The 57,671-nt window shown below is 62.7% G+C and carries 41 protein-coding genes and 1 pseudogene (2 of these 42 cut by a window edge); 14 read left to right on the top strand and 28 right to left on the bottom strand.

Going from position 1 to position 57,671, the window contains the following annotated elements; genetic code table 11:
* Both GX444_14995 and GX444_14990 read left to right on the top strand, forming a co-directional pair.
* Positions 1 to 1,111: the 3' portion of a radical SAM protein gene (locus GX444_14995; GenBank protein ID NLH49886.1), read on the top strand. 452 nt of this gene lie to the left of the window's left edge; only the last 1,111 of its 1,563 coding nucleotides appear in the window; its start codon lies off the left edge, out of view; the stop codon is at positions 1,109 to 1,111.
* Positions 1,102 to 2,577: a radical SAM protein gene (locus GX444_14990; GenBank protein NLH49885.1), complete on the top strand. Its 1,476-nt coding sequence runs from the start codon at positions 1,102 to 1,104 to the stop codon at positions 2,575 to 2,577. Before GX444_14995 ends, GX444_14990 begins: the two co-directional genes overlap by 10 nt.
* On the opposite strand, the gene GX444_14985 is transcribed toward GX444_14990, so the two are convergent.
* From GX444_14985 to GX444_14880, 22 genes and pseudogenes are all read right to left on the bottom strand, one after another.
* Positions 2,574 to 3,647: a glycosyltransferase family 4 protein gene (locus GX444_14985; GenBank protein ID NLH49884.1), complete on the bottom strand. Its 1,074-nt coding sequence runs from the start codon at positions 3,645 to 3,647 to the stop codon at positions 2,574 to 2,576. The genes GX444_14990 and GX444_14985 overlap by 4 nt on opposite strands.
* On the bottom strand, positions 3,625 to 5,145 hold the full coding sequence (locus GX444_14980; protein NLH49883.1) for a hypothetical protein: 1,521 nt from the start codon (positions 5,143 to 5,145) through the stop codon (positions 3,625 to 3,627). The genes GX444_14985 and GX444_14980 overlap by 23 nt, the downstream gene beginning before the upstream one ends.
* A complete protein-coding gene (locus tag GX444_14975; GenBank protein NLH49882.1) occupies positions 5,142 to 7,478 on the bottom strand; it encodes a methyltransferase domain-containing protein in 2,337 nt (778 codons plus the stop codon). Before GX444_14975 ends, GX444_14980 begins: the two co-directional genes overlap by 4 nt.
* Positions 7,475 to 12,103 carry a glycosyltransferase family 4 protein gene (locus GX444_14970; protein NLH49881.1) on the bottom strand — a complete coding sequence of 1,543 codons (4,629 nt, stop codon included), beginning with the start codon at positions 12,101 to 12,103 and terminating at the stop codon, positions 7,475 to 7,477. Before GX444_14970 ends, GX444_14975 begins: the two co-directional genes overlap by 4 nt.
* On the bottom strand, positions 12,103 to 13,761 hold the full coding sequence (locus GX444_14965) for a glycosyltransferase (GenBank protein ID NLH49880.1): 1,659 nt from the start codon (positions 13,759 to 13,761) through the stop codon (positions 12,103 to 12,105). Before GX444_14965 ends, GX444_14970 begins: the two co-directional genes overlap by 1 nt.
* Positions 13,748 to 15,112, bottom strand: a complete 1,365-nt coding sequence (locus GX444_14960) for a hypothetical protein (protein NLH49879.1) — start codon at positions 15,110 to 15,112, stop codon at positions 13,748 to 13,750. The genes GX444_14965 and GX444_14960 overlap by 14 nt, the downstream gene beginning before the upstream one ends.
* Entirely contained in the window at positions 15,109 to 16,479 is a 1,371-nt protein-coding gene (locus GX444_14955; GenBank protein ID NLH49878.1) for an O-antigen ligase family protein, read from the bottom strand. Before GX444_14955 ends, GX444_14960 begins: the two co-directional genes overlap by 4 nt.
* 7 nt (positions 16,480 to 16,486) lie before the next feature.
* Positions 16,487 to 17,413, bottom strand: a complete 927-nt coding sequence (locus tag GX444_14950; GenBank protein NLH49877.1) for an NAD-dependent epimerase/dehydratase family protein — start codon at positions 17,411 to 17,413, stop codon at positions 16,487 to 16,489.
* Positions 17,410 to 19,614 carry a polysaccharide biosynthesis tyrosine autokinase gene (locus GX444_14945; GenBank protein ID NLH49876.1) on the bottom strand — a complete coding sequence of 735 codons (2,205 nt, stop codon included), beginning with the start codon at positions 19,612 to 19,614 and terminating at the stop codon, positions 17,410 to 17,412. Before GX444_14945 ends, GX444_14950 begins: the two co-directional genes overlap by 4 nt.
* 12 nt (positions 19,615 to 19,626) lie before the next feature.
* Complete coding sequence (locus GX444_14940; protein ID NLH49875.1) at positions 19,627 to 20,505, bottom strand: hypothetical protein; 879 nt, start codon at positions 20,503 to 20,505, stop codon at positions 19,627 to 19,629.
* Positions 20,506 to 20,512: 7 nt separating this feature from the next.
* Positions 20,513 to 21,658, bottom strand: a complete 1,146-nt coding sequence (locus tag GX444_14935; protein ID NLH49874.1) for a hypothetical protein — start codon at positions 21,656 to 21,658, stop codon at positions 20,513 to 20,515.
* 146 nt (positions 21,659 to 21,804) lie between these two features.
* The gene (locus GX444_14930) at positions 21,805 to 22,359 is read right to left on the bottom strand and encodes a hypothetical protein (GenBank protein ID NLH49873.1); all 555 of its coding nucleotides are present in this window, start codon (positions 22,357 to 22,359) and stop codon (positions 21,805 to 21,807) included.
* Positions 22,360 to 22,371: 12 nt separating this feature from the next.
* A complete protein-coding gene (locus tag GX444_14925) occupies positions 22,372 to 23,664 on the bottom strand; it encodes an energy transducer TonB (protein NLH49872.1) in 1,293 nt (430 codons plus the stop codon).
* Positions 23,665 to 23,709: 45 nt separating this feature from the next.
* Positions 23,710 to 24,222, bottom strand: a complete 513-nt coding sequence (locus GX444_14920) for a hypothetical protein (protein ID NLH49871.1) — start codon at positions 24,220 to 24,222, stop codon at positions 23,710 to 23,712.
* A gap of 22 nt (positions 24,223 to 24,244) precedes the next feature.
* Positions 24,245 to 24,829 (bottom strand): hypothetical protein, encoded by a 585-nt coding sequence (locus GX444_14915; GenBank protein ID NLH49870.1) that lies wholly within the window; start codon positions 24,827 to 24,829, stop codon positions 24,245 to 24,247.
* 33 nt (positions 24,830 to 24,862) lie between these two features.
* A complete protein-coding gene (locus tag GX444_14910; GenBank protein ID NLH49869.1) occupies positions 24,863 to 25,513 on the bottom strand; it encodes a MotA/TolQ/ExbB proton channel family protein in 651 nt (216 codons plus the stop codon).
* Positions 25,514 to 25,632: 119 nt separating this feature from the next.
* A complete protein-coding gene (locus GX444_14905) occupies positions 25,633 to 25,878 on the bottom strand; it encodes a hypothetical protein (GenBank protein ID NLH49868.1) in 246 nt (81 codons plus the stop codon).
* Between the two features lie 18 nt (positions 25,879 to 25,896).
* The gene (locus GX444_14900) at positions 25,897 to 27,015 is read right to left on the bottom strand and encodes a tetratricopeptide repeat protein (protein ID NLH49867.1); all 1,119 of its coding nucleotides are present in this window, start codon (positions 27,013 to 27,015) and stop codon (positions 25,897 to 25,899) included.
* Positions 27,012 to 30,506 (bottom strand): tetratricopeptide repeat protein, encoded by a 3,495-nt coding sequence (locus tag GX444_14895; GenBank protein NLH49866.1) that lies wholly within the window; start codon positions 30,504 to 30,506, stop codon positions 27,012 to 27,014. The genes GX444_14900 and GX444_14895 overlap by 4 nt, the downstream gene beginning before the upstream one ends.
* A gap of 19 nt (positions 30,507 to 30,525) precedes the next feature.
* Positions 30,526 to 32,682 carry a tetratricopeptide repeat protein gene (locus GX444_14890; GenBank protein NLH49865.1) on the bottom strand — a complete coding sequence of 719 codons (2,157 nt, stop codon included), beginning with the start codon at positions 32,680 to 32,682 and terminating at the stop codon, positions 30,526 to 30,528.
* A 568-nt stretch (positions 32,683 to 33,250) separates the two neighbouring features.
* Positions 33,251 to 33,349: pseudogene (locus GX444_14885) on the bottom strand (serine protease).
* Positions 33,350 to 34,071: 722 nt separating this feature from the next.
* The gene (locus tag GX444_14880; protein NLH49864.1) at positions 34,072 to 35,427 is read right to left on the bottom strand and encodes a HAMP domain-containing histidine kinase; all 1,356 of its coding nucleotides are present in this window, start codon (positions 35,425 to 35,427) and stop codon (positions 34,072 to 34,074) included.
* A 174-nt stretch (positions 35,428 to 35,601) separates the two neighbouring features.
* Between GX444_14880 and GX444_14875 the strand changes: the two genes are divergently transcribed.
* From GX444_14875 to GX444_14850, 6 genes are all read left to right on the top strand, one after another.
* Entirely contained in the window at positions 35,602 to 36,012 is a 411-nt protein-coding gene (locus tag GX444_14875) for a response regulator transcription factor (protein NLH49863.1), read from the top strand.
* 25 nt (positions 36,013 to 36,037) lie between these two features.
* Positions 36,038 to 38,347, top strand: coding sequence for an NADPH-dependent glutamate synthase (gltA, locus tag GX444_14870; protein NLH49862.1), 2,310 nt, complete (start codon positions 36,038 to 36,040; stop codon positions 38,345 to 38,347).
* A 46-nt stretch (positions 38,348 to 38,393) separates the two neighbouring features.
* Positions 38,394 to 38,939 (top strand): DUF2284 domain-containing protein, encoded by a 546-nt coding sequence (locus GX444_14865; GenBank protein ID NLH49861.1) that lies wholly within the window; start codon positions 38,394 to 38,396, stop codon positions 38,937 to 38,939.
* 113 nt (positions 38,940 to 39,052) lie between these two features.
* A complete protein-coding gene (locus GX444_14860) occupies positions 39,053 to 39,229 on the top strand; it encodes a hypothetical protein (protein ID NLH49860.1) in 177 nt (58 codons plus the stop codon).
* A 149-nt stretch (positions 39,230 to 39,378) separates the two neighbouring features.
* Positions 39,379 to 40,266, top strand: coding sequence for a YitT family protein (locus GX444_14855; GenBank protein NLH49859.1), 888 nt, complete (start codon positions 39,379 to 39,381; stop codon positions 40,264 to 40,266).
* A gap of 16 nt (positions 40,267 to 40,282) precedes the next feature.
* A complete protein-coding gene (locus GX444_14850; protein NLH49858.1) occupies positions 40,283 to 41,314 on the top strand; it encodes a hypothetical protein in 1,032 nt (343 codons plus the stop codon).
* Here GX444_14850 and GX444_14845 read toward each other — a convergent pair.
* The 5 genes from GX444_14845 to GX444_14825 all read right to left on the bottom strand — a co-directional run bounded on the left by GX444_14845 (position 41,265) and on the right by GX444_14825 (position 47,223).
* Positions 41,265 to 42,158 (bottom strand): hypothetical protein, encoded by an 894-nt coding sequence (locus tag GX444_14845; GenBank protein NLH49857.1) that lies wholly within the window; start codon positions 42,156 to 42,158, stop codon positions 41,265 to 41,267. The two genes, GX444_14850 and GX444_14845, sit on opposite strands and share 50 nt — an antisense overlap.
* A gap of 656 nt (positions 42,159 to 42,814) precedes the next feature.
* On the bottom strand, positions 42,815 to 43,930 hold the full coding sequence (locus GX444_14840) for a hypothetical protein (GenBank protein ID NLH49856.1): 1,116 nt from the start codon (positions 43,928 to 43,930) through the stop codon (positions 42,815 to 42,817).
* Between the two features lie 344 nt (positions 43,931 to 44,274).
* On the bottom strand, positions 44,275 to 45,441 hold the full coding sequence (locus GX444_14835; protein NLH49855.1) for a hypothetical protein: 1,167 nt from the start codon (positions 45,439 to 45,441) through the stop codon (positions 44,275 to 44,277).
* A 26-nt stretch (positions 45,442 to 45,467) separates the two neighbouring features.
* Complete coding sequence (locus GX444_14830) at positions 45,468 to 46,100, bottom strand: hypothetical protein (GenBank protein ID NLH49854.1); 633 nt, start codon at positions 46,098 to 46,100, stop codon at positions 45,468 to 45,470.
* Positions 46,101 to 46,164: 64 nt separating this feature from the next.
* Positions 46,165 to 47,223, bottom strand: a complete 1,059-nt coding sequence (locus GX444_14825) for a transglutaminase family protein (GenBank protein NLH49853.1) — start codon at positions 47,221 to 47,223, stop codon at positions 46,165 to 46,167.
* A gap of 147 nt (positions 47,224 to 47,370) precedes the next feature.
* On the opposite strand from GX444_14825, the gene GX444_14820 reads away from it, so the two are divergent.
* On the top strand, positions 47,371 to 49,317 hold the full coding sequence (locus GX444_14820; GenBank protein NLH49852.1) for a TonB-dependent receptor: 1,947 nt from the start codon (positions 47,371 to 47,373) through the stop codon (positions 49,315 to 49,317).
* A 105-nt stretch (positions 49,318 to 49,422) separates the two neighbouring features.
* Here GX444_14820 and GX444_14815 read toward each other — a convergent pair whose 3' ends face one another.
* Positions 49,423 to 50,001 carry a hypothetical protein gene (locus tag GX444_14815; GenBank protein NLH49851.1) on the bottom strand — a complete coding sequence of 193 codons (579 nt, stop codon included), beginning with the start codon at positions 49,999 to 50,001 and terminating at the stop codon, positions 49,423 to 49,425.
* A gap of 782 nt (positions 50,002 to 50,783) precedes the next feature.
* Here GX444_14815 and GX444_14810 point away from each other — a divergent pair.
* From GX444_14810 to GX444_14790, 5 genes are all read left to right on the top strand, one after another.
* A complete protein-coding gene (locus GX444_14810) occupies positions 50,784 to 51,518 on the top strand; it encodes a porin family protein (GenBank protein ID NLH49850.1) in 735 nt (244 codons plus the stop codon).
* 165 nt (positions 51,519 to 51,683) lie between these two features.
* A complete protein-coding gene (locus GX444_14805; protein ID NLH49849.1) occupies positions 51,684 to 52,592 on the top strand; it encodes a hypothetical protein in 909 nt (302 codons plus the stop codon).
* Positions 52,589 to 54,757 carry a response regulator gene (locus tag GX444_14800; GenBank protein NLH49848.1) on the top strand — a complete coding sequence of 723 codons (2,169 nt, stop codon included), beginning with the start codon at positions 52,589 to 52,591 and terminating at the stop codon, positions 54,755 to 54,757. The genes GX444_14805 and GX444_14800 overlap by 4 nt, the downstream gene beginning before the upstream one ends.
* Positions 54,758 to 56,923 (top strand): response regulator, encoded by a 2,166-nt coding sequence (locus GX444_14795; GenBank protein ID NLH49847.1) that lies wholly within the window; start codon positions 54,758 to 54,760, stop codon positions 56,921 to 56,923.
* Positions 56,920 to 57,671, top strand: the 5' portion of a protein-coding gene (locus GX444_14790) for a DUF4388 domain-containing protein (GenBank protein NLH49846.1). Its footprint extends 1,345 nt past the window's final position; only the first 752 of its 2,097 coding nucleotides appear in the window; it begins with the start codon at positions 56,920 to 56,922; its stop codon lies beyond the right edge, outside the window. Before GX444_14795 ends, GX444_14790 begins: the two co-directional genes overlap by 4 nt.

Below are 57,671 nucleotides of genomic sequence, written 5' to 3'. Positions count from 1 at the left end.
CACCAATTGCATTTTCTGCGGGCTGCACTCGCCGCTCCTGGTTCAGCCCAAAAAGCCGATCCGCGGCCGGCGCTTCACCGAGGGCTGGGCGACCCGGCTGGTCGATCTCGACCTCTTCACCGAACTAGTCGACGACCTGGCGGCGATCGGCACACGCGAGGACATTTTGTTTTCCGGCGAGGGCGAACCGCTGTTGCATCCGAATTTCGCCGAGCTCGTGCGGCTGGTGCGCGGCAAGGATCTGTCGCTGACCGTCTTTTCCAACGGGCTGGCGCTCGATGAACGGTTCGCCGACCTGTTCGTCGAAACCGACCTGAACATTCTGTACTGGTCGCTCTCGGCCGCCACCGCCGCGACCTTCGCGCGACAGCAACCGGCGCACGGTCCGGAAAAGTACGCCGCGATGCTCCGGCAGTTCGCCGACCTGGTCAAAAAGAAGCGGGCGCGGCGCCACAAGCCCTACCTCATCATGGCGCACGTGATCAACCGCCTGAACGCGCACGAGTGCGAGGCCGCGATGGACCTGGCGGCGGAGATCGGCGTCGACGCGGTTCGCTACCAGGTGATGCACCTGTGCGGTGATAGCATGCGCGATTTGTTGATCACCCCCGAGCAATACGCGGAGGCGCGGCGCCAGATCGAGCGGGCGCGGCTCGTCGCCGAACGGCACGGCATCGCTGTCGTCGCCAACATCGACTTTCAGTTGGCCCGGATCGGCGAGGTGATCGGGCGGCCCGACGGCGCGACGCCGGATTTGTGGAGCCGCGACCTCTATCAAAACAGCGGCTGCCTGGCCGGCTGGTTTTTCAGCCGTAGTTTCACCGACGGCCGGATCAGTTTCTGCTGCCACGACAAGATCGTCGGCTCGCTGCGGCGCGGCCGGTTCCGCGACCTGTGGTTCGCGGAGCGCTACCGCAAATTACGCCAGGCCGCCAAGGCGTTTTCAGCGGCGGTCAATCCCGACCTGACCGACGAAAGCTGCGGCGGGCCGTTGCTGGGGCCGGATTGCGACTCCTGCGGCAATTACGAGTTCATCAACCAGGCGCTGGCCGATCTGGACCGCTACGGTTTGCGGCCGTTTTTACGCCGGGAGCCGCCGGCATGGCCGTGACGCTGCTCGGCCACGAACCCGAACTGCACGACCGTCTGGCCGGCCGCGCCGGTTCGTTCGCGGCGGCCGACGCCGAACTGGCCACGGCGGAGGCGGTGCGCGTCGCGTTGCGCCGGGGCAACGTCTTCGCCGCCGGGGCGATCACCTCGCTGGCGCTCGCCCGCCGGGGCGGCACGGCGGACATCGCCTCGCTCGATCCGCATCCGGCCGCGAGCCTGGCCGAGCGGTTCGAAACGCATCTCGCCTTGCTGGAACGCCTCGGCGCGCCGCACGGCGTCCGCTTCGAAGTGGACGATCCGCTGCTGCGCCCGTTGTTGGCGCAGGTCTCCCGGCTGGCGAACCCGGCCACTGAGCCCGACCTGCTGCGTCTGCTGGGCGTCATCTGCGACACGGTCCTGATCGGGCCGCACTGGTTCGTCTTCGAAGTCGTCAATCGTTGCAACGCCCGCTGCCGCTATTGCAACATCCACTCGCCCGGCCGCCGTCCCGGCCGCAAATTCCTCGCCGAGCAACTGCCTTTCGAAGTATTCGCGCGGACGGTCGCCGATCTGGCCCGGCTGGGCACGGACGGCATCACCATCCTGGCCAACGGCGAGCCGACGCTGCACCCGGATTTCGACGCCATGGTCCGGACGGCGAAGGCGCACGGCTTGCGCGTCAATTTTTTTACCAACGGCTTGTTGCTCGACGAGGCGCGCGCCGCGGCCGTGCTCGACTCGGGCGCCGACGAAATGTTCTGCACGATCAGTGCCGCGACCCCGCGGACCTACGCCGCGCTGCACGCCGCGGTCGACGAGGCGGATTGGCAGACCTTGCGCGACAACCTGCGGTCTTTCTTCGCCCGGCGGCGCGCCGGCGGGAAAAATCAACCGACCGCCGCGATGGTCAACGTGATTTGCGGCCCCAACGTCCGTGAAATTCTGGCGATGATCGACCTCGCCGCCGATTGGGGATTCGACGCGTTTCGCGCCCAATTGCTGCGCATCGACGATTACAACCGCGACCTGGCGCTGTCCGCCGACGATCTGACCCGGCTGCGCGCGCAATTGCCCGAGATCGCCGAACGCTGCCGCCGCCGCGGATTATCCTTGTGGGAAGGCCTCGCGTTTCAGCTCCAACAGGCCGGCAACCGGCCCGACCGCTGGTCCGGCGATGTTTTCGTGGAAAAAGGCTGCTTCATCGGCTGGGCCCTGGGCCTGGCAAAATCGAACGGCGACCTGTCCTTCTGCTGCACCGTGAAGCCGGTGGCGCGGCTCGCCGACGGTCCGTTCGCCGACCTCTGGCGCGGCCCGGCCTACCAGCGCGCCCGGCTGGCCGCCAAGAATCTGCGCGGCGCCGGCGAGGTCACCCTGCGCGACGGCAGCCGCCTGTACGACGAGGCGTGCCATCACTGCGACAACCACGACATCAACGCGCGCCTCCACGAACTGCTGGAGCGCTACGACCTGTGGCGTTTCCTAGGTTAATCGGCGGGCGGTGTCCGCCCCACGACACGGCAATAGATCTCTTCCCAGCGGCGGCCCATCCGTTCGTCGCCGAATTCCTCGCGGTACAATTCGCGCGCGCGGCGGCCCCAGGCGATCGTCCGGTCCGGATCGGCCAGCATCCGGCGCAGGCAATCGGCCAGTTCGGCGGCGTCGCCCGGCCGGTAGCCGAGGCCCGTCTCGCCTTCGCGCAGGTAATCGCGCACGCCGACCGTCCGCGCCGCCACCACGGCGCGGCCCATGGCCATGGCGAAGAGGATGGTCAACTGCCCGAGGCTCTGGGCGCGATCCGGCAGCGGCAGGACGACGAACCGCGCGGTTTCCAGGATTTCCTGCAGGCGATCGAGCGGCACGTAAGGAAGCAGACGAACGTTCGGTGGAATCGGCACGCCGTCCCGTTCGGCGGCGGGCAGTTCGTCGCGGCCGACGATGACAAACTCGACCGCGTCGCCGATCGTCGCGGCGGCGCGCAGAAAGGTCGCCCAGTCGCGAAAGGCGGCGCCGTGCTTGCCCGGCACGACCACCGGGCCGTCGCGCCCGGCGTCGTCCGGCTGCCGTTTTTCGTAGCCGCCGATGCCGATCGGCACGAACGAACGGCGGGCGGCTAAAAACGGAAAATGCCGGTCGTAATAGGCGGCCTGGCCGCTGGCGGCATAAACGACCCAATCGATGCGGCGCGCGGCGAAGCGGGTCAGCGCCAGTTTGACGCCGCGTTCGGCGCGGCCGAACGATTCGACGTCGAAAACGATCAGCCGGGTCCGCATCCAGAAACAAAGCCGGAGCAACAGCGCGAACGGCAGGCCCGACTGCGAGGAAAACGCCACCACCGCGTCGTAAAACGGTGCCAGGAACAACGCCGCCAGCGGTTGCAGCAGGTAGAAACGCAGCGTTTGCTTCTCGAACCGCGTCACCGGCCCGAGCGCGAATGTGCCGAAGAACCGCACCAGCGGCCGGCTGCGCCAATGGGCGAAAAACGCGAACCGCTCGGGTTCGCGCGTCGTCCGGGGCCAATTGGCCAGAAAGAGGATTTTAGGACGTTTCGCCGCTCGCACGTTCCGCCACTTCCCTTCGGACGAAATTGTACAGAATGACGCTCAACGCGAAAGGCATGATGGAGGTATAGGGCTCCTCCATGAAATACTCGTGGAAATACCAATAGACCACCATGGCACTCAGGTACATCGCCACGGCGACGCCCCACAGCCGAACCAGCGGCCGTTGCGTCTCGTGGATGACGAACCACAGATTCCGAAACGCCGCCCAGAGCAAAAAGAGAAAGACCGGCAGCGAAAACAGGCCTTGCTCGGCGAGCATGCGCCCGTACTCGTTGTGCACCGGCACCGTCTCGGGCATGCTCCATTGCGCCGCGACATCCCAGCGGTACTGCCGCCACGGCAACGGGTACTTCTGCATGAATTCCCACGATCGGCCCTCGTAGGTGCCCACGCCGATGCCGAGAAACGGATGCTCGCTGAAGGCGCCCAGCGCGTTCCACAGGAAGTACAACCGGTCGGTGTAGATTTCGTCGTCTTTCTCGGTGAACCGCTGCATGAACGCGCCCTTCACGTCGGCGGGCAGCACGACCAGCACGGTGGCCACCACCACCGCGGCCAGGAGCAGGCCGGCGAGGCTGGCGATCAACGCCTTGCGGCGGCGCTCGAAGAAATTGAACAGCACCAGATAGGCGAAGCTCAAGCCGACCGCGATGCGCGTCAGGCTGACGAACACGCCGCCGACCAGCGGCACCAGAAACAGCAACCAGGTGCGGCGGCTCAGGATCCGGCCCGAAAACAGGCCGGCGACCACCAGCGCCAGCGGTCCCATCAGGTACATCGCGTAACGCGGCCCGATCTGGAAGGTGCCCGACGCGCGGCGAACCCCGCCGACGCTGTAGGCGTCGATGATCGACAGGTAGGTCTGCGCGAGATAGAAGCGCGGCGAAACCAGCGTCTGCAACAGCCCCAACACGGATTCGACGAGCCCCCACAGCAAGAGGATCCAGAACAGGATGCGCAGGTCGCGCTCGGTCTTGAGGCTCGCCGTCAGGACGAACATCAGCATCAGCGCCAACAGAAAATATTTGATGCCCGGCCAGCTTTCCTCCGCGATGCTGGCGGAATTGAACAGGCTGAACAGGCAGGTGATCAGGTAGAGCAGGAAGCCCAGGTAAACCGTATTGTACAGACCGCGCTGGCGCCGCAGGACGGCACGACCGAGATGATAGGTAAAACCGATCAACGTCAGCACCGTCACCACGCGCAGGCTTTGGCCGAGCAGGTTCATCCAGTAGACGGGGATCAGGGCGAACAGCGCGTAGCTGAGGTTGACCGGCTGGCGCATGAGAAACAACACGGCGAACAGCACGACGACGAAACCGACGGCGTAATACGGCGCCCGGTAGATGAACAGGTAGATCATCACCATCGCGCCCAGCAGCAGGATGATGACGTCGAAGATCTGGCGCGGCATCAGGGCCAGCGAGCGGCCGGCCGAACGCAACCCGCGCTCCAGCCCCGCCCCGCCCAGATCCCGCCAACCGCCCGGACTCATCGCACTCTTCCTTCCTGAATCTCGCGCGGCGCCCAGCCGGCCGCCGGCGCGTCGTCGCGCACCGCCAGCACGATACCGCCGTCACCCCGCCCGAACCAGTCGCTCAGCCGCGTCGGTCCGGCCAGCAGCCGATGAAGCAGCCGCGACCGGTCGACCCGCGGCGGGCGGGCGTTCCACGGCAGATCCGCCAGCCAATAGTCGAGGCTGCGGGTCCAGGACGTGGTGCTGGAATGATCCAGCAGCGCCGCCACCCGGAAACCGGCGATCCGCAATAGCGCCGCCAGTTGCCGGCGATCAAACACCATCGTATGCCGCGGCGGGTCGAGCGGATACCAGTATCTTCCGGCCGCGCGCGCCAGCCAGCCGTCGGCCAGCGGCGTCGCCAGCAACAGCGCGCCGCTCGGCGCCAGCAGTTCGCGGACCTGCCGCAACGCCGCCGCCGGATCGGACAAATGCTCGACGACCTGCCGCATGGCGATCAGATCGTAAGCGCCCGGCAGCGCCCCGGCCACCTCGGGGAACGAACCAACGGTGACCGTCAGGCCCCGTTCGCGCGCCGTCGCCGCCGCGCTCTCGGCGAATTCGACGCCGCTCGCGTCCCAGCCGAGCGCCCGCATTTCCACCAGAAAATCGCCGCTGGCGCAACCGATGTCGAGCAGGCGCCGGCCCTCGCCGGGATACGCGAATGGATTGAACCGCGCCGCCGCGGTCAACCCGAACAGCCGGGCCGGCCAGGTGAGCGCGGCGCGCCGCCAGCCGATTTCTCCCGGCCCCGGCCGGCCGGCCAGCAGCCATTCCACCCAGAGCCGCCGCCAGCGATGCGTGCGCCCCCGCCCCAGCGCCGCCGGCCTTTCCTGCCGGTGCGCACCGTAATCCGGCGGGTAATAAAGCCCGACGGCGTTCGCCGTCAGGCGCGGTTGCAGGCGCAGCAAGCCGCAGCCGCGGCACTGCACCAGCGAGAAGCGGCCCGGCAGGCCGTGCAGGCGGTCGCGGACGGTCCAGCGCGGCCGGGTTGCGGGGTCGCCGCACAACGGACAGCGCCCCCATTCCTGCGGGCCGAGCGGCAACGAACCCGGCTTTTCGATGGCTTCCTCGCGCCACAACAGCAGCCAGTCGGCGGTCAGCTTGGCGACCAGGAAAACCGCCTCGAACACGCGGACCAGCAGCTTGGCGCCGATCGCGCCGTAGGCGCCCCAGCGGGCGATGAAAAACGGCAGCAGGACGATGATCCCGATCGGCCGCAAGGCGCTGACCGCGTAATAGGTGCGGACGAAACGTTCCTGCGCCAGGTAATAGGTTTCGAGGTAGATCAGCACAATCGAGATCAGCGCCGACCAGATCATCCAGCGCGTCATGCCGATCGCCTCGGGGTAATTGGGAAACACCAGGCGGATCGCCGGCCCGCAAAGCCAGACGCCGATCACGCCCAGGCCCGCCAGGCCGGCGCTCATGATGAACGTGCGCGATAAGAACCGTCGCGCCACCGCCGCGCCGGAGACTTTCACCGCGCGCGGAAACACCAGCTTGTTGAGAAAAACGCCCAGCGAGCGCAACGGCTCGGTCAGGCGGAACGACAACTCGTAGGCGGCCATCGTTTCCAGGCCGAGGGTCGCGCCGACGATCACGCGATCCAGGTGATAGCTGATGCCGCCGACGATGCCCACGAGGCTGAGGTTCCAACCGTAACGCCGAAAATCGGCGTCCACCTTGCGGTTGGCGATCACCGTCTTCTGCACCGCCAGCCACCAGGCGCCGTTGACCACGGCCCGCGAGGCCATGTTGGCGAACAGGATCGCCGGGAAGGAAAACGACAGCAGGATCGCCGCGATCGTCCCGGCGGCCACCGCGACCTGCAACATCGTGTGCAGCGCCAGGTACAACCCGAAGCGCTGCTTGCCGAACAGCACGCTGCGGTAATCATCCATCGCGTAGGCGAAGGGGAAAAGGACCGACGCCACCAGCGCGCCCACCGCGTTCGCCTGCTGGCCGCTGAGGAAAAAGATCGCCCCGAGCAGCAGCAGGATCACGCTGGCGACGCCGCCCGCTTTCAGGCGCTGGCGCATGCCGATCGCGAAGGCGCCGTCGAAGCCGCGCGCCGCCGAACGCTGAATCGCCTGGCTGACGCCCGGCAAGGCGATCAGCGACAGCATGCCGACGATCGCGCCGATGTAGCCGTAGGCGCCGTAGGTCGTCTTCGGCGCGTAGGTCGAGAAGCACCAGGCGGTCGCCAGGCCGGTGACCATGCCGACTCCCTGGTCGATGAGCAGCAGCGAACCGCCCGACAGGTAGTAGGACAGGTCCACGTCGAAGCGATCGGCGAGCCGGCGGATCATGGCATCGCCTCCCGCAGGGCCGCATCGACGGCCGCCGCGAGCCGCTCGACGGAATAATGCCGGCAGACGTGATCCCGCGCCGCCGCGCCCAAACGCGCAGCCAAGGACGGATCATGCGCCAGGCGGGCGATCGCCGCGGCCAGGGCGGCGACATCGCCGGGCGGCACGAGCAGGCAGTTTTCGCCATCGGCGAGGCCGTAACCGTCGGCGATGGCGCGGGTCCGCGAAACGATCACCGCACGGCCGGCGGCCATCGCCTGCAACAGGCTGATCGTCCCGCCGCTGTATAGGTTCTCTTTCACCGGCAACACCACAAACGGCGCGCGGCGCAGGCGGTCGCGCAGGCGGTCGATCGGCTCGGGCGCCGCCAGCCGCGCCTGGGGCGGCGGCGTCAGGCCGCGCAGCAAATCCGGGTTGGTCAGGACATCCATTTCGATTTCAGCCTGCCGCAGAGCGGCGAACAACGTCGGCCAATCGCGTCGCTGATCCAGGCCGAAGGCCAACGGGCGGCCCACCGGTGCGGCGGTTCCGGCGAAGAATTCGCACTCGACGCCGAACGGCACGAAGCGCACCTTCTCGCGCGGCAAGGCGAACGCCGCGCCCAGTTCCGCGGCCTCGGCGGGCGAATAGACCAGAATCGCCGAAGCCAGCGGCAACAGCCGCTTGTACCAACGATATACCGGGCCGCGATCGGCGGCGAACGTTTCGGCCAGCCCGATGCTGGCGCAGACGACGGGCGTCGTCAGCAGGCCGAGCCGCTTGAGCCACAAGACCGGCAGCGCGGAGCTGTCGGCGGTCGCGAACACGACATCCGCGCGGCGCAGTTCGTCGCGCAGCCGCCAGGCCTGCCGCAAATGGAAACCGGTCCGCCGGCCGTCGCAACTGAGCCGGTTGTCCAGCGCCTTGAGCAGACCGCCGCCGAAGAAAGCGGCGAAACCCTCGTCGCCGGCGCTCGCGTCCCAACCCCGTTTCTGCAGCGATCGCAGGCCGTAAAGCAACTCGTCGGGGCACCGCCCCTCGCGCGCCGCCGCCAGCATCGCCGCGCGCGGCTTGTTGAACAGGAAGCGCACGCGCGGCCGGCCGGTCCGCCCGCGAACCACCGAGCACAGCAACTCGATTTCCCGGTCCAGCACCGCCTTCAAATCGTACCGCGACAACGCCGTCCGCCGCGCCTCGTCTCCCAGGCGGCGCGCCGTCGCCGGGTCGTCCAGCAACCGTTCCACCGCCTTGCGCCAGGCGTCCCGGTCCGGTTCGGCCAGCCAGCCGTCCACGTCATGCGTGAGGACGTCGCGAATGCCCGGCGCGGCGGCTCCGAGGCACGGCAGGCCGCTGGCCATCGCCTCGAGCAGCGCTTTCGGATGCCCTTCGACGCGGCTGGGCAGAACGAACAGATCGGCCCGGCGATAAATTTCCGGCAACTGTTCGTTGGGCACCACGCCGCGCCAATCGACCTCCACGCCATGTTCGGCGGCCAGGCGCCGCCAAGCGGTTTCCTCCTCGCCGGCGCCGACGCAGATCAACCGGACGCGATCGCGTAAGGGCGCCAGCGCTTCAATCAACAGGGGCAATTTTTTTTGCGCGGTCAGGCGGCCGACGAAAAGCAAGGTTTTTTTCGCCGCGGATTCCTGCCGCTCGCCGGGACAAAAGCGATCTAGTTCGACGCCATTGGGCAAGAGCGCGATTTTTTCGGGAGTGGCGAAGCGCGCCACGTGCGCCTGCAAGGCGGGCGTGGTCACGATCACCCGCGCGGCGAGGCGGAACGTGAGGCGCTCCAGCCGGTCGAGGTACCAGCCGTAAAGCCGGCGGCCCTTGACCCGCATGAAGTCGCCGTAGCGATAGCCGTACGTCGCGACGAACGGTACGCCGTACAGCAGGCGCGCCAGCACGGCGGGCAAGGCCGCGCCGGTCTGCATCACGCGCAAGAGCGCCAGCCGGCGGAAGGTCGCGGCGTGCAGAAACGGCGCGAGCGCCGCATAGAGCGGGCCTTTCCAGCGAGGCCGTCCGGGCACGAAGACGGCGTTCGGATACGGCCGCAAGCGGTCGTCGCCGTACGAGAACACGTAAACCCGGTCGAACGAGGCGGCGTACCGCCCGAGGTAGGAGCGCACGAAGCGATCCTCCTGCCCCTCGCGCTTCATCACGGCCAGCGAATCGCCGGAGTTGAGCAGCACGCCGAGGTTGATTTCCTTTTTTTCGGCCAGCACCGCGCGAAACGCCGCTTCGGCATCCGCCGCGCTCGCTTCCCAGGTGAAGTTCGTCGCCGCGTGCTCCCGCGCCGCCGCGCCAAGCCGGGCCCGCTCGCTTTCGTCGCGCAGCAGTTCGCCGCAGGCCGCCACCCAGGCCGCCGGATCGTCGAGCGACAACACGCGCCCGGTGACGCGATCGACGACCACCTCGGGCAAACTGCCGCGGTCGCTGACCACCGGCGGCACGCCCATCGCCATCGCCTCGGCGACCGCCAGCCCGAATCCCTCGTTGCGGCTCGGAAAGACGAACAGGTCCATGGCGCGATAAGCGTTGGCCTTACCTTCCTCGAACAACCGCCCCGCGAAGACTACGCGATCGCCGACGCCCAGCGCACGGGCCTGATCCTCCAGCGCGGCGCGTTGCGAACCGTCGCCGACCACCAGCAGCCGCGCAGCGGGAATTTGCGCCGCCAGAAGGGCGAACGCCCGCAGCAGAAAATCGACGTTCTTGCGCGCTTCCAGACCGCCGACAAAGCCGAGCAGCGGCCCGTCCGGCAGATTCAGCCGCCGCCGTGCCTCGGCCCGGTCGGCCGCGGCGCCCGCGAAAATCGTCGCTCCTTCGGCGATGACGCGAATCCGCAGCGGATCGACGCCGAAGGTGCGTGCCACGTCCGCGGCGGTCGCGCGGCTGGGCACGGTCAGACAATCGAGCCGGCGGGCCGTCCAACCGACCACCGCGTTTTCGAGGCGGCGCTCGTGATCGATGTGATGCAGGACGCCGCAGGTCGGCAGGCCGCACAGCCGCGCCGCCAGAAGCAGCCCCGGCCCCATGTGGTAGAGGTCGCCGATCCGCAGCAAATCGAATCGCCGGCGAAACGCCGCTTGCCCGACGACCGCGCCGCCGAAAACGAGGTTGGACAAGAGCGCGCCGAGCTTGTAGGCGCGGCGCACCGGAATCGGCCGCACATCCCAATTTTCGCGCGGCTCGTATTCGGGACGGAAAGCCAGCGGGATGCGCAGCGCGACGCCCCGCGCCGCCAGCGCCTGCAGATTCTTGACGTGGAAGTAGCCGCCGCCCTGCACGGTTTTTTCCGACAGGCTGGTGGCCGGCGCGCAAACGCGCAGCAGCTTCCCGCGCCGTTCGGCGACCGCCGCGTAAAGCGCCTGCCATTCGGCCAGCGATTTTTCGGCCGATAACTCCGCGCCGAGGCGCGCCCGTCCCGCCGCGCCCATCGCCTCGGCCCGTTCCGGATCGCCCAGCAAATCCGCCAGCCGGGAAGCGAACGCCGCCGGATCGCCGCGCGGCACGAGCCAGCCCGTTTCGCCGTCGCGCACCAGTTCCGGATTGCCGCCCACCGCCGTGGCGACGATCGGCCGCGCCGCCGCCATGGCCTCGAGCGCTGTGCGGCTGAACGGCTCCGGCCAACGCGAGGGCAGCACGTGCACGGCGGCGGCCTGCATGAGCCCCAACACCTCGCGATGCGGCAGCGGTCCGGTGAACACGACCCGGCCGTCCAGCGGCGTTTCGCCGGACTCGCGGCGGCCGACGATCACGAGCTGCGCGGCGGGCAGCCGGCTCGTCACCAGATCCCAGGCGCGGCTCATTTCCGCCGCGCCCTTGCCGAGCGACCACCGGCCGACGAACAGCGCGACCGGGCCGTTCAGGCCGAAGCGGCGGCGCAACTCATCGGGATCGGCAAAATCGCTTTCCGGCACCGGCGGATTGTGAATCACCGCCAGGTGGCGGGCGGTCATTCCGGCGGCCAGGTAATGTTGCCGCGCGGCGGCGGAAACAAAGACCGCGGCGTCGAGTTCCGGAAACACGCGCGCCTGCCGCAGCCGCGCCGACCATTCCAACTCGCGACGCAGCCGATAACGGAGGCGCGCGGCGGCCGACAGCGCCAGGCCGTAAATCTCGAGGTACTCGCGGGTGCAGGCGCGAAAGCGGCGACGGTCGCAACCGCGCGGCGGCGCGTCCTGCCGATGGAGGCAAATGGCGACCGGGCAGAGCGGCCGGTAATCGCGCACGGTGAATAGGAGCGGTCGGTTGTGGGCGCGGGCGGCGAAGTGGCCGGGAATCAAAAGGCCCAGGCCCTGTACGTGCAGCACGTCGGGTCGTAACGCGGCCACGGCGGCCGCGACGCGCCCGGACAATCGCCGTTCGGTCCAGGGATTGCCGAAAACGTAGCTGGGAAACGTCTGTGGTTCGCCGCTCATTTTCCGGCCGAAGGGCAACCGCTCGACCCGGATGCCGCGCCCGGCCAGCTCGCCGTCCAGGCGCTCGACCGCCGGTCGCGCGGCGGCGTCGGCCAGATCGAGCGTCACCACCGAAACCCGATCCCCGCGCGCGGCCAGGCCTTCGGCCAACGCCAGGGCGCTCCACTCCGCACCGCCCGGCGCGTGGGGAACGAAATAATCGGTCAGCAGCGCGACGTGCATCACTTCCCGACCTTTCGCGCCACCAGCCGGAAACCGGTGCTGTCCGCGGGCCGGGCCAGGGCCGCCCGGCGCTTTTTCGCCGCCAGCCGGGCATAAAGTTTCAGGCTGATCGCGCCGAGCAGATCGTACCACGGCGCGGCCGGCGTATCGGCGACGATCGGTTCGTCGCGCAGCACCGCGAAGCCCGCCTCGTTCAGGGTTTTCTCGATGCCGGCGCGCGTGTATTCCACCCGGTGCGAAACGTCGGCGAAAAACGGCAGGCCGGCGGCGCGGTAGCGTTTTTTCCAGGTCGTTTCCGCGTTCGGCGCGGTCAGCAGGAGCAGGCCGTCAGGCGTCAGCACGCGCCGGATTTCGGCCAGCAAATGCACGGGGTCGGCAATGTGCTCGATCACGTCGAAGGCCAGTACGCGGTCGAACACGGCGTCCGCCAGCGGAAAAGTCCGGTCGGCGTCGGCCTGGACGACCAGGGCCCGCCGCATTTTTTCCCAGCCCAGCAGAAACCGCGCGTGGCCCAGCGCCCGCGGATCGACGTCCATGCCGACGACCGCCAGACCCTGCCGCGCGGCGAAGTGCGAGTGCGCGCCGACGTTGCAACCGACATCGAGCGCGCGGGCGCCGCCCGCCAATTCCGGCGCGTACCAGTAATGATCCTCGCGCTCGCCCAGCAGGTGCTTCGGATGCAACGGTCGCGGATGTTTGCGGGTCCAGACCACCAGATAGGGCGCGAGGCGGCCGGCCAGCGAGCCCAGAAAACGCAGGGGGCGCAACCAGGCGCGCCGCAGCAGATTGGGCCACAGACGCCCCTCGGCCGACAATTGGATGCCGCGCGAACCGGCGTAGCGCCCGGCGTTGATGGCCGCCCGGCGCCGCCAGGCGAAGGGCCACCAATGCCACGGCAGCCGCTCGCGGGCCAGCGTCCACCAATCGTAGAGCGTTCCGGCGGTCAGGTCCCAGGCGAGCGCCGTGCCGCGGTAGCGCGGATTGTGCGGATCGAGGATTTCGCGGGCGCGGCTTTCACCCCAAAAACGCCGGCGCAATTCGGCGGGCGTCTCGTTGTGGCTGTGGTAGACCACCGCGTCCGCTGCGTAGACCAGGTAACGGCCCAGCCCCTGCCGCCGCCGGGCCCAGCGCACGTCCTCGGAATACGGCAGCGTCTCGTCGAACGGCTCGACTTCCCAGGCGGCGCGCCGAACGGCGCTGTTGGCGTTGGAAAAGCCGGGAATCCGCCCGTCGCACAGGTAACCCGAAACGACGCCGTATTGCCGCAACAGTCCGCGACGGTCGAACGGGTTGCAATCCGGGTGCGGCAGCGTCTTGCCGACCACGCCGTCGACCAGGGGATCGGCCAGGGGCCGCACCAGATTGCGCAGCCAGTGCCGGTCGAACGGCAAGGCGTGGGCCGAAAGGCTGGTGACGAAGGGAGCGGTCGCCGCCGCGAAGCCCGCGTTCAGGGCGCGGCCGTAAGAAAAGGTTTTTTTCGGGATGACGATCAACCGAACGGGAAACGCCGCGACCAGCTCCCGCGTCCGGTCGGTGCTTTCCGAATCGACGACGATGACCTCGGGCTCGACCTCGCGCTGCTCCAGGACGGCGCGCAACGTCGCCTCGATGTGCGCCGCTTCGTTGTAGGTGCGGATGACGACGCTAACTCGGGTCAACGGCGGAATCCTCCGGCTCGGCCGTCTGCCGTAGGGACACGGCGCGGATGCGGAGCGTGCCGCTCGCTTTTTCGTCGCCGCCGAATCGTCGCGGCCGGACGATCAGCACCCGTACACCGTCCGGCGCCCGGAACGTCGTTTCGACGGTGACAAAACGGCCGTCGCTCACCGGCAACGGCTGGCGGTACGAGGGGCCGGCGGCGGCGTAACACCGCGCGTTGGCGGCGAACAGTGAAATCTCGTAGGGATGCACCGCTTCCACCCCGAACGTTTCATCGGGGGAAAAACCGTCGACCTGCAAAGAGGCCGACAACCGATAGTTCCGTCCCGGCTCGACCGCCACTTCTTGCCAGACATGGTACCAATTGGCCGGTCCCCGTTGAAAGACCACCTCGAGCTGGCGCTGTTCCACCCGGCGGATCGTTTTCACGCCGCGTGCGGCCTCGATGCGCCAGGGATGCAGCAGGCGTTCGGAATCGTCCGCGAAATCGCCGTCGGAAACCGCTTCCCCTTCCGGCGGCCGGATCGCGGTCGTGCCGGCCAGACGCATGGCATGGTCGAACGCCTCGACCGCCGAAGGCACCCGCCATTGCGTGAACAGATAGCGCGCCAGCCGCTTCCAGGCTTCCGCCTTTTCCGGGATGACCTCGCCGAAACGCCGACTGCCCTCGGGTAGGGTCAGCAGGGTTTCGGCGACCCGCTCCAGGCCGTCCAATTTCACGGTCAGCGACCCTTTGAGCCAGAGCACCGCGGCATCCGGATCGTCGTGCCGGAGCGCCATTTCACCGGCCGCGCGCCAGGCCGCCGGATCGTTCGGATCGAACTCCAGCGCCTTTTGCACCGCCGGTTTGAGGTCGTTTTCCCATGGTTCGGGTTTGTCGGCGGCGATCGCGTCCCGCGCCGCCAATCGCCAGAAGCGCGCGCCCGACACCAATTGGTTGGCCGCGACGGCCCGGTCGTAGGCCGCGATCGCGCCGGTCAGCAGCAGTTCGCGCTGATCGCCCGGCTGTTGCGGCGCGGGCAACGAAAGGAAAGCGCCGATCTCGCCGAGGTAACTCTTGGGAACCGGGACATCCGCCAAGGCGACGCGGTGCAGATTGCGGCCCAGTTGGAACCACAAATCGGCATCGCCCGGCGACCAGTACAGCGCGCGCGAGAGGCTGGACCATTCGTGGATCAAATGCTCGGGGGACGGCGTTTTGCCGGCTTCGCGCAACATCCGCCGTTCCATGGTCAATTCGTGCGCGGGCACGCTCGAGAGAAAGACGGCGCCAGCTTTCCCGAACAGCACCGCCAGGAGCAGGCTCCAAATCGTCGTTAACAAAAGCGATCGGTTCGGCGACCGGCTCATCGCGTCAACCTCCGGTTGGCGGCCACGTAAGCCACGCCGAGCAGGGCGAAAAACGGGATGCGGACGCCCGGAATCTGGAGCGGAAAATCGTACAGCCCGTGAAACAAGACCGCCGTCAGACCGGTCAGCGCGCCGATCGTCAGCGCCCGGGAAAAACGGCTGTGGCGCAGGCTCAGCGCGCGCCACGCCGCCCACATCGTCCAGAAAATCCCGCCGTAAAACGCCAGAAACCCGATCAACCCCGTTTCCGCCAGAAACTCCAGCGGATCGGAATGCGCGTGATTGTAACGCACCAAGACGCCCGTCTCGGGCGTCACGCGGAATTGGTCGACGAACGTGCCGGCCCCGACGCCCAGCAGCGGCCCACGCGCGGCGATCCGCAAGCTCGTCCACCAGGCGGCCGGCCGCGAATCTGTCGCCCCCGCCTCTTCCGGCAAGGTGTTGAACCGCTGCGTCAACGGTTCCTGGCTGATCCACAACCCCATGCCGATCGTCACCACGACCATCACGGCCGCGAGCAGGGTGAACGCCTTGTGATAGCGCCGGCCGACGAGCCACCAGGCCACCGGCAAGCCGGCCAGGACCAGCCCGGCCAAGCCGCCGCGGCTGCGGGACAACAAAATGCCCAGCAGGCAGATCACGCCCGTAAAAACCAGCAGCACCAGCCGCTCGATCCCGCCTTCCTGCCTCGGCGTGCCGCCCGTCTTCCACAAGCGGTAAAAGATCAGCCCCAGGCCCGCGCCCAGGCCCAGCGCCGCGAAAGCGGCGAAATTGTTGCGATTGATGAACGTGCCGGTGACGCTGCCGCGATAGGCCAGTTTCGCCACCGTCCAGATGGCTTCGCGGCCGCTGATCGTCTCAACGATGCCGTAGAGCGAAACGGCGGCGGCGAGCAGGAACAGGCCGATCGTGAGCCGCCGCACTTCATGACGCGTGTGGTAGAGAGCGGTGATGGCCGCAAACACCGCGAACGGCGGAATCCAGGAAAGAAACGACCGGATCGTGGCCTCGGGATACGGGGTCAACCGGGCGAAATAGCCGTCCGGCCGCCAACCGGCCAGCAGGCGCACCGCCAGGCTCGGCAACGGAACCAGTTGCGCGAGTTGCACGAGCAGAAAGGCGACCAGCAGGCCGTACGCGGCCCACGGTTCTTGGTAGACGTGCCGCTGGCGCGAGACGGGCCGCGGCTCGCCGCGCCGCCGGCGCAGAGTCACCGTCAAACCCAGCAACAACAAACCCAGCAGATTCAGCAGGCTGGAATAGAGCTGGCCTTTGCCGCCGAAGAGCACAACCGACAGAACGACGATCGCCGCGACCAGCGATTCGAGGATCGCTGAGAAAGTCCGATCGCGTTCATGCTGGCCCATAAAACGCTCATCCTCCGCTCTGGAGCATCCACCGCACGGTTTGCGCCAGGCCTTCGGTAAGCGAGGTCCGGGGGTGAAAACCCAGGTAGGCCGCCGCCTCGTCGGTCGCCGCCACGCTGTGGCGCACGTCGCCGGGCCGGGGCGCGGCGAAAACCGGCTTGGCTTCGCGTTGAAACACCGTTTCCAGCGCGCCAAGCAACTCCAACAAATCGATGCGCCTGCCGCCGGCGACGTTGATCACCCGGCCGGCCGGCCGTTCGGCCTTGAGCGCGGCAAGGTTGGCGGCGACCACGTCTTCCACGAAGACGAAATCGCGCGTCTGGCGGCCGTCGCCGAAGATCGTCGGCGAAACGCCGGCGGCCATGGCTTCGACGAACTTCGGAATCGCCGCCGCATAGGCACCCAGCGGATCCTGGCGCGGGCCGAACACGTTGAAGTAACGGAAGCTCATGGTGTCCATGCCGTAGAGGTCGGCATAGAGTTTCAAATACTGTTCGCCGATCAATTTGTGCAGCGCGTACGGGCTGCGCGGCGCCAGCGGCGAAGTTTCGCGCTTCGGCAGCGACGGCTCGTCGCCGTAAACGGCGGCGCTGGACGAGAAAATGAACCGCCGCACCCCGGCCAGCCGGGCGTTTTCGAGCAGGCGATAGGTGCCCGTCACGTTGACGTCGTGGCTGGTCGCCGGATCGGCCACCGTCTGCGGCACGCTGACGACCGCCGCCAGGTGATACACGGCATCCACCCCGCGGACCGCCGCCGCGACCGCCGCCTCGTCGCGCAGATCGGCCGGCTCGAACTCGACGTCCAGGCCCGCGATGTTGGCCCGCTTGCCGGAAGAAAGATTGTCTAAAATACGGACGCGCTCGCCGCGCGCGAGCAAACCGCGCACCAGATGCGAGCCGATGAAACCCGCGCCTCCCGTAACCAGAATCATGCCTGGCCCTCGCCCCCGGATTCGCCGCCGGAGGATTCGCTGCCGCGATGTTCGCCGCTGTGATGCTCGCCGTGACGGCGTTTGACGCGCTTGCGCACCACCTTGTCCGTGCCGCCGGACTCGTCACCCTCGCGCGAGCGGTAGTGGTAGTAATAGTAGTAATAGCGGTAGCCGGCGCTGCGGATATTGAAGTCGTTGATGACCGTGCCGAGGATGTGCGCCTGCACGTCCTCGAGTTGCCGCGACGCCTTGCGGACGATTTCGCTCGTGGTCTTGCCGGCCTTGGCGATGAGCACCACGCCGTCGACGATTTTGGACATGACGACGGCGTCGGTGACCGCGACGACCGGCGGCGAATCGAACAGCACCAGGTCGAACATGTCGGCCATGTCGTTGCTGATCTGGCGCATGCGTTCGGTGCCGAGAAGCTCGGAGGGGTTGGGCGGAATCGGGCCGCACGGGATGAGGCTGACGCCCGGCACCTCGGTGGGGATGATCACGTCGGCGAGCGACGCCTCGCCCATGATCACGTTGGTCAGGCCCTTTTTCCGCGACACCTTGAACGCGCGGTGCAGGCGGGGCCGCCGCAAGTCGGAGTCGACGATCAACACGCGCTTGCCGCCCTGGGCGAAAATGATGCCCATGTTGATCACGGCGGTGGATTTGCCTTCCTGCGGGCCGGCCGAGGTGACCAGCAGGCGCTTCAGTTGCTTGCCGGCCGAGGAAAAGCTGATATTAGTGCGGATGGACCGGCAACTTTCGGTGATGGAACTCTTCGGATAGCGGTGCGTGAAGAGTTCGTCGGGGACGGCCTCCTCGTCGGTGGTGAAGCTGGGAATGATGCCGAGGAACGGCGCCTTGACGTTGCGTTCGAGGTCGTCGGCGCTCTTGATGGTGGTATCGAGGTATTCGAGGAAGAAGGTGAGCCCGATGCCGCCGAGCAAACCGAGCACGGCGCCCAGGATGATGCTGAGTTTCCGGCGCGGCCGGATCGGCGAGGGATGCTCGGGGGCGATGGCTTCCTCGATGATCCGCACGTTGTTGGTGATGTCGGGCAGCGATTTGTTGATTTCGGTTTCTTTCTGCCGCTTCTGGATTTCATCGAAGAGCATGCCTTCGGATTCGGCTTCACGCTTCTTGACCCGATACTGGATTTCGAGGTCCGACAGATCGAGCGCTTCTTTTTTGGTCTGTTCCAGTTCGGAATCCAATTTGTTCTCGCGCGACTGGTCCATCGTGTAGGTGGCGCGCAATCCCTCGATCAGATGATCGATTTCCTTGCCGATCTGGTCCTGCAATTCGTTGATCTGCCCCTGCACCTTCTGCATGCCGGGGTGATCGGGCTTCCACTTGGCGGCCAGCTTGCTCTTTTCTTTTTCGAGCAGCACCAGCTCTTCCTTCAAGTTCTGGATGAGCTTGTTGTCCAACACCTCGGGAATCGCCAGGGCGTTGCCCTGTTTTTTCAGTTGGGTCGCCTCGTTGTAGGCGACCTCGCTGGCGATGCGGGCGCGCTTGGCCTCGGTCAACGCGTCGGACAAATCCTGGACGCGCTTGGCCACCACGTTCTGGCGCTCCTCGAACGAAACGATGTTGTGGTCGACCAGAAACTGGTGGAGCCCCTGCTCGGCTTCCTTGACCGAGTTGGCGCGGCCCGACCGTTCCTTTTTCAACCACTCCAACGCCTCACGGGTGGCGTCGATCTTGGTCGCCAGGTTTTGATCGCGGTAAACCTTGACCAGCATGTTGCAGATCTCGACGGCGGTATTCATGTCGTAATACTCGACGCCGATTTCGACCAATTGGCTGTTTTTAATCGGGTTGACGCTGACCATGCCGGCCAGCAATTCGGGCGGATCGCTGGCGCCGGCGAACGGCGGATTCTCGTCTAGACGCATTTTCTGAATGACCTGTTCGAGAATCGGGCGGCTTTTGATGATGCGGAACTGCGTCTCGTAGTATTCCTTCGAAGCCCAGTAATTCTGGGCGCCCAGCGCCACCACTTCTTTGAAGCCGACGATGTTGGGCGCCTCGGACTCGATGCGGATCACCGCCGTGGCGAGATAAACGTCTTTTTGCAGCATCGTCGCCAGGGTGACGAACGTGGTCACGACCAGGAAAAAGACGGCGATCGTCCAGCGGCGCTTGTAGAGGATTTTGCCGATTTCGGACAGATTGAATGAGCTGCTTTCGAATTCGCTCACGCGCCGTTTCTCCTACAGAATGCGCCGTTTCACGACGATCACGTCGGCCGGTTGCAACAGGATATCCTTGCTGGTATCGCCGAGGATGGCGGAGAATTTCGCCTTGATGCGCACTTCCTTGCCGTTGACCTTGCGCGTCACGTAAATGGTGTTGCTGGCCATCTCCGTGACCCCGCCCGCCAGAGTGACGGCCTGCACCAGCGTCAGACCCTCGGTGTAGGGAATGCTGCCGGTGCGTTTGACCTCGCCCAGGACGTAGACCTTGGTCAGTTGCGGCACGTAAATGACGTCGCCGTCCTGCAACACCTGATTCTGCGAGGTATCGCCCAGGTCGAACAGCTTGTGCCCGTCGATGACGATCGGCGGCTGCAAACCGGCTTCCCGCATGGCTTCGGCGTCGGTGGCGCCTTTTTCCTCGAGGAATTTTTTCACCTCGGCCTGCTTCTGCTTGTCGCCGCGCACCAAGAGGATCTGGCGGTCGCCGTTGTCGGTCGTGCCGCCGGCCTTGGAGATCACTTCCAGCACCGTACTGGGTCCGGTCAGCGAATAAAGGCCCGGATTTTTCACCGCGCCGAGCACGTAGACTTTTTTGGAATGGAATTCCTTCACCGTGATCGTCACTTGCGGATCATTGAGGTATTTTTGCCCCAGTGCCTCTTCCAGGCGCTGCTCGGCTTCCTGGACGCTCAGGCCGCCGACCTGCAGTTGACGAACCAGCGGAAACCGGATCAGGCCGTCGGGCTGAACGGTGACCGTGCGTTCGAGATCGGGTTCGTCGTAGACGAGAATGTGGAGGATATCGCCGTCGCCGATCACATACGAATCGGTTTCGGCCGCCCAGACGGCGGCGCTCAGCAGGCTTAGGATCAACGCCAGTCGTAACGCTCTCATCGGCAGCCTAGAACAGAGCTTGCAAATGAATGGTTCCGATGTTGCGCGTGGTCGTCTCGTGGACCTCGCCGTCGTCGAAGATCCGGTATTCCAACCGGTAACCACCGCCCATGTAGAGCCAGTAGACGAACCGGTACGTCAAATCGAATTCCGCCTGAATGAAATCCTCATGACGATCCAGGGGCTCGGAAAAATCGTTGTACTGATAGCTGCCGTAAAACGTGGTGTTCAGTCGCGAGCCGTACAACCAGCTGAAACGGGTGAATCCTTCGTGCGTCGTGTAATAGTTGGTGTCGGCGGCGTCGCGGAACAGATGGCGATAACCGACCGTCCACTGGGTCACCGGGGTGAACAGCGCCGTCAATTCGGCATCCGCCAGATATCCCGAAAAATCCGCGTTTTCCTGGTAATCGGCCATCTGCCAGCCGCCCTTGGCGACCACCAGCAGGTGGGTCGTGATCTGGCCCTGCAGGCCGGTCATGGCGTACCAGGTATTGGAATCGAAGGCCTGGATGCGTTCGTAGTCGATCAGGCCGTAGCCGCCTTGCAGGATCCACGCGGTCAGCGGGAAGAACTTCAGCCGCAGTTCGCCGTCGGCGTACTGGCCCATTTTGTCGTAATCGGGATACGTCTTGTATTTGTCGATCAGGTTGATGTAGGTGGCTTTGAAGTACAGGTTGTCGTACGGCCCGTGCTTGAAGCCCAACCAACCGCGCGCGTCGTTGTGGGTCTGGTCGCCGCGCATGTAATCGAGAAACTGCTCGGTCTCTTCGTAGGTTTGCAGGATGGCGTACTCGTCTTGTCCGCCGATCATCAAACCGAAGGGGGCGTTGTAATCGAGCAGCCCGTTGAAATAATGGTTGCTGGCGTTGAGATCGTCGTGACGATTGTCGGGGTCGTCCATTCCCAGGTAGGTGTCGTTATAGAAGCGGTAACCGACTCGCGTTTTGAAAGTGGGCACGGTGATATCGAAATGGACGGCCGGTACGACGTTGAAGACCAGATCGCTTTCGATGCTTTGCGGGATCGAGCGATCGTTCTCGGGCCGGTAATTGTTCGGCACGAAATACACGTTGTCGTTGTACCGCATCGCGGTGAACAACGACGGGTGGATCGAGAACGCGCCGAAACGAATACCATCCGTCTCTGCCACTTGGGCGTGAATCGGCAAGGCTTTGAACACTACGAGAGTGATCAAAAAGATTAGTAATTTACGAATAAAGCCATGCCTCATTTAATTCCTCAGATAATTAGCATGCCAACTCAAATATAATCATTATTATTGAGTTTTCTCAGTTACTATTCTTCTTCCTCGCTTACCGGACCGGGCGTGAACTCATTCGGCACCGGTTCGGGTTCTCCCGGACGAGGTTGCGATTCCGTCGGATCATAGCCCGGACGATCTTCGCCGGTCGGCTCGCCCAGCCATTCCTCGAGGGTTTCCACGAACCCGCCCTCGACGTTGATGTTCTTGAAGCAATCTTTCACCAGATTGATGATCTGTTCCGCCAACCGCTGATTGTTGGCCAATTTGGTGAAAACCTTGTTTGCTTCCGTCAGCCGCTGCTGCATGGAAAACGCGCGCAACCGTTGATTCATGGCGTCCGTTTCGCCCATGATTTCCTTGAGCGCGGCCAGTCGGTCCTCGATGCAGTTGATCTTTTTGGAATTCTGCTCGCGTCGCGCTTGCAGCAATTCTTGATCCAACTGGTCGGTTTGGGCCTTCATCCATGCCAGGTACTGTTTCGCCAGCTCGATTTTACTTGTCTGGTCCGACCGATCCTGCGCCCACCCTGACGCGGCGAAGCACGTCAGCAGAGTGCAGGCGATCAAGAAAACGGTCCATCTTTTCATGACCCCACCTCCTTATTCCGCGGGCTGGAAGATAAAGGTATACGACACCGTCACCGTGCCCTCGTCCGGCGGCGGGAAACGCCAGCGCTGAACGCGGCGACAAACGCAATCGCCGACCAGCGTGTTGCCCATGGTGTTTTGTGCGACCGAGCAACTGACTACGTCCCCTGACGACCCGATGGTGAACATTACCTTTACCTTGCCTTCCAAGGTCGGAGTCGACTTCAACTGCATTTCATAACAATGGCGAACGCCGCCCAATTGGCTGCGAATGTACCCACGAACTTTGGAAGCGTCGATTTTGCCCGATACACCGCCGTCGGCCGTCGACAGCTTGGCGGTGATTTTCCGCTCGGAACGGTCGCCGGTGCCGACGGAGCCGCCCCGGCCGGCATTGCCGATGTCGCCGATGCCGACGCCCGAACCGCCGCCCGGACCGGAACCGGATCCTTTGGTGCCGCCGCCGATGCCGATGTCGCCCGGCTTGCCGACCTTGACGCCGCCGATGCTGTTCAGGGCGTTGGTCAGATCGCCGCCCAACCCGGATTCGGACAGCAAGTCGGCCACGGCGCCGCTCTGCGTGCTGAGCCGGCCGATGACGGCGATGATGCCCTTGTTCTCGACGGCTTGCTGGCCGCCGCCACCGCCACCGCCGCCGCCACCGCCCTTCTTGCCGCCTTCCTCATCCTCGGCCTGGGTTTCCTCCTCGGGCACGATGATGTCTTCCTCGACGATCTGGACGAACCGTTCGGTGGCGACCTTCATCGCCTCTTCTTCGTTGTAATCGACGTTTTCCAGGTAATAAATCATCGCGGCGTGCAACACCGCGCTGATCACCAACACGATTAAAAAGAACATGTCGACGTTGCGGAAGAAACTGGCCTTCAGTTCCTTGGGCAGTTTCATCATCGCCGGCGGCGGCGGAGGCGGCACGAGTTGGAAGAGGATCGTGCTGCCGCCGATGGCGATCTTGCCTTTGCTGGAGGCGACGAGCGGCATTTCGTAGCCGCCCTTGGGCGACTTGACCGCTTTACCCGACGAGATCAATTCGGCCAGTTCGATCGTCCGGTCGTCGATCAGCATCCGGCCCTTCATCTCGGGTAGCAGATTGAGCTTATACCCGTGTTGGGTATATTCGATCAGCATGTGCCGACGAGGCGCCGCAGGTTCCGCAATCGAAAATTTATTCGTCGGGTCCAGGCCGATGGTCAGACCTTCCCTGCTGCCCAGGACGCTATCTTCGATGAGCTTGCCGTCCTGGACCAAGCCGACTTTTAAAACCCGAGCCGCAGTTTCACCGGGCATCGCCAATTTCCTTTCTCCCCGCGCAACCTGATCGCGGCAACACGATCAATCCTCAGCTTTAAACGCCATGAACTTGATGTTTCCGAACTCAGCGCGACCGGCCGTAAAAATGGCCTTGGCAATCAATTTATAGGGCAGTGTCTCGTGCGCCTGGATGGTGATGTTGCCGTTGAATTCGCGACCAAAGCGACGAGCGCGCTGTTTCTCGATTTCCGCCTGCTTCTTGAGCGCGGTATAAACCACCGGGATTTCCAAGCTCTTCGCCGGGACGTCTTCGATTTCGAAATCGGGCGTCACCCGGGCGACGGCCTTGCCTTCGACGACGATCGCCTGCGTCGACAGCAGCAATTGCACCGATTCGATCGGCGCCTTGGTATTGATGCTGACCGGCAAATGCAAATCCTCCGAAGGCGTCACGGTCAATTCGACGGACGAATAGCTTTGCAGCAGAAACACCAACAGGATCGTCAGCAAGTCGACCAGACTGGTGATCTTCAGCGGCTCGGCCAGCCGGCGATTCAGGGCGATCCGTTTGCGTTTGGTGGCGGCAAAAGCCATTCCTACTCCCGTCTACTCGCGACTAAATCAGGCGCGCGGCCAGCACCGGCGCCGGAAAAAGCAATTCCTCGGTTTCTTTTCCGTCCGGAGTCGTCTTCTTATAAGTCCGCGCGACATCCATTAACTTGACGATGTCCCGGTATAGAACCGACGGCTCGGGCAACAGAATGATCGTGTTCTGTCCTGGAAAAGCCTCTTTGATTCGAATGAGAATTTCTTTCAATTTGTCGTAATCGTATTCGCCGTCCGGCTTCTTGGCGATGATCGTCCGGGGCGCGACCTCGACGAGGTCCGGTTTATTCTCGCCGTTGATGTCGAGAATGCCGCCGATCCCGGCGATCATGAACCCTTCCTTCATGATGGCGACCGTCAGATTGAGCTTCTTTTCCATCGGCGGCGGCGTCGGCGATGCCTCGGCGTCATCGACGTACTTGCTGCCGGGCCCGGACACCGCCGGCAGGGCGGTGTCGATGATCGTCAGCTTGATGAACGAAGCGAACAACAACAAAAAAGGCACCAAAATCGCCATCACATTCATGACCGGCAGGATGTTGATCTCACCCTGAGCCCGCTGCAAATGCAATCGCTTGCTGGGTCGGCCGGCCATGTGTTTACTCCCTCATGCCACCGCGTCCGCCGTTCAGCGGACCTTTTTGTCGCTTTCGGTTTTCATCGCGCCCAACAAATTGATCAATTTGACGGAAAATTCATCGATTTCATCGATAATCTTCACCGTCCGGGCGTCGATCACGGCATGTGCGACCAGGGTCGGCACCGCGACCATCAAACCGAAGGCGGTGGTGTACAACGCCACGTAAATACCTTTCATCAGAGCCTGCTGCCGCTGGCTCGCTTCCACCTGGGCGACGGCGCGAAACGAATCGATGATCCCGATGATCGTGCCGAGCAAACCCAACAACGTGGACACGTTGGCGATCACCTGGAGGTAGCCGGTGCGCTTCTGCAACAGCGGCAACAGCTCGAGCGCCGATTCGTCCACGGCGTTCTGGACCTCGCGTTGATCGCGACCGGCCTTCAACAAACCGGCCCGCAACACGCGCGATAAAGCCGCGTTCGGAGCGGCGTTGCAAAGTTGAATCGCCCGGTCGTAATTGCGCGCCTCCACCAGCTTCTGCAACTTCTTCATGAAGGCCGGCCCATCGATGTTGTAGCGGAACAGAATGTAAAACGCTCGCTCGATGGAAATCGCCATGGCCAACACGCTGAAAACCGCGATGACGTACATGACCGAACCACCCTTGTCGAACATCTCATAGAACCATGTACCCAACCGCGTTTTCCTCCTCGTCAAAACCGATGGACGACAATTAAAACCGTGCTCTTCCTCCTTGCGCTCCGTGGCTTCGCGGCTTCATTCCCGTCCTTCCGGAAATGATCGCTCAATCGAAATCAGAAAGGCGCTCCATCGATCGATTCCTCGATCTTGTAAATGAAGCTCCGTTTTTTCGCGATAATTCCGAAATCGAGATTCGCCCGCTGGATGATATACGACGCTTCCGGCCGCTGAATCTGGCCCTCGACCACGATCGGATCGAGTTCCATATAGTTTTGCGCGGCGGCTACTCCGGCGAGGCACAACAACGAACCGACCAAAATCGCCAAGGCAATGACGATTTCCCACTGGTGCCGTTTCATCGCGTTACCCCTTTCGCTTTATTTAAGCGCGTCGATCCAATCGGGAACCCGCGGATTCGTCCCCGATTGGTTCTTGGCGGCTTGCCAGTACCTGGAATATTGCGCGATCGCGCCTTTGCGATCCTGTTTCACTTCTTCCAGGAAAATTCCGTAATTTAAGTACGCCTCGGCCAAGTTGGGATCGATTTCGATCGCCTTTTTGTAGGCCGCTTCTGCCCCGTCGTTATCTCCTCTCGCCCGGCGAGCCACTCCGAGGTTGCTCCAGGTGTTTGGATTGGAAGGATCGATTTGTGTCGCGCGATCCAGATGCGCCTGAGCCTTATCGAACTGCCGAAGCATAATCTCCAAGGCTCCGATATTGGTCAAGGCAGAGGCATTGTTAGGATTGATTCTCAAAGATTTTTCGAATTGGACCTTGGCCAGGCTCAACTCGCCGATTTTCAGCAGCATGTAACCGTAATTCGCGGTCAAATCCGAGTTTTTCGGGTCCAGCTTTTCGGCGTTCTTGAAAACCCGCTCGGCCAATTGAGGCAAATCCTTGTAAAAATAGACCAATCCCATATTCACATGGGCGGGCACGAATTTGTAATCCTGCCGAATGATCTCTTTGAAGATGGTTTCGGCGCGATCGTATTGGCCCATCCGCATGTAAACGGCGCCCAAATTGTTCTTGGCTTCGAGGTTGTTCGGTTGCTTGGAAACAACCGCGTTGAACTGCTGCAAGGCGGCGCTCAACCGGCCGGTGGCCAGATAGGCCGCGCCGAGATTGACGAACGCGGCTTCGAGGTTGGGCCGGAGCGTCAGCGCCATTTTCATATCCTTGGCGCCGCTTTCGTTGTTGCCGAGTCTGATCCGCGCGACGCCGCGGTTGTAATACGCCTCCGCCACGCGCGGATCGGCCTTGATGACTTTGGAATACAATTCCTCGGCGCGAGCCCAATCGCCGTTTTTCGCGGCGTTGTTGGCTTGATCCTGGTAGGTCCGGGCCGCCTCGGGGCCCACCAAATCCGGAGTCGTCTGCATCGGCGCCTGGGAAGTCTTGGGCTTTTCGGTCGGTTTGGGCGGAGCCGAACCGCAGGCGACCGCGAAGACAACGACCACCAGCACGGAAATCAGGATGACCAGTCGGCGCCTCATTCCTCCACCTCCTTTTTCCCCCCGGCCGGTGGCGCGGCGGGAGCGGCCGGAGGCGTACCTCCCGGCGGCGTGGTCGGCGCCGGCGTTTGGATGACCGGCAGGGTCAGATCGATATCCGCGAAGGCGAACGAAGGCGTTTCCCGCCCGGTGACCTTTTCGAATTTCGGTTCCTTGGTTTCCGGTTCGAGCTTTTTCAGTTCGAGGAAGCTTTTCACGATCCATTCGTTGATGAGCCGCTCGTTGATGCCTTTTTGCACGTTCTGCTTGTAGGCTTCGAGGGCGCGGTTCTTCACGGGGAAGGCGATTTCCTCGAGTTTGAACAGGTATTCGTCTTGCTGTTCCTGCGGCAGATCCTTGGGCGTGGGGGCATTGAGCAGCGCCTCGGCGAAATCCTGGTTGATCACGCCGATCATGTGCAAGGAAGCGGTGGCCCAGGTGTAATTGCCGAAGGTCACGGTCTGTTCGAAGTACTCTTTCAGTTTTTTGAAGGCCTCGGCCTTTTCCTTCAGGATGTTGGTGTCTTTGTTCAGGTTGCCGGTGAAGACCATGGCCTTGTAGCTGTCGTAGGCGTGCATCGCGATGCGGAACTGCGCCTCGGAAGCGTAACGCGCCTCGACGTTCGCGTCGATTTCGTGCGCCTTGACGAACACGGCCACGGCCTGCAAATAGCGCTTTTCCGCCTCGCTCCAACGTCCGGACTCGTCCTCGATGGAGCCCCAACGGAAGTAGGCTTCGCTCATCCGCGCGGCATCGTCGTTGCCCCGCTTGGCGTAATTCTCGTAGGCGGCGACGGCGCCGGACTTGTCACCCATTTTTTCGTGGATCTGGGCGATGGTGAACGCGACTTCCGCCGCGTCGGTTTCGGTGGCGAACTTGGACAGGTAGGTTTCGAACAGCGGGCTGGCCGAGGAATACCGTTTGGAGTCCTCTTGCAGGGCGGCGGCATTGAACAGGGCGTTACCGGCGTCCTTGTTATCGGGGAATTGCTGGTAAAATTTTTCGTAGGCGCCGGCGGCCTGATCGAATTCGATCAGAACCTGGTAGTTGTAGGCGGCGCGCATCAAGGCTTCGGGAGCATGGGTGCTTTTGGGGAAATCGCGCGCCAGGCGGAGATAAGCGTCGTTGGCGCGCACCAGGTCTTTCAGGTGATTTTCGTAGGCGACCGCGATGTTGAGCATCGCGACGTCGGCCAGTTTGTCGCCCGGATTTTCCTTGATGCCTTTTTCGTATTCGTTGATCGCTTCCTGCACGAGCTTGGTGTCCACCGGAGTCGTGCTGGTGGCGTCGCGCAGTTTTTGTTCGGCGATCTTGAAGGTTGCGCCGGCGGTCAGGCTTTGCACCTGTTCGGCCGAAATGCCGGTGTTGCCGCTCTTGGGCAGGCGCTGGGTCGCGGCGATGATGCCTTGGTAATCGTCGCGCTGTTTGTAGGATTCGATGTAGTAGTAGGTCGCGAAGGCGACGACTTCGTTGTTCGGATACTTGGCAAACACGTCCTCGAAGTATTTGCGGGCGTTGTCGAAATCGCCGTAAAGGTAATAGATTTCGCCGATTTTGTAGAGCATGGCCGGACTTTTATCGGATTCCGGCAGATTGTTGACGTGCTGCTCCAGGGCCGCGATCCATTTGCCGGCGGTGGCGCTGAGCGGTTGCGGTTTGATCGCCACGCCCTTGGGCTGCTCGGACCCCTTGCCTTCGCTGATTTTCTTGTCGCGCGCCTCGATCGCCTCTTTGTTGGGCAGGCCGCCCTCTTTTTCCATTTCGAGTTCGAAGGCCTTCGCTTTATTGAACAAGGCGTTGGTCCACAGTTCCTTGTCTTTCTTGATGTCGATCACTTTTTGATATTGATCGGCCGCCTGCGGGTACTGCTGCAGTTCCATGAAGCATTCGGCGAGGTTGAACGCCGATTCGTAGGCGTTGTCGGAGTCCGGGTAGTTGGCCAGGTAGAGCTGATAATTCTCGATGGCCTTTTGGTAATGCGCCTGCTGCTCGGCGCCGGAGGTGTTTTGCGCTTTTTCGTGATGGAAGGTCGCCGCCGCCATGATGGAAGTTTGGCGCAGTTTAGCGGCGCGCTCGAGATCGGCGGCGCGCTGGCCGTTGACCCGCGCCCATTCGCTGTCGGGGCCCAGCGCCTTGCCGATCATCGTATAAACCTCGACCGCGTCCTCAAAACGCGATTCTTTTTCGTACATTTGCGCGATTTTGCTGTAGATATCCGGAACCTCGGGCCCGAGCGGGAAGGCCTTGAGGTAGGCGTCGTACGCCTGCCGGGCCGGCTCGTAGTCGGTCCGTTCGTCGTAAACCTCGCCGACCTTCATCAGGATTTGACGGCCCAGATCCTGATCGTTGAGTTTTTTCATGAAGGCCAGCGCGGCCGCGCCGCCCTGCTGCCCCTCGGATTCGGTGAAGCTGATGGCGATGTAATCGATGGATTCCTGCAACAGGTCGTCCACCTTGCCGCGCTTGTGGGAAGTCACCGAACGGTTCTTGTAGTACTCGAGAACCTGGGTGAAATACTTCACCGAGTTCTCGTAGTCGTTCATTTTGTAATACGACCAGCCGAGCTTGTAGAGGGCTTTGTCGTAAAACTTGGAGGTCGGGTACTTCATCAGTTGCAGGTAGCGCTCGATGGCCTTGTCGAATTGATCGCGCTCGAAATAAATCTCGCCCATCCGCACGTAGGCTTCCGGCACGTAGGCGGATTCGGGAGTGTCCTTGATCAACCGATCGTAAATCTGGAGGGCACGGTCGTCCTCGTTCGATTCCTGCAGGCAGTAGGCCATCAGGTAGTACACCTGGTCTTTTTGATCGTAGGCCGGGTAATCCTTCAGAATGCGGCCGAGAATTTCGACCGAACGCTCGTAGTTGCGCTTGGGCTCTTCCGGAACGACGTCGGTCGCTCCTTGGTGGTAGAGCTGGTCGGCTTCTTTTTCGTAGCGATCCCAGGCTTCGAGGTAATTGGCGTGGGCCTCTTCGAAATAAAGGTTGGCGAGTCGCCAGAGAATGTCGGGGGCGACCCGGCTATTGGGATTGCGGGCCAGATTGGCTTCGAACTGGGCGATGATTTCCCGCCGCACGGCGGCTTTTTGCGCTTCGTAAGCGCGAATTTTCTCACGGTACTTTTCGCGGACCGCGATGGCGCCGGCCTGCGATTCGGTCTGCTGCAATTGATCCATGCGGTTTTGAAGAATCTTGATCTGAAAACGCAAGGTCTTGATCTGCTTGCGGATCGCCTGCCGTTTTTCCTGATCGTTGACGCTGACCAGCTTGTCGGCTTCGCTTTCCAGATCGGCGATCTGCTTTTCCAGTTGCTCGATCGCCGCCTGCACTCCCGGCACGGTATCGGGAATCGCGGCATTCGGCTGGCTGGCCGGCGGCGGAGTTTTGGACTCATCCTGCTGGGCCATGACCGCCGGCGCGACGTCGCCGACGAGCAGACAAACCGCGATGAGCAACGAGATCATCCACGGCCGGTAGGGCATCCACGCCTTCATGGGCTTCATCCTCGTCATCTCAGGACCCGCTCCCGCCGCCGGACGGCGCGGGCGGCGTCGGATTAGACTTTTCGCCATCCGCGGGCGCCGGAGCGCTTTCCTGCGGGCTTTGCGAACGCTGTAGCTGGTGCAGTTCTTCTTCCATTTGGTGCTGCAACTTGCGGATTTCCCGCGAGGAGCCGCGCGTCGAGCGCCACGCCACGTCGATAATGCCCAGATCGGCTTTTTGCACGTACTCGGCCACCGTCCGTTCGATATCGGCCATTTCGGCGGCGGCCACCGTGGCCAAGGTGCCGCCGGAACTGGCCATCAGGGCATTGGAGGCCCGGTCGTATTCGTCGAGCGGTTGCCGTAAAACCGCCAATTCCTGGCGGAAGTAGTTCAGCCGTTCCTGCTTTTTGGCGTCGATTTTCACATTGAGGGAGCCGAGCCGGCTTTGGAGGTTGCTCAACACGCCTTCCTGGCCGCTAACGCCGGATTGGACGTGATTCCTCACCGCCTCGTCCGGCGACTGCCCGGCTTCGTTGCGCAGATTGAGCAATTCGACCTGGAAGCTTTCGATTTCGGAACGGTACTGCAAGCTGCGGCGATTGGCCTCGCGGTAGAACGGATATTCGCCGCCGACTTCCAGCTCGCGGAGTTTCACTTCGATGTCGCCGATCATTTCGCGCATTTTGCCGACGTTTTGCCGCTCGTTGTTCGCCGCGTCGTACAGGACGAAAATTTTCCGGACGTCCGGATCGACCGCCAGCCAGAAAGCGATTTCCTCGGGAAGGCCCCGCAACGAAGCTTGCGACATCGGCGAACCGTCGCTCAACGAGCTGGACGCCGAGGCGACCACGCCGACGTAATCGGCGCCGGTCAGCCGCGGCTGCGCGGCCTCGATGCTGGCATAGAAGTCTTCGTATTTCTGCTTCAGGCGTTTGAACCATTGATCGGCGGTTTTGAAGTCCTCGACCTGCGAATAGATGTTGCCGACCAGGATTTCGGCGTCGGCCACCAACGGGCTGTTGGGGGCGGCCTGGACGAGTTTGTTGAAACTGCCGATCGCCTCTTCCTGCAACCGAGCCAGGCTGCTGTCGACTTCGTCGAACATGCCCTTCATTTCATCGAGATCGGCCTGCAATTTGTCGGATTCGGCGACAACTTCAGACAGGCTTTCCTGGTCATCCTGCGAATCCACCGCTTCGCGGAACGAGGCGAAATCGAACAGGATGTTTTCGTAGCTGTCCCGTTCGTCTTCAATGGCTTTAAGCAGGTAATCGTTCCGGGTGATGAACACCCAGATCGATTCGTACAAGGCCTCCGGGTAATCCTGATAGTCCTCGGGGACGGCGGAATAGTTGGCCATCGCCTGCGGGAAGTCGTTCATCTCGTAGTAAATCCGGGCGAGCGCAAGGTGGGTCAGGGCGAAAATCGCTTTTTTGTTCGCCACGTCGTGCTTGAGCTCTTTCTTCAGGCGGCGCAACCGATTGACGGCTTCCTGGAAATTCTTCTGTTTGATGAACAAGACCGCGGCGTAATACTGCGCGGTGGCGTGGAAGGATCCTTCCTCGGAGATCGAATCGAAGACTTCGATGGCCTTGGCGGTTTCGCCCCGCTCGTAATAGGACTTGCCGATGATGTACCGGCCCAGGCTGCCGTCCTCGCCCTCGGGGAATTTCGAGAGCATGATCGAATAGAGCCGTTCGGCCTCGGAATAATTGCGCTGCACCACGGCGATTTCGATCAGCCGCATCAGGCTCATGGCATAGTAGTCGGACGGGCCTTTTTGAATCAGCCGCTCGTACTGGGACTTGGCTTCGGGATAATAGCCGCTTTGGAAAAGCGAATCGGCGAGGTAGAAGATCGCCGCGTTGTAATTGGGGAGCGAGGAGGCCAACGGATGGTTGACGATGCCGTAAAAGACCTCGGAAGCGCCCCGGTAATCGTGCAACTCGTAGAAAAATTCGCGCCCTTCGACGAAACTGCGCTGCAGCATCAGGCGTTCGCGCTCGTCGACTTCCCGGCCGAAATTCGTTTCCAAGTCGGCGACTTCGTTTTGCAGTTGCTCGATTTTCACGTTCAATTGATTCAGGTGATCGACCAGAGGGCCACCCTCATCCTTGGCGGATGACCCCACCGTCATTCCCAGAACCAAAACGAGCGCGAAGGCGACGACCAATGAACGGTGCACGCTAGGCCTCACTCTATTTCTTTTCGAACTTGACGCGCAGGCGATCCTTCAGGCTGGTCAGGAAGCTGCCTTCGTCGTAACTGACGACGTCTAGGTTGACCACATCGCCCTCGGCCACCGTAAACAAATAACGCGCCTTGACCTTGAACAGATATTGATTCAGGTAGCTGAAAATGCCATAGCCGCGCCCGCGGAAAATCATGTCGACCACCAGCAGGTGATCGCCGGGCAGCAGGCTGCCTTCGTAGACCGGGAACTTGCCCAGTTTCTCCAGATCGTTTTCCGGCGTGCTGACCCCGGAGTAAATTTCGAAACCGTCGAGGGTGTAGCTGAGCGACTCCATTTTGAAGGTGCCGCCCACCTCGTGGTTGTGATTGATCTTCAGGCTGATGATCGAAACCGAGCCGAGCATGAGCTGTTCGCGAAGCTGCATCAGCCGCGCCTTGCTTTTCATGATCCGTTCGCGCAGGTCGACCAAGCTCTCCTCGAACTGGTTCATTTGTTCCGCGTTCAGGCGCTCGACCTTCACTTCGGTCTGCGCGGCCGGTGCGGGGGCCGGGGTCGCTTCGGCGGCCGGCGCGGGGGCCGGGGTCGCTTCGGCGGCCGGCATCGGCGTCGGTGTCGCGTTCGGCGGCGGCGGCGGCAGAGGCTGGGGCGGAGTCGGCGCCGGAGTCGGCGACGGCGGCGGGGTCGGCGACGGGGCGGGGGTCGAATCTTCGGCCGGCGGTTCGTCCTCGTCCGGTGTTTGCGCCGGAGCGGCCCAGACCGCGAAGGCGCAAGCCATCAGCAAAACCAGCGGCAGTCCCGCCTTCAGGAAAAAGCGGTTCCGCTTGCTAAACCGATCTGCCATCCAGATCCTCTTTTCTTCGTGCGACGTCGCAAGGCTGATTCGACAAGGATGAGTAGCGACGCCCAACCGTTCACAATCCCATCACGATCCGCCTACGTGTTATGACCACGTTTAAATGCAAAAAGTGGCGGATCGTCATGCCCCCTGCAACGGATAACGATTCAACGATCAATTACGGCGCACGTTTCCTGCTAGGATCGTGAACCGTATCCTCACGTTAAGCCGATTTACCCGACAGGGAACCTGAGATCTTAAAAAAGTCCCCTTCTACTTTCTGGCGTCCTCCCTCTAGGGCGCCAAAGCCAACCTTCGTTTATTCTACGCGGATCATTTTTCCGGTGTCAAGCATTTCCGCCGGTAAATTTCGTATCCAAGGATGGTTTATTTCTTATATTGGCCCTTGATTTACCTGGACTTTTCCAGATCGCCGGTTTTGGGTAACCCGGTTCGGCGCTCGGCAGGTGCCGTTCAAATCGAGTTTTTATCAATCGCAAGTCTCACTGAATTTGTCGGAAATTGAGAAAAAATCCCGGTAAACCCTAGTCCGAACCGGTTGCTCGCGGGAGGGCGAGGCGGATGGTTGTGCCTTGGTTTTCCACACTTTCCAGTTCGATCAGGCCGTTGTTTTGCCTGACCAGGCTTTTAACGATGGACAAACCAAGGCCGGTGCCTTGCACCGTATGCTCCTTGGCGTTGGTCGCCCGGTAGAAATCCTCGAACAAGCGTTTTTGATCCCCCTTGGGGATGCCGATCCCCGTATCCGCGATCTCCAGATGGATCGCGCCGTCCCGCGCCTCGGCGCGAATTCGGATCAAACCCTCGTCGCGATTGTACTTGACCGCGTTGCTGATCAGGTTGCTGAAAATGGTCCGCAGATCCTCCGGATCCGCCAGCGCCACGGCTTGCGGATCGATCGAGATTTCCTGCCGCAAACGGTGCTCCTCCATCTGCGGCAGATACATCTCGACGATTTCCTTCAGGAGCGGCGCCAGCGGCACGGTTTCGAGTTTGAACTCTTCCCGGCCGATCCGCTCCATGGTCAGCAGATCGCGCACCATCAATTCCATTTGATCCAACCGGTTGCCGACGCGCTCGATCACCCCGCGCTGCCGTTCCGGCAATTCGCCGAACGCCCCGGTATTCATGATGCGGACCAACGATTGCGCCGCCGCCACCGGGCTGCGCAGTTCGTGGGTCAGCACCCGCCGGTACAGAGTCCGCCTTTTTTCGGATTCGGTCAGATCGTCCAGGGCCTGTTTGTATTGAACCTGCAAAGTCCGCTCGTCCTGTTCGGCCACGCGGACACGTTCGACGATCATCGTCACCAGCCAGATCAGAGATCCCCAGAGCAGCGCCGCGCCGCCGAGAACGGCGAGGATGAATCCCGGCCGCCGGTGCAACCCGTCAAACGACACGCCGTACACACATTGGTGCGGCAGCCAGCCGAAAAACTCACCGAGAAACAACGCCGCCAGGGCCAGCCACAAGATGCCGGTCCAAAGCAAGACCTTCTTTCTTTTAAAGAAGATGCACGACATAATGATGTGGATGGAGTAGAACCACACGAGCGGCGATAGAACGCCGCCGGTGTAGTAAACGAGCAAGGTTATTGAAAAATAATCGAAAAACATGTGAAGGTTGGCGCAACGCAGCAGATCGGGGACCGCGGCCCCCGTACTGCAGATTTGCCGCCGCATCAAATATACGTTGTAGGCGATGATCCAAACCGCGATCTGCGCCAATGCCTCGATGGAGAGATTTAAACCCAGGACTTCCTTGAAGAAAACGCCCCCGCCGAGGATGGCCAGCGGCGGAATCCAGCGGACCCGGGTGAACAGACGAATCGCGATCGCCAGTTGTTGTTCGACCGGGAGGTGGTGCGTGGAAGCATACATCCGCTTTTCGTTACCGCCGGAGAAGGTACTTATTCATGCTAACAAGGCGGCGGTCGCCAAGCAACTATCGAAGACGGTTAATCTAGACAAAACGGAAAAAATCTTAGAAAAGGCGCCGGATCGTTGTTATCGTCAATAGAATGTCGCGTTTCGGCGACGGTGGAGATGGAACCGATGAGCGAAAAAAACAGGATTCTGATTATCGACGATGACCCGGATGTCGTTTTCGCCCTCCAGGCGCTGCTGCAAAACGAGGGTTACGAGGTGATTTCCGCCAAGACGGGAATCGAGGGGCTGCAGCGCGCCCGGCTCGACGCGCCCGATCTGATCCTGCTGGATCTGATGGTCGAGAGCCACGACACCGGTTTTACCGTGGCCAAAACGATCAAAAGCGATCCGGTCATGCGTGAGATTCCGATCATCATGGTTTCGGCGGTCCGCGAAAAAACCGGGTTCGGATTCGATCAGCAACGCGACGGCCACTGGATGAAAACCGACGCCTTTTTCGAAAAGCCTTACAACCCCAAGGTGGTGCTGGCCAAGATTCAGGAATTGTTGACCCGGGAAAAAACCGCTTCCCATTAACGGCGACCGGCAAGGAGAAGAAAACATGCACTCACCACACGCGGATCAACTCCCCGCCGAGCGCACTTGCCAGGGCGACGGTTTCCGCAATACCCGAATTTTGCAGCGGCGCGACCTGAACCGTTCGGTGATCGAGTTCAAGCTCGAGGCGCCGGTGCTGGCCGCCAAGGCCCAGCCCGGTCAGTTCGTCGTGTTGCGCATGGACGAAAAAGCCGAACGCCTGCCGCTGACCATCGTCGATTTCAACCGCCGCGAAGGCTGGATCACCGTCATTTTCCAGCCGGTCGGCGCCTCGACCCGCCGCCTGGCCGAATTGGTCACCGGCGACCTGCTGCTCGATCTGGTGGGCCCGTTGGGCGAACCGTCGCGCATCGCCAACTACGGCACCGTGGCCTGCATCGGCGGCGGCGTGGGCGTCGCTCCCATCTTTCCGGTCGCGCGGGCCCTCAAGGAGGCCGGCAACCGCGTCCTGGCGATCATCGGCGCCCGCCAGCGCGACCAGATCATTCTGGAGAACGAACTGCGCGAATTCTGCGACGAGGTGATCGTCTGCACGGACGACGGCTCTTACGGCAAGCACGGTTTCGTGACCGGCGCGCTGGCCGACGTGATCGCCCGCGGCGAACCGCTCCACCGCGTCTGGGCGATCGGCCCGGTGGTGATGATGGCCGCCGTCTGCAAGGTCACCGAACCCCAGCACATCCATACCGAGGTCAGCCTCAACTCAATCATGCTCGACGGCTCGGGCATGTGCGGCGCTTGCCGGGTGAACGTGGGCGGCGCGGTCAAATTCGTCTGCGTCGACGGGCCGGAATTCGACGGCCACCTGGTCGACTTCGCGGAATTGCTCACCCGCCAGCGGATGTACGCCTCGGAGGAAAACCGCGCGCTGTGGGATTACATGGTCACCGAGGGCGGCAAGGAATCGGTTGAGAAGCAGAAAAACCGGATCGACATGCCGCGCCAGGATCCGCGGGTGCGCGTCACCAATTTCGAGGAAGTGGCGCTGGGCTACACGCCCAAGCTGGCCCGCTCCGAGGCGATGCGCTGTCTGCAATGCAAGGCCAAGCCTTGCACCAAGGGCTGCCCCGTCGAGGTGCCGATCCCCGAGTTCATCAAGCTGATCACCCAGGGCGAGTACCTGCGGGCCGCCGAACTGATCAAAACCGTCAACAGCCTGCCGGCGGTCTGCGGCCGCGTCTGCCCGCAGGAAGTGCAATGCGAGGAAGTGTGCGTGCTGGCGCGCAAGGGCCAGCCGATCGCCATCGGCCGCCTCGAGCGCTTCGTCGCCGATTACCAGGCCGATCGCGCCGTGTACGAAACGCCCGCCGCGCCGGCCCCCACCGGCAAGAAAGTGGCCGTGATCGGCGCCGGGCCGGCCGGCCTGACCGTCGCCGCCGACCTGGTCAAGCTGGGGCACGCGGTCGAGGTGTTCGAGGCCTTCCATTCGCTCGGCGGCGTGCTGGTGTACGGCATTCCGGAATTCCGCCTGCCCAAGGAAATCGTGCGGCGCGAGGTCGAATTCGTGCAGCGGCTGGGCGCGAAGATCCACACCAGCTACATCATCGGCAAGGCGGCGACGCTCGACGAACTGCTGACCGAGCACGGCTTCGACGCCGCCTTCATCGGCACCGGCGCGGGCCTGCCGTACTTCCTGAACATCCCGGGCGAAAGCCTCAACGGCATCTACTCGGCCAACGAGTTCCTGACCCGCGTCAACCTGATGAAGGCCTACCGCTTCCCCGATTACGACACCCCCGTGCGCATTGCCGACACGATGGCCGTCTTCGGCGGCGGCAACGTGGCGATGGACGCGGCGCGCATCGCCCTGCGGCTGGGCGCGAAGAAGGTGTACTGCATCTACCGCCGCGGCAAGGAAGAACTGCCGGCGCGCGCCGAGGAAGTGGAGAACGCCGAAGAGGAAGGCGTCGATTTCCGCCTGCTCACCAGCCCCGTGCGGTTCATCGACGACGGCAAGGGCTGGCTGTCGGGCGTCGAATGCCAGACCATGCAACTCGGCGAGCCCGACGCTTCAGGCCGCCGCCGCCCGGTTGCCGTGCCCGGGTCGGAACACGTGATCCCCATCCAGATCGCGATCATCGCCATCGGCCAGGGGCCCAACCCGCTGCTCACGCGTTCGACGCCGCATTTGGCGACCAACAAGTGGGGCAACATCGTCGCCGACCCGGAAACCGGCGCGACCAACCTCCCCGGCGTCTTCGCCGGCGGCGACATCGTGACCGGCGCGGCAACGGTGATCCTGGCGATGGGCGCGGGCAAGAAGGCCGCGCGGGCGATCGACGAGTATTTGCGAAACCGACCGCCGAAAGCCTGAGCCGGCCCGTTGCCATCCCGCAGCGATTCGGCTATCCATGAATTGCATGAACGACACGGAACGCCGGCTTCGTCCTATTCCCGCCAAGGTCCAGGCCTTGCTCAAGCGCCGGGGCGCGGGCGACGTGGTGGAAATTCCGGCGGCGGCGGTTGCGGTCGCCGATTGGGTGCTGGCTAAATGTAAGTTCGGTTGCCGCGGGTACGGCGGCTGCCTGACGTGCCCGCCGCGCTCGCCCTCGCCCGAGGAAACCCGCCGGCTGTTGGCCGGCTACCGTAGGGCCCTACTGGTCCGGTTCCCCTCGGAAATTCAATCGGTGCGGCAATGGCCGCCTTTGCGCCGGATCATGGGCGCGGCCGAACGGACGTTGTTTCTGTACGGCTTCGAACGCGCCCTCGCCCTCGCCGCCGGCCCGTGCGAACTGTGCGACGAGTGCGACTTCGACGACTGCCGCCACCCGGACCTCGCCCGCCCGGCGATGGAAGCCTGCGGGATCGACGTGTTTTCGACCGCGCGGGCGGCGGGGCTGCCGATCGAGGTCGTCACCTCGCGCGAGGAACCGATCAATCTGTATTGCCTGCTTTTGGTGGATTGAAGCCGGGATGAGGGCGGCGGTTTTCACCCTCTCCCGGAAATGGGAGAGGGTCGGCGAAGCCGGGGTGAGGGTTGAATCCCGGCTAAAACAAACTGAATCAACCGGAGGATCGCATGGCGGAAAAGAAATTGCTGTCGTCGGGGGCGTTGACCAAGGAACTGGGGATTTCGTCGGGGGCGCTGAAAAAACTGCTGGCCGAACTCAAGATCGAGCCCGTCGAAAAGAAGGGCGTGTGCTGCATGTACGATCCGGCCGTGGTGGCGAAGCTGAAAAAAGCGGCGAAAAAGTAAATCATCCATTCCAGCAGCAAATCCAGCAACGGCGTGACGTCACCACGCAAGAGACGGAGTTGCGTTCGCGACTTTTCACCCGCGCCCATTCCGATTATGATCCGCCCCGATTGACGGCCGTTCCCGGCCGGTCGAAGAGGATGACGGCGATGAAAAAAATCAAATCCTGGCTGATCGCGGACAACTTCAACGGGAAGAAGTTCGCCTGGCGCATGTTTCTGATCGCGTTGGGCGGCTTCATCTCCGCGGCCGGCGTCAACCTGTTCCTGGTGCCGTTCAAACTGCTGACGGCGGGCGTGGCCGGCATCGCGCTGCTGATCTATTACCTCACGCCGGTGCTGTCGGTCGGCACCTGGATGTTCATTCTCAATATTCCGATTTTCGTGGCCGGCTGGATCCTGGTGAACCGCAAGTTCGTGCTGTGGAGCCTGGTGGGCATGGTGTCGCTGTCGTTCTTTCTGGACCTGACCAAATCGTGGGCCGAGCTGCGGGTGGTCGACGACCTGTACATGTCGCTGATCCTCGGCGGCCTGCTGTCGGGCGTCGGCGTGGGGCTGGCGTTTCGGGCGCGCGGCTCGATGGGCGGCACCGACATCGTCGCGGCCATCATGCGCAAGTACTACTCGACCAGCATCGGCAGCACGCAGTTCGCCCTCAACGGCGTCATCGTCATGCTGCTGGGCCTGCGCTTCACGATGGAAGCGGCGTTCGCCTCGGCGTTTTCGATCTGGTTCGAGTCGTATTCGATGGACCGCACGATCCTGGGCTTCAACAAGACGATGGCGCTGATCGTGATCACCGCCAAGCCGCACGAGGTGGGCGACGCCCTGATGAACAAGCTCAACCGCGGCGTGACCTACCTGCGGGGCTTCGGCGGCTACACGTGCGACGAGAAAGAACTGGTCTACTGCATCATCACCAACCGGCAGTTGTCGCACGCCAAGGCGATCGTCGAAAAAGTCGATCCGCACAGTTTCACGACCGTGACCAGCACGGTGGAAGTCATCGGCCAGGGCTTCAAGCGCCTGCCGATCTGACCGCGCGAGGCCGCCGATGCGATGGCCGACCCCTTACGACTGGCGCGAATCGGCGGGCTGGCTGTGGCGCAACCTGACCGGCCCGCGACGCGCCGACGAAACCGGCGTCCGGTTTCTGCCTTCGTCGGCGACGCTCAACGAAATCGCGCCGCGCCGCCGCATCGCCTTTCTCGGTGACGTGATGGACCCGCACGGTCGCCGGCTCACGGTCGATCCGGCCGTGGCGGATTTTCTCGCCGACGCCGATTTCCTCGTCGCCAATTTCGAGGGCACGTTGACCGCCGCCCGCAAGACGATGCCGTTCGATCAGGTTCACCGGCCGGACACCCTCGCCGCGCTGGCCGGGCTGTTCCCGCCGGAAAAGACCTATTGGTCGGTCGCCAACAACCACGCGGCCGATTTCGGCGAGGCGGCCTGTCGGGCCTCGATCGCGCGGCTGCGAGAGCGCGGCTTTCATGTCTTCGGCACGGCCGACGAACCGTCAGCCGCGCCGTGCCCGGAATTGCGGCTGATCGCCTGGACCCGCTGGAGCAATCACGCCTCCGCGTATTTATCGCACGGCGCCACGCCGGATGCCGGCCTTTTTCGCCCCGGTTCGTTCAACATTTTCTTTCCGCATTGGGGATACGAGCTGGAATGGTTTCCGCGCCGCGAAACGGTCGCGCTCGGCCGGCGGCTGCTGGCGAATTGCGACGCCGTGATCGGCCACCACCCGCACACGCCGCAACCGGTGACGAGTTACCCGGATGCCGCGACCGGCCGGGAAAAACCGCTGGCCTTTTCGCTCGGCGATTTCAGCTTTTTCGGGCCGCGTTTCGCTTTTTATCGCTGGGGTCTGATGGTGAAGCTGGAAATCGGGCCGACCGCCGCCGGCCCCTGGGCTACGGGCCGCGTCGACTGGCGTTTCACCCGCTGCGACGCCGACACACCCGGCTTGTTGCGGGTGCGGATCAGCGATGAACCGCCCGATAACGGAATTCTCCGCAAGCTGATTTTTCTCAACAGCTGCAACCGGAACCGTTGTCGCTATCCTCGCCGCCGGCCCTGACGCCTCCGGTCGTGTCATCGTCGTCGTCGATCCAATCATCATTGTCGTCATTATCATCATTGTCATCATTGTCATCGTTGTCATCGTTGTCGTCATTGTCATCGTTGTCGTCATTGTCATCGTTGTCGTCGTTGTCGTCGTTGTCGTCATTGTCGTCATTGTCATCATTATCGTCGTTGTCGTCATCGTCGTCATCCGCCGAATCGCACGCGTCTGCTTCCTCATTGCAGATCTCGCCCGTGCCGCATGGATCGCCGGAATGACCGCATTCATGGGATTCTTCGCCGCACTCTTCCGTGCCGTCGCAGTACAATCCGTCGTCCGGGCAGGGAAGATGGTCGAACACGCAGGCGTCCGTCCCCTCGTCGCAAGTGAAGTAGCCCTCGCACCAAAGGCAGGGACTGCCGGCGCTTTCGCAGGCATTGGTGGATTCGTTGCAGACTTCCGGCCCGTCGCAAAAGAGCCCGTTGTCCGGACACAGATTGCCGCTATGGGTTCCACATTCCCCGTCGAGACACTGGTCGGCATCGCCGTTGCACCAGACGCCGTCGTCGCACGCGGTGCCGTTTTCCGCCGCCGACCACTCGTCTTGCGCTTGGGCCGGGTCGCAGACCTGGCAAACGTTTTCGGGATTCACCGCGCCTTCGAGATAACGCGTGCCGTCGATGAAGCAGTCCCCGCTGTCGGCAATTTTGTCGAGATATAGTTCATAATAGCCAATATAATGGTACAGATTTCCGTTCTTGCTGAATTGTAGAAGCGGAAAGCCAACATAATCCAACGAATGTCTTGGCGTTTCCACCACCCATTGCTCGATGCCTGCCGGCGACAGTTTGGCAATCATATAACCGGTTTCACTATCCCGCGATCCGGCAATATATACATTATTATTCTCATCGATGACCAGGGAATCGATTTCAGAGGAATAATCGGGATTGTCGTAACTATACGTCCAGAGAATCTGACCTTCCGCATTTAATTTGATTATCTTATATATCTCAACACTATTATATTCATCGAATATATTCCCTACTAGATAGCTATTGTTTTCCGAATCCAAATAGTGTGATCCTAAATGGAAATCATAAACCATTAAATCGGAATCATAATTCCAGAGTTCATTTCCATCTTTATCATATTTTATCAGTCCTAGGTGATATAGCAAATTCGATTTCGATTCGGTATCGCTATAATACTTGTACGCATAATAGATATTGCTTTCCGTGTCGACCTTCACCGAATCGGGCACATCATCTAATTGCCATTCGTTATCACGAATTATCGCCCAAGTTTTGTTTCCTTGTGAATCATATTTAACTAAAAGGAGATCGGCAATATTGTCATCATTAATCCAGTCTTTGAAGGTCACTCCACCGACAATTATATTATCTTCCGCGTCAATGGCAATATCCGAATATCCACAATATAACTGACAATTTTCTGTTCCATAATCGAGAATATCCTCCCAGACAATTTCACCGGTACTATTAATATCGATCGCTATTGCCTGTTTTTTTTTGCCGAATTCATTACACTACCGACTATCACAATGTTATCTTCGCTTGTTATTGCCAAATCATTGCCCACGCAATAATCTTCCGGACAATCATGTTGAACCGACCACTGAAAACCTGAAAGATCATGATAAGAGGCTAAAACAATTTCGCCTTCCCAATTATAATAATCGGCAGTACCGCCAGAAACATACGCAACGTCTCCGACTTTCAACATTTTATAATAATAACTTTGATAATAGTCCAAATATTGCCGTGTATAATCCTTGATTTTTTCCCCGGCCGAATTATAGACAACCAAATGCGCATCGGACCTCACACCATCCCATTGATCACCCAACAGATATATCTGTTCGTCATTTTCATCCAAATAAGCGCTGGATAATGAATCCATATCCGGCAGCTCCTCCGTCACCCGCCAGACCCAGAGTGGATAAAAAATCTCGCAAACCAGCATCACCGGAAACGCGAGCGCTTCCGCCGATTCGGCAGATGACAAAACCGGCGCGCCCGTTTCGTCGCGCGACCAGACCGGCGCGATATCGCGGCCGGCGGCATCGGTCGCCGCACGCACCTGCAGCGCCAACAAGGCCCGCCCGTCCCGGCGAAATTCGACGCGGGAAATCTTCGGGTTGAGCGCGGTTTGCCAACCTTCACCCCGCCACGGCCAGGTCAACGTCAACTCGTTCGTCACCGCGCTTTGATCAATGGTAAAATTCAATTGTACGCCGCCGGAATCGCCGGACAGCTCGAGTCGGTAATCGGCCGTTGCGAAACGCAGACAAGTTTGCGGCTCTCGTCCCTCGCAAGGCGAAAAAGAAGATTCGTTTTCGCGGCCGGCCTCGCCGCCGCTTCGCGGCAGTTCCAGCGAAATCGCCTCCCGGCGGCCGTCGATCGACAAATGAATCCGCCCGTCCCGGTAGGCGGCGGCCAGCGGCCAGGATGGATGCTGAAAGACAAAGGGGCTATCCGCCGGATCGGCAAACGAGAATGCCGAATCCGATGATTCCGTATCGCCTTGCGGGGCCTCGCAGGCACCCGCCAGGCCGAACAGGATCGCCAATAGTCCGAACACCGCGATGCGCCGCCAATACTTACTCATTTGCCGCCGCTCCTATTTTATCGTCCGAATCGCCGCTACATGAATGAATATCAACCAATACATCAACCTGATTTTCTCGTATTGTTTAATCGGGATATTTTTCTGGGATGACCTACCGGCCGGGAATCATAACCGGATTTTTGCTGAAAGACAATTCTTTATTAATCAATCTTTTCAATCATACTCAGCGGAAATACATCGACTTCGAATGCCGCGACCCGTCATGCGGCGAATCGACAGGTGACGCGCCCAAGATTATTCATGCCAAGTTCGCGGACAAAAATGTTTACCGAAAGCCAGATCATCGCGGCAGGGCCGCCGCTCTTACCATTCGCCATTCCGCATTAATCAATCGTCGCCGTGCGTCCGGCGACGGGCAGCGACAAGCGGAAGCGGCAGCGGCCCGCGGGAGGCGCGGCGTGGAAGTGGAGGTCGCCGTCGATTTCGCGGGCGATCTGACGAGCGACGGCCAGGCCGAAGGACGGGTTTTCGGGCAGCAGGACGAACGGGTTGTCCGGCACGGGCGAATCGGGATCGGGCGGAAATTCGATCGACAGTTCGAGATCCTTGCCGGTTTTTTCCGCCGCGGCCGACACCTCGCCGCCCGGCGCCGCGTGATCGATCGCGAACAACAGAATCACCAGCAGCGCGTAGGCCAGCCGCGCCGGCCGGCCCTGGATCGACGGCAGGTCGTCGGCGACGCCACGCCGCCAGGTCAGCCCGCGCGCGGCGAGGATCGGCCGGACGATCTTTTCGGTTTCGGCCGACAGGGACGACAGCGCGACGGCACTGGTTTCGGCGGGCGGCATGACCAGCCACTCGGCCAGCGCCGCCAGGGCCTCGAGAGCGGAGCGGTCGGGCGAATCGTCCTCCAGGCGCCGGGCCAGCGCGGGCAACAGGCCCGCGGTCGCCTTGCCCAGTTGCAGCAGCCGGTCGGCCTCGTAATCCGCCTCGGCCTGATCGCCGTACGCCAGCGGCCGCGCGACCACCAGCCAGCCCTCGCCGAGCGGCCGGATATCGGCCTGGAAAAAGACATTGGTTCCGGTCGGCTGGCGAGTGGACAGGAAGAGATTCGCCGCGCCTTCGGCGGTGCGAAACGCGCGGTCCAGGTGCCGGCGGAGGGCCGGATCGCAAAAACGGGCGTAATGGCGGTGCCAGACCTGGTTGCGCGGCAGGCCCAGCAGTTCGAGCCATTGATTGTTGAGGGCGCGGACTTTGCCGCGGCGCGACAGCGCCATGCCGGCGCAGGGCAGCGCCTCGAGCAGCAGGCCGCCGTCGGGGGCGTCGCCCTCGTCGAGCAGCCCGCGCAGGCGGGCGGCGGTGCGCAGCATCGCCCAGCCGGCGACGAAAAAGGCGAAGACCAGCGTCACCGCGCCGTAGGAAAGCAGCCACGGGCGCGACACGTCGTTGGCGGCCAGCAGCACCGCCACGGAAAGCCAAAGCAAAATGAACAACCCGACGACGCGGGTCGCGGTCAGGCGGGCGAAACGAAGAAAAAATCCACGCGACATTTCCGGCGATCGGCTCCGTCGATTCGTCAGTGGGCGACCGGCGCGATCTCCCACACCAGGTCCGCCATTCCCTCCACGCCCGTCACGCGCAGCGTCACGGCGCCCGATTCGGTCACCAGCGGCCGGCCGTCCGGCCCCACCGCCGGGAAATAAACCCGGTACAAACGGCTCCATTCGGTGTAGCTGGGGAAAAACAGGTATTCTTTTTTATGCCGGATGCGCAGCCGCTCGATTTTCGAGGCCTCGACCTTGACGCCCTGGGCGTCGATCAACCACAGGCGCCAGGAACTGTCGGGCTCGTCCAGATCGTTGAAGCGTTCCTTCGGCGTGTAGAACGAGATCACGAATTCGACGCGCTTCTTCGCGTGGTCGATCTGCTCGTCCAACACCTTCTCGCGCTCCTCCATCGGCAGGTCGTAGGCCCGGCCCCATTCCGAGGCGAAGGCCCGCCGCATCGGCAGCGAGAAATAGGTGGCCGAAACGATCGCCTGGGTGCCGAAGTAGTGGTAAATCCGGCCCGTCCGCGTCCAGGTGTCGACGAATTGTTCGTAGCTGTGGTAGGTGCCCTCGTAGGTCAGGTCGGTTTTCACCCGGTTCGCGGCGCAAGCCGCCAGCGCGGTCGTCAGCAGGCAAGCAAGCAACAAGCGGCCCAGACGCATAAAACCTCCCGGTGCGGGTCAAGCTACCACTCTCCCCGCCGGGCGGCAACCGAAAAAGGCGGCGTCAGCGCAAGCGTTCCCAGTGGGTGAGCACGCGTCCGGACAGCGCCACGTCCGAGCCGGTGTCGAAGGGGTTCTGGGTGAAGATGTTGTTGCGCGGATCGAGCGGCGCCAGCCCCGGCTCCGGTTCGTGGGCGAAAAACAGCATCCGGTGGGCGGATTCGCCGATCAGCGATTCGGGGTCGAAGACCGCCCGGTGGCGCGAGCCGGTGCTTTCCACGGGCACCCATCCCAGGCGAGGCAGAAAGGCTTCGACGATCTTGTGGTTGACGCGGTCGTAGAACGAGCGGGTGAACACGCTGGGCTTGTAGAACGAGCCGGACATGTAGCGCATCGGCAGGCCGAGGTGTCGCGCCAGGGCGATCAGTAAAAAGCTGTGTTCGCTGCACGAGCCCTGGCCCAGGCGCAGCGTCATCACGGCATCGACCTTGCGGCCGTCGAGCTGGTACTGCAGGCGCTCGTGCACGAATTGCACGATCCGGGCGAGCATCGCATACGGATGGCGCTCGTTGCCCACGGCCTCGAGCGCCGCCGCGCGGATTTCCGGATCGTTGATCCGGTAAAAGCGGCCGTCCACCAGGTAATCCTGCTTGACCTGTTCCGGAATCTCCGCCAGCGGGCCGACCATCTCCGGGCCGACCGCCCAGCCGATCTTGCCGACGGTCGCCTCGACCTCGTACTGCACCGCGAAGGACGTGCCGCGCGTCGCCGGGCCGAAATCGTAGACGGCGATCTCGTAGCCGTAGCGGCTTTTGAGAATCTCCGTCGGCGCCGGTTTGAAGCGCGAGACGTAAACCGTTTGATAGTAATCGTCGGCCGGCAGCGGCAGATAAACCTTGACGTTCTGCTGCCGCGGGTTGCGCTGGACGATGAAGTAGGCGCTGACGGTGACCTTGAACCGTTCGCGGTCCTGGTTTTGGCGGTCCAACAGGCTCGACGGCATGAAAGGATCGAACGGCCGGTAGCCGAGCTGCCATAAATCGGGCACGTTGGCCGATCCGGCCGCCGTCCAACCGAGGACCAACGCCGCCGCCAACCAGACGATTCGACCGATTCGTTTCATAAAAGATAGGATGGTGCCGCGGCCGGACCGGGTCAAGGCGCATCGCCGCCCGCCGGGCCATTTTGGCCCCGCGAAAAAAAACGCGCCGCCGGTTGACGGTTCGCCGCGCCGAATCATAAGATTTTTCATCCACCTCATCGAGGAACCATGAAACCGATCGCCCTGGCCGTCATGTTGCTGCTCTTGCCGATCGCCGCCGCCCTGGCCGGTGACGAGGGCGGCGCCGATTACGGGTTGCCCTTCGCCGCCGGCGCGGTGCTCGACGACTCGTTCGGCAACAGCCCGCTGCGCACCGCATCCTACGTGGAAATCACCGGCGCAGACCTGGTGGCCTGGGGCGCGCAAACCGCCGCCGACGCCCTGCCGCTGGCCGCCGGCGTGTACGTCTACCACGCCGACCGCTGGACCGAGCGCGGCGAAACCCTGGCGCGGGTGCGCGGCGCGGGCCCGGCCGGCCTGCCGGTTTTCGTGGACGGCATGCCGGTGTCGCACGCGCTGTTCGGCTCGACGGACCTGGCGGATCTGCCCGCCGATCAGATTTCCCGCCTGCGCATCTATCCCGGCCCGGCGCCGGCGATCTTCGGCGCGGAAGGCGGCGCGGGCGTCATCGAAATCGTCACCCGGCAGGCCGGCGAGGACTTCACGACGCGGTTCGACGGCCGGTTCGGCGACCGGCGGATGAATTTGTTTTCCCTCGGCCTGGGCGACACGTTTCACGCCCTGCAATACTTCGCGACCGCCAGCAGCTACACCGCCGCCGGCGCGCCGCTGCCGGCGAGTTACGACGCCTCGCGCCACGAAAACGGTGGCCTTCGCGACGGCTCGGCGTTCAACCGCAACCATTACCGCGCCCGGATCGGCGCCCTCTTCGGCGACGCCGGCTCGGCCCACGCGACCCTGTTTTACGATTCGACCGACCGCGAGGTGCCCTTCGACGCCGTCAACCCGCTGACCGAGGTCTATCGCTTCCCGGACATCAACCGCATCGGCGGGCAACTGAACCTGCGGTTGGGCGCCTTCGGCCCGTTCCATTTGCAGGGCACCGCCTATTTGTACGACCTGGACGAGCAGCGCGACGAATACGCCGACGAAGCCTACACCGACCTGCTGCGCGAGCGGCACTTCCGCCAGAAGCGGGCCGGCGGCGACCTGACGCCCACCCTGGACTTCGGCGCGGCCAGCCGCGCCAGCCTGCGCCTCTACGGCCAGCGCGACGAGGCCGAATTTTTCATCCAGGACCGCCACCACACCCGCTTTTTCCTGCAGCGCCTCGGCGCGGCGGCCGACGACGAACTGCTGCCGCTCGGCTGGCTGCAAGTCGGCGCCGGCGCCGGCGTCGCGCAACTCAATCCGCTACGTTCCGATACCCTGACGCCCGGCGATCCGCTGACGGTCTGGCACGGCCGCCTCGCGGCGACGGCCGATCCACTGCCGCAACTCGGCGTCCGGCTCGCCGCCGGCCGCAACCCGTCGCTGCCCACGGTGGAACAATGGTTCGACCGGACGCTCGGCGATCCGGAGCTGACGGCGGAGACGATCGACAACCTCGAGCTCGCCCTGCTGGGCCGTCTGGCCGGGCAGACGCGCCTCACGTTGACCGGATTCGTGCAACGACGGACGGACGGCATCGTGCTGGTCGCCAACGAGACCGGCGACGGCCTGGTTTTCGCGAACGACGCCGACTGGCTGTCGCGCGGCCTGACGCTGGAAGCGGTTTCGCAGCCGCTGACCGGGCTGTTCCTGTCGGCCAACGGCACGTACGAGAAGGTCTTGGACGAGGAATCGGGCGACGGCATCCAACCGCTCTACGTGCCGGAGGTAACCGGCGCGGCCGAGGCTCGTTATCGTTTCCCGATGGGCTTCGGCCTGGCCGTCAACGTGCAGGCGGCCGGGGAGCGCGCCGACATCGTCGACGGCCGCGAATACACGATGAAGGCCTACGCCCTGACCGGCGCGCGGTTGTTTTACAGCTACCGCGACCGGGTGGAAATCTACGCGCAGGGCCGCAACCTCTTCGACGTGCCCTACGAGACAAACCGCTTTTTCCCCGAACCGGGACGGACGTACAACGCGGGACTGAAACTGACGTACTGAATTTTTCCAGCCAATCCGAAATAAATTGCGCTGATCTTTGGGCAAAATGTAAAAGCGGCGCGAAAAATCACCTGACCTTCCACGCCGTGCTGCCATCCGCCTCTGCTATTCCGCCACCGTCACGATATCCAGCGGCAACCGATTGCTACGCGTCGCACAGGCGTTGGAGATTTCCAGGAAGTAGGGCGCGCCCTCGCCGTTGAGGAAATTGGACGGATCCACATTGAAGGTAAAAGGTTCTCCGTTTTCTTCAGTGGAACAGATCCCGCCCACTCCGATCGGAAACGCATTTTCACCGATTAAACCGCTGATCGCATCAAAGCAGAATGCCTCGCCGTTTTTCACCAGGAAAAGGTGGCCATAACATAATTGATTGAGGTCGCCGGGAAATAAGAATTCAATCGCCAAAACCAAATCGTCTTCTTGTTTTATCGTTACCGGCTGAGGTTCCGCCGTTCCATTGACGATAATCGTCACGGATAACAAATGCGGGGAGACATCCTCATCCGTGTCGCACTCTGGGTAGTCGTATCCGGTGCAATCGGGTCCCTCGAAAACATCACCGGAGGAATCATCATCACTATTGTTGTCGTCGTTATCATCATCGTCATTATCATCACACATCACTACTGACAGAGCACAGATCGATAAAGTGGCCAGAAAAAGAATGGTGTATGATTTCATGATTCACTCCATTTCAATTTTATGGCCAAACGCCGCGATAGCCGCCGTCGCCGCTTCCCAAGTGTTTCAAATCTGCCTGCTTTTCTTTTCGCCCCAAGGGGGCGTCATATCGTAGCCAGGGATGGAGTCCGTAGCGGACGGAACCCCAGGAAACAGGAGGTGTCCATTTTTCGCCCTGAAGGGGCGACCTATTGCGAAAAGCGGTATGGATCGCTTCGTTTATTCCGCCCCTTCAGGGCGGACGTTACTTCATCTCGATTCCTGGGGTTTTCACCCCAGGCTGAAATATTTCGCCCCTCCGGGGCGATCGGCGATCCGCCACCGACGGCTGTCCACTCGGCATAACCGCCGTCGCCGAGCCCCCACATGTCCTCGAGGCTGTCATCGTAGAGTTGTTGACTGGTTATTTTTGGTTGTTGGGTGGCAAGAATCGTGCCATGCGGCAAAGCCGATCGCGGCGATTGCCAAACACGGCAACACCAGGAACAGAAGCGACTTACGTGTCATGTTTACCTCCAAAGTTGGCACCGAGTGTAAAGAACGAAGAAGATGGAATAAATATATTATCCCTTCGTTTTCAAGTCAAGATAAAGTATCGGCAGCGTTCATCCATTTCAAGATTGATTAATGAATATCCTAATTATGAGTTTTTTGGCGATTGGGCGCGTTCGACGCCGCCGAGCCGCATTCTCGATAATTCTCGTCACTGAAACAGTTCTCGCCTTGACCCGCGACAAGCCGCAAGGCTACACTCACTGCCCGTTAAATAGGGAGCGTTTATTTTGAAGCATTTGATCCGGCTGATCGCCGTTTGCCTGCTTTTCCTGGCCGTCGCCCGACCGGCCGCCGCCCAGGTCATCACCCAGCCCGGACCGGAAGAAACCCCGCTGGGCACCGACGCCTACGGCTTTTTGAGCATCGCCCTGGGCATGATCTTCATGCCGGTTTTTTCCGCCGAGGCCGAATCGCGCGAGGACGACCTGACCTACACCCTGCGCAATGATACCGCCGGCCTGCCGGGCATCTCGGCGCACGTCGCACTGATTCCGGCGTTCGGCGACAACGGCATCGGCCTGGAAGCCGGCTACGAGTTGCTCAGTTTCCACTGGAAGCAGCAAGTCGACAGCTACGAGGGCAATTACGACGGCGGTTCGACGCTCGCGGTCAACGTGATGAGCATTTCCGCCAATTATTATCGTTATTTTCTTTCGGGCGCCGACCGTATTTACCTGTTGGCCGGAGGCGGCTATGCCTGGGAAAGCGCCAAGCTGGCCACGGAGACCGGCGACGATGGCGACACCTCGACCTCGTCGTTCACCAACTGGCGCGCGAACGCCGGCTTCGGCTATCTGCACCAGATGCATACCGGCGCGATCGGCGGCGAATTGCGGGCCGATTTCCCGCTGCTCAAGCCGGAATTCGACCTGGACGATCCCTACGGCAAATTTACCGTGACCATGGACCGCCCGGTCCTGTTGCGGCTGTGCGTCACCTTTGCCATCGGCCGTTTGCGCTAGCCGGCAACTATCGTTTGACAGTCTTTCGCCGCGCTAGTACTTTTTACGGATTATCGGCTACTTGCGGAGAACTTACGCGGGTTCTCGGTGGATTTGTGTCCGATCAGCCAGGATCGTGCGCCGTCGATCGGCTCGGCCTAACCGAACGGCGGACGGAGCGAAACCGTGGATAAAACCGGCGATTCCTTCCAGCTTGACGCGGCGTCGCGCCAAAATCCCTGCGCCGGGTGTGGCGGCCTTCCGGCGTTGCCGGCCCAACCGGTCGGCGGCGGCGCCGGTTTCGCCGAGTGGTTCGACAGTCTGCCGACCATGGCGGCCGGACGAGACTTGCGCGAGCTGGTGGCGGCGATCGTCGCGGCCCGCGCGGCGCACCGGCCGGTGCATCTGTCCCTGGGCGCGCCGGTGGTCGAGGCGGGCGTGGGGCCGGTCCTCGCGGATCTGGTCGAACGCGGCATCGTCACCGCGGTCAGCGTCAACGGCGAATATCTGTGGCGTGAACTCGCGCTGGCGGCCGCCGGCTTCACCGGATCGCCGGCCGCGGCCGACCGCGACATCGGCGCGGCGCTGGCGGCGATGCTGGAGGCCGCGCAGCAAGACGACGGCGGCCTGGGCCGGGCGGCGACGACTTACCTGGGTACGCAATCCTTGTCCTACGCCCGCTACAGCGTGTTGGCTTCCTGCCATCGTTACCGGGTGCCGGTCACCGTGCACGGCGCGCCGCCGCAGTCGGACAGCGTCGCCATTCCGAGCGCCGTCGCGGCGCGCGATTTCGCGCGGCTGACCGAACTCGCCGGCGAATCGGCCGGCGGCGCGCACCTGAACATCGGCGATCCGGTCGGGTTGCCGAAAGTGTTTCGGCGGGCCCTGGACGCCGCGCGCCGCGCCGGCCGCGAAGCGCGCGGTCTGATTTGCGCCGATCTCGAAAGCGCCGCGCCGTCGCGGCCGCCCGACGATCCCGGCCCGACCGCGGCCGGCGGCCGGGAAATCCGCCTCATCGGCCATCACGAAATCCTCGTGCCGCTGCTGGCGGCCGCTTTGGTCCATCGTCTGTGGGATCCCGCGGAGGACGAATGAGAAAGGTTTTGGTGGGCGAGAGCAATTACGCGGAATTCGAAGTCCTGAACGACTTTCTGACGGGCAAGGATTTCGAGGTCCACTGGGTGAAAAACGGTAACGACGCGCTCGCGGCCTTCAGCCAACTGCAGCCGGATCTGATGATTCTCGACGCGCTGCTGCCCGGCCTGACCGGGCTCAAGGTCTGCCAGCGGGCGCGCAAGCTGCCGGGCGGCGAGACCGTCAAGGTCGTGCTGCTGTCGAAGGTCTACCGGCAATTCAAGGAACAGTACGAGTCGCGCGCCAAGATGGGCGTCGACGCGTATTCCGAAAAGCCGGTCAACGTCGGCGAACTCGACAAGATCCTGCAGCAACTGCTGGAAGAAACCGCGCCCCGGGAAACCGCCGAGGCCGGGAAAACGGCCGAAACCAAGCGCACCCTGCGCACCAGCGGCCTGCTGAGCGAAACGCCGTTCCCCCGCCTGCTCTTTTACCTGCACAAATACCACCGCACCGGCGCATTGCGCGTTTCGCACGAGCAGATCAGCAAGGTGATCTACCTGCGCGAGGGCTCGCCGATCTTCGTCACCTCGAACCTGGCCAACGAATCGCTGGGCCGCTTCATGGTCGAACGCGGCGTGATCAGCGACGAGCAATACAACTCCAGCCTGGAACGCATGGTGCAAACCGGCGAACAGCAAGGGCACGTGCTGTTGGAAATGGGCATTCTTACGCCGCATCAGCTTTACGAAGCCATGCAGGCGCAGATTCGCGAAAAGATCCTGCGCGTTTTCGCCTGGGACGAAGGCGAATACGAATTCCGCCCCGGTTCCTTCAAGCTGTCGGAATCGGTGCAACTCGACACGGCGCCGCTGCGCCTGACGCTCGAGGGCATCAAGCGCTTTTACAACCTGTCGCGTCTGGAGCGCTACTTCAACGAATATAAAAACCAGCGCCTGCGCCGCGTGAAAGGCTCGCTGGTGGATAGCGGCGAGATGCTGCTCACCCCCCACGAAGCCAAGTTCTACAAATTGATCGACGGCAAACGCACCGTCGGCAAGATCGTGGCTCTGAGCAATCTCAGCCTCTCCGAAACGTTTCAAATCCTCTACTACCTGCTGCTGATCGAGGTGATCCGCTTCATCGGCGACCCGGGATTCGGCGACCGCAGTCTGCAGGAACAGGAAGCCTACGTCGCCGACAAGAAAAAGAAACAGGAGGAAGTGCGGCGGCTGCACGAAGACCGCGGCGCCGCCGTCAGCGAACGAATGCACCAATTCCGCAACCAGATTTTACAGCTCTTCGACGGTCTGGATTCGCTTACCTTCTACGACCTGCTGCGCCTGCCGGCCGGTGCCGGCGACCTGCAAGTCCGCACCGCCTACCACGGCCTGGTCAAGGAACTGCGGCCGTACGATCTTTACGCGCAAGCCGACGATGCGCTGCGCGCGAAATGCGATCAGATCTTCAGCCTGCTGACCCAGGCCTACGAGACCCTGCTCGATCCGCAGTCGCGCCAGCGGTACGACGCGCGCTTGTTCGGCCAGGCCGCGGCGACTCCCGCCCCGGCGGCGCCGGAACCGGCCGCTCCGGCCGCGCCCGCACCGCCGGAAGAGGCCGACGACTTCTTCGGCGAAACCGCGCCCGAAGCCGCGGAAGCGGTCGACACGCCGGACATCGAATGGGAAATCGAGGAGGAAATCACCGCCCCGGCTGCCGACGACGAATCGCTGAAACTCGACGACTTCTTCGGCGGCGAGGAAGACGAGACCAAGGTCGCCGAGGCCGGCCAGGTCACCGCTTCGATGGCCAACCTCGTCAAGAGCGAACTGGAATTCCAGCACGGCGAGGACGCCCTGCACCGGCGCGATTTCGAAGCGGCCAAGCGCCACTTCGCCGAGGCCCGGGCGCTCAGCCCGAAGGAAGCGGAATATTCCGCCTATCTCGGCTGGGCCACGTTCCTCGCCGCGCCCGACGACGCCGCCGTCGTCGCCCAGGGTCGCGATCTGATCGAAAAAGCCATCAGCATCAATCCGGTGCTCGACAGCGCCTACACGTTCCTGGGCCGCATTCATTTGCAGACCGGCAACCGCGACCGGGCGCGCGCCAGTTTCGAACAGGCGTTGCAGTACAACCCCGACAACGCGCGGGCGCGCCAGGAATTGACGAAACTGGAGGTGGAGTAGGTGGCGGCCAAATCCATCTTGCTCATCGAGCCCGACGAGGCGGAACGCCAGGAGCTGGCCGAGGTGCTCGGGCGCCTGGGCTATCGCGTCGAAGCCGTTTCCGGTAGCCAGGAAGGTTTGCGGCTCTTCGGCCAGAACAATCACGACCTGGTGATCGTCGAGGTGCTGCTGCCGGGCATCAACGGCCTGCAGGTTTCAAAAATCGCCAAGGAACAAGGCGAGTCCTGGGGCGTGCGCGTTATCATCGTCTCGAAAATCTACCAGAGCCGAGCGATGGAACGCGACGCGCTGACCCGCTTCAAGGCCGACGCCTACTTCTCCCGCCCGTTTCCGCTGATCAACCTGGTCGAAAAAATCAACCAGTTGATCGGCGTCCCGGAGACGCGCGCCCCGTTGCGCCCGCGCGCGGCCGCGCCGAAACCGGAAACGAAGGAACCGCCCGCCGCCGCGCCCGAACCTGCGCCGCCGGCCCCGCCGGCCGAAAAACCGGTCGCCGCGGCGAAAGCCGAAAAACCGTCGCAAGCCCCGCCGGCCGAAAAACCGGCCGCCGCGGCGAAGACGGAAAAAACGCCGCCAGCACCACCGGTCGCCGCGGCCCCGAGCCGGGAAGAACCACCGCTCGGCGAGCAAGGCGAGTTCGAGCCCCGGCTGCTGGGCCGATTGTTGGCTAAACTTGGTCGCGAACGGTTCGGCGGCCTGTTGGAACTCAAACACGGCGACGAGTTGAAGCACGTCTATTTCGTCGAGGGCAAGATCGTTTTCGTCCAATCCACCCTGCCCGACGAACACCTCGGCCGCATGCTGCTGGCCGATGGAGTCCTCACCGAGGAACAATACAAAAACGCCGCCGTGCAGATGGCCGAAAGCGGCCGCAAATTCGGCACTATCATCACCCAGATGGGTGTGCTCTCCTCCGAAGATCTCTACTATCACCTGGTGCAGCAGACGCGGCGCAAGATCGCCCGCTGTTTCGCCTGGCCCGCCGGCCATTTCATCCTGCATCGCGATAAAAAATACCCGGCCGAGGCGACCACCTTCGAATGCGAAACCTTCGCCGCCGTGTTGGACGGTTACCGGCAACACCTGGCGGCCGCGCCGCTCGAGGCCGACTACGCCGCCAACAAGGATCTCCATCTGTTTCTCGGCGAAGCGCGGGAGGTGGCCGCGGCGCGCGTTCACCTGACGCCCGACGAGCGCGAATTGCTGGCCGCCGCCGACGGCCGGCGCACCCTGGGCGAGGCGGCCGGCGAAAGCCCGCTCGGGCTGATGGCCGCCTTGCGGTTGACCGGCGCGCTGGTCTGCCTCGATGTAGTGCGTCTGGCCGCGGTCGAAACGCATCCCGACCTCGAATCCTACCGGACCCAGGTGCCGCCCACCGCGGACGAACCGGAAGCCGATCCGCGCTTCCGCGAGCAGTGCCGCGAGTTGAAAAGCTTCTTCGTGCGGATGGACGACCTGAACTACTTCGACCTGCTCGGCGTCAAGCTCGACGTCGAACCGGAGGCGCTGCATCAGGCTTACGTGCAGTTGGAACGGAAGTTCCATCCCGACGTTTTCACCCTCAAGGCGCCGCAGCGCGTGCGCAACATGGCCGAAACCGTCAGCCGGCGCCTGAAAGACGCGTACGACACGCTGAAAGATCCGCGCGCCCGCCGCAACTACGCCCGCAAGCTGGGCTTGGATGCCGCCCCCAAACCGGAAGCCAAGGCCGGCGCCGGCGAACCTCCCGAGGAGGCGGACAAGGAGAAGCAGGCGGCGCTGGCCTATCAGGAAGGCCTGATGGCGATGGAAAAGCAGTCCTATTGGCCGGCGATCGAGTCGTTTCGCCGCGCCGCCGAACTGCTACCGAAAAAAAGCGAATACCGCGCCAAGCTGGCCTGGGCCATGTTCAAATTTCTGGATGCGCCGAATCTGAACTGGGAGGACGTCGAGCAGGCCGCCAAGCAGGCGCTGCTGTTGGACACCGAAAACGCCGAACTGATGTCCTTGCTGGGCCGGGTGAAAAACCGGCAGGACGACGACGAGGGCGCGCTGCGGTATTTTAAAAATGCCTTGGCCCTGGACCCGCACAACACCGAATACAAACGCGATCTCCACTATACCGAACAACGGCTGAAAAAAGAGAAAGACGATAAAACGCGATCGGTCTTCAGGAAACGGCCATGAACAAACCGAAACATGTGATTGTAGCGCTCCATGATCGCGGCCTGGCCGAACGTCTCGCCACCGTGTTGCACATCGAACGAGGTTTCGACGTCGGCCAAGCCGGATCCGCGCGCGAGGCGCTGGATCTGCTCGAGGGGCCGCGCACCGTCGCCATGGTGATCGGCGTGCTGCTGCCGGACGTCAACGGCATGGAACTGTGCAAGCGCTTGAAAGGCGATCCCCAGACCTCGCACATCAAGATCGTCTTGCTTTCTTCCTTCAAGCGTTCATCGAAATTCGGCCTCGAGGCGCGCACCAAATTCGAGGCCGACGACTACCTGGAAATGCCGCTCGAGCCGGCGGATTTCATCGCGACGATCGACGAATTGCTGCAACCCGGTTCCCATCCCCGTCCGGCGGCGGCCCCCAAGCCGGCGCCCAAGCCGGCCGCGCCCAAAGCGGAACCGCCCAAACCGGAACCGCCGCGGCAACCGCGACCGGCGGAAAAACCGGCCGCGGCGCCGAAACCGGCGGATGCGCCCAAGCCCGCGCCGGTCAAACCCGCCCCCGTCGAGGCCGAATTGCCGGCCGCCGGACGGCTCGGGCCCTTGCTGTTGCCCGAACTTTTACTGCGCCTGTATCAGCAACATTACAACGGCATCCTGCAAATCCGGGAGTTCAACGAAATCCGCGAAATCCGCCTGCGCGACGGCCTGCCGCGGATGATCCGCTCCAACTTCATCGCCGACGACGCCCTCGGCCAGCTCTT

It is taken from the genome of Myxococcales bacterium (assembly GCA_012517325.1).
Classification (GTDB): domain Bacteria; phylum Lernaellota; class Lernaellaia; order Lernaellales; family Lernaellaceae; genus JAAYVF01.
The sequence above is the reverse complement of the archived record's forward strand: the minus strand, read 5'-3'. Positions and strand labels throughout refer to the sequence as shown.

Coding starts and splice junctions, on each gene's coding strand:
- GX444_14990 (NLH49885.1), top strand. CDS start 1,102: ATGGCCGTGACGCTGCTCGGCCACGAACCCGAACTGCACGACCGTCTG.
- GX444_14980 (NLH49883.1), bottom strand. CDS start 5,145: ATGAGTCCGGGCGGTTGGCGGGATCTGGGCGGGGCGGGGCTGGAGCGC.
- GX444_14975 (NLH49882.1), bottom strand. CDS start 7,478: ATGATCCGCCGGCTCGCCGATCGCTTCGACGTGGACCTGTCCTACTAC.
- GX444_14970 (NLH49881.1), bottom strand. CDS start 12,103: ATGCACGTCGCGCTGCTGACCGATTATTTCGTTCCCCACGCGCCGGGC.
- GX444_14960 (NLH49879.1), bottom strand. CDS start 15,112: ATGAGCCGGTCGCCGAACCGATCGCTTTTGTTAACGACGATTTGGAGC.
- GX444_14955 (NLH49878.1), bottom strand. CDS start 16,479: ATGGGCCAGCATGAACGCGATCGGACTTTCTCAGCGATCCTCGAATCG.
- GX444_14950 (NLH49877.1), bottom strand. CDS start 17,413: ATGATTCTGGTTACGGGAGGCGCGGGTTTCATCGGCTCGCATCTGGTG.
- GX444_14940 (NLH49875.1), bottom strand. CDS start 20,505: ATGAGAGCGTTACGACTGGCGTTGATCCTAAGCCTGCTGAGCGCCGCC.
- GX444_14930 (NLH49873.1), bottom strand. CDS start 22,359: ATGAAAAGATGGACCGTTTTCTTGATCGCCTGCACTCTGCTGACGTGC.
- GX444_14925 (NLH49872.1), bottom strand. CDS start 23,664: ATGCCCGGTGAAACTGCGGCTCGGGTTTTAAAAGTCGGCTTGGTCCAG.
- GX444_14920 (NLH49871.1), bottom strand. CDS start 24,222: ATGGCTTTTGCCGCCACCAAACGCAAACGGATCGCCCTGAATCGCCGG.
- GX444_14915 (NLH49870.1), bottom strand. CDS start 24,829: ATGGCCGGCCGACCCAGCAAGCGATTGCATTTGCAGCGGGCTCAGGGT.
- GX444_14905 (NLH49868.1), bottom strand. CDS start 25,878: ATGAAACGGCACCAGTGGGAAATCGTCATTGCCTTGGCGATTTTGGTC.
- GX444_14900 (NLH49867.1), bottom strand. CDS start 27,015: ATGAGGCGCCGACTGGTCATCCTGATTTCCGTGCTGGTGGTCGTTGTC.
- GX444_14895 (NLH49866.1), bottom strand. CDS start 30,506: ATGAAGGCGTGGATGCCCTACCGGCCGTGGATGATCTCGTTGCTCATC.
- GX444_14880 (NLH49864.1), bottom strand. CDS start 35,427: ATGTATGCTTCCACGCACCACCTCCCGGTCGAACAACAACTGGCGATC.
- GX444_14875 (NLH49863.1), top strand. CDS start 35,602: ATGAGCGAAAAAAACAGGATTCTGATTATCGACGATGACCCGGATGTC.
- gltA (NLH49862.1), top strand. CDS start 36,038: ATGCACTCACCACACGCGGATCAACTCCCCGCCGAGCGCACTTGCCAG.
- GX444_14865 (NLH49861.1), top strand. CDS start 38,394: ATGAACGACACGGAACGCCGGCTTCGTCCTATTCCCGCCAAGGTCCAG.
- GX444_14860 (NLH49860.1), top strand. CDS start 39,053: ATGGCGGAAAAGAAATTGCTGTCGTCGGGGGCGTTGACCAAGGAACTG.
- GX444_14855 (NLH49859.1), top strand. CDS start 39,379: ATGAAAAAAATCAAATCCTGGCTGATCGCGGACAACTTCAACGGGAAG.
- GX444_14850 (NLH49858.1), top strand. CDS start 40,283: ATGCGATGGCCGACCCCTTACGACTGGCGCGAATCGGCGGGCTGGCTG.
- GX444_14845 (NLH49857.1), bottom strand. CDS start 42,158: ATGATTGCCAAACTGTCGCCGGCAGGCATCGAGCAATGGGTGGTGGAA.
- GX444_14840 (NLH49856.1), bottom strand. CDS start 43,930: ATGAGTAAGTATTGGCGGCGCATCGCGGTGTTCGGACTATTGGCGATC.
- GX444_14835 (NLH49855.1), bottom strand. CDS start 45,441: ATGTCGCGTGGATTTTTTCTTCGTTTCGCCCGCCTGACCGCGACCCGC.
- GX444_14830 (NLH49854.1), bottom strand. CDS start 46,100: ATGCGTCTGGGCCGCTTGTTGCTTGCTTGCCTGCTGACGACCGCGCTG.
- GX444_14825 (NLH49853.1), bottom strand. CDS start 47,223: ATGAAACGAATCGGTCGAATCGTCTGGTTGGCGGCGGCGTTGGTCCTC.
- GX444_14820 (NLH49852.1), top strand. CDS start 47,371: ATGAAACCGATCGCCCTGGCCGTCATGTTGCTGCTCTTGCCGATCGCC.
- GX444_14815 (NLH49851.1), bottom strand. CDS start 50,001: ATGAAATCATACACCATTCTTTTTCTGGCCACTTTATCGATCTGTGCT.
- GX444_14800 (NLH49848.1), top strand. CDS start 52,589: ATGAGAAAGGTTTTGGTGGGCGAGAGCAATTACGCGGAATTCGAAGTC.